The following is a 57259-nucleotide window of genomic DNA, read 5'->3' as shown; positions in this document are numbered from 1 at the left end:
GGTCGATCAGGTGGAAGGCCCACGACAGCGTGCTGGCCGTGGTCTCGTGCCCGGCCAGCAGGATCGTGATCAGCTCGGCGCGCAGGCGGTCGCGGGCGGGCGGCGCCTCGGGGTCCGGGTCCGCGGAGGCGATCAGGCGGGACAGCAGGTCGTCCCCGCCGGTCGGATGCTCGATCCGGTGGGCGATCAGGGCGTCGGCGATCCTGTGCAGCTCGCGGCGTGAGCGGCGGAAGCGCAGGTGGAGCGGGAGCGGCAGCCACAGCGGCACCGCGCCGAGCGTGACCATCTCGAACATCGCCTGGTCCTGGACGCCCTCGAAGGCGTGCCCGATGGACTCGTACGCGCCGAGGTCGGCCTCCAGCAGCGTCCTGCCGAGCACGCCGAGCGTGAGCGCGGTCATCTCGTGCGCCACGTCCACCGGCCCGGCTCCGGCCCGGGCCCGCAGCCGCGCCACGAGCCTGCCCGTCTCCTCGGCGATGACCGTGTCCTGCCCGGCCAGCCGCTTGTTCTGGAAGAGCGGCTGGATCGACTTGCGCTGGTCGCGCCACACCTGGCCGTGGCTGGTCAGCAGGCCGTCGCCGAGGACCCGCCTGGCCTCGGCCAGGCCGAGGCCCTTGCGGTAGCCGGCGTTGTTGTCGGCCAGCACGTGCTTGGCGTGGTCGGGGTGGTTGAACAGGTAGAGGCTCTTGGGGCCGATGGTGAGCTTCACGGCGTCGCCGTACCGGGACACGGCGCCGGACAACATCCCGAGCCGGTCCGAGACGAGCTGCCTGAACAGGGCGGGGCCCGCCCACAGCGGCGGGCCTGGCGGCGCGGCACGCACGCGTGCCCGCGCCGCCTGCGGGAGTTGGGCGACCATCACGCCGCGACCTCTTCGAGCGAGGCGAACCTGCCCCGGTACACCAGCAGCCCGTCACTGCCGGGGCGCTGCCGCATCGACAGCACCTTGCCCAGGAAGATCGTGTGGTCGCCGCCGTCGTAGGCGCGCCACAGGTCGCACTCGAAGCACACGGCGGCGTCCGCGATGAGCGGGACGTCCGTGAGCTCGCCCGGCACCACGTCCACCGCGGCGAACTGGGCCGCGCCCGTCTCGCGGTAGCGGTTGGCGAAGTGCCTGGCCTCGTCTTCCTGGTGGGCGGCCAGCACCGAGACGCCGAAGAAGGAGCTGGCGCCGAGGAAGCGGTGCATCGAGGCCGATTTGGCGACGCAGACCAGCAGCAGCGGCGGGTCGAGCGAGACCGAGGTGAAGGAGTTGGCCGTCATGGCATGAGGGACCGGACCGCCCGTCGTCACCACGGTGACGCCGGTGGCGAAGGCGCCGAACGCGTGACGCAGCGCCGCGGTGTCCGTCAGTGCGGTTGATGAGGAGACGTGCACGCTGACCTCCTGGATCGGCGTCTAGGCTGCGTACGGTTCGAGCGCGCCGACCAGGGCGGGCGGGACCCTGGCCGGGACGGTCCTGGTGTTCGGCCCCCGCATGCAGGCGACCCGCTGCCGGCCACGCGCGACGAGCAGCTCGCCGTCGCCGGGGCCGACACGCACGTAGTCGAAGCCGAACTCGAGCTGGGTCTGGGCGAGCTCGATCAGGCGCATCCTGATGGACAGCTCGTCGAAGGCCGTGATCTCCGCGAAGAACTCGCAGTCGACCTTGAGGGTGAACAGCTTGAGGTCGTCCTGGAGGTCGGCGAGCACCTCGGGCGCGCACTCCTTCAGGAAGATCTCCCTGCACCTGCCCTGCCAGCGCAGGTAGTTGACGTAGTAGACGTTGCCCACGAGGTTGGTCTCCTCGAAACCCACCGTGTGGCGATATTCGAAGTACTTCTCCATCGTCAGGACCGCCCTTCGGTGAGAACGGCGACCACGACGGGGTCGTTCAGGCCCCGTACGGTGGTCGCCAGGGTCGCGATGCGCGTGCCCGCCGCGGCCAGCACGACCCAGCCGTCGCCGGCGTCCGCGTGCAGTTCCGGCGGCCCGTCGGGCTGGGCCGCGGTGAGCTCGGCGCCGCGCAGGCAGGCCACCGCGGCGCGGACGCGGGCGGCGGCGACGTCGCCGCTCTCCCCCGCCTGCGCGGCGATCCGCTCGGCCAGCTCCGCGTGCGCCGCGGCCTCCGGCTCCGCGTGCGCGAGCTCCTGCGCTCCGGCGCCGACCGGCGTGATGGCGCAGGCCACCGGCTGCGCGGCGGCGACGCAGAGCGTCAGGCCCGGCACGTGGGCGAGCGCGCTGGTGCCATGCGGCGTGCCGGCGAGCGCGCTGCCATCCGATCCGCCGGCGGCCTCGGTGGTGCCGGCGGGTGCGGCGTGCAGGCGCTGCCGGGCGAGGTCGGTCAGCTCGTCGCCGGGTTCCGCGACGACCGCGACGCTCGCGCCGACCAGGTCACCGAGCCGCCGCTCGACGTACGGGCCGAGCAGCGGCGCCGTCCACGGCCCGCGGCCGTCCTGCTTGCGTACGGCCTGCAGGCGCAGCCCCTCCCAGCGCTCGACGAGCTCGCCGGTCTTGGTGCGCACCGCGATGTCGTAGACGTAGGTGTCGCCGTCCCTGCTCCGCTCGGCGGCGCAGTACCGCACCTCGTCCAGGTCGTCCAGCGCGCGGCCGCCGGGACGTACCCGGTCGATGGCGGTCGGCAGCAGCGTGGCGTCGGGCACGCAGACCTGGTTGCCGTGCATCAGCGCGTCCCGCATGCCGGGGTCGCCGAGCAGCAGCTCGCCCGGCAGGTACCCGGCGAACCACGAGCCGTCCCGCTCCACCGCGAGGTCGGCGTCCACGTGGCGGGCCGCGGCCCGGTGGTAGCGGCGCAGCCGCTGGAAGCGGCTGCCCTGGAAGAGCACCTGGCCGTACAGGTCGGCGTCGGGTTCGAGCGCCACCGGCGGCAGCCCGTCCGGGATCTGGCCGGGCGGCCCCTCGGGGCAGGGCCCGGCGTCGAAGCGGAGCACGGCGCTGAAGTGGTCCACCTCGAACCCGGTCTCCGCGCTGCGGATCGTGACGGCGACCGTGTCGTCGCCGGTGGCGGCGGCGGCGATCCTGAGCGTGGTGCTCCCCTCGGGCGGCACGATGATCGGCCGGGTGAAGGCGGCCCGTTCGATGACGGGCGCCTCCTGGCGGCCGGTGGCGGCGCACGCCACCTGGCTCATGGCCTCCATGCCGATCACGGCGGGGAACAGGAGGTTGCCGTCGAGCAGGTGGTCGGCCAGGTAGAGGTCGGTGCCGGCGTTCAGCTCGACCTCGCTGACCAGCTCCACCCCGTGGTAGCGGATCAGCGGCGTGCCGACGAAGCGCAGCAGCGGCAGCTCGGGTTCGTCGCGCCTGACGGTGGCGACGCCCTCGGTGCGCCCGCTGATCACCACGACGCCCTCGGTGGCGGGGTCGGTGACGAGCCTGCGCATGATCTCCACGCCCTGCTCGACCGGGATGGGCGTGATGCCCTGCTCGGTGAGCCGGTCCACGACCGACAGCCGCTCGCCCATGCCGACGTCGGACCACACCGACCATTCCAGGCACAGGCTCCTGCAGGCCGGGTTGGCCGCCCCGGCCTCGGCGGTGAGCTCGGCCAGCCACTCGTTGGCCGTGGCGTAGTGCGCCTCGCCCTGCAGGCCCGCCCTGCCGATGATGCTGCCCAGCGTGACCAGCAGGCGCAGCCGGCCGGGGTCCACCGCGGCGAGCACGTTGCGCAGGCCGTCCACCTTGGGGGCGAACGTGCGGGCGAAGTCGTCCAGGCCGAGGCCGGCGATGCCGGCGGGGGCGTTGTAGCCGGCGCCGTGCAGGATCGCGGTCACCGGGCCGAGCACCCGCTCGGCCTCCTCGACGGCCCGCCGCACCTGGCCGGGGTCGGCGGCGTCGGCTCTGGCGTAGTGGACGGTCAGGCCGCACTCGGCCATGCGGCGCAGGTTCGCGGCCAGCTCCTCGTCCTGGGCCGGGTCGGAGCGGCCGAGCAGGGCCAGCTTGGCGCCACCCGCCCGACCGCCTGCCGCGCTGCCTGCCGCACCGTCTGCCGCACCGCCTGCCATGGCGATCGCGCACTCGGCGGTGATGCCCTTGCCGCCGCCGGTCACGAGCAGCACGTCGTCCGGTGAGAGCGGGTGCTCCTCGCGCTCCTGGCGGGCCGGCATCGCGCGCAGGGTGGGGACGCGCCGCACGCCGTCGGCGTCGTAGCAGACCTCGGAGAAGTCCGAGGTGGCGGCCACCTCGGCGACCACCTTCCCGATCATCTCGGGTGCCTGCGGTACGTGCACGACGGTGGTGCGCAGCCCGGCGGCCTCCAGGTGGAGCGTCTTGGCCAGCCCGGCGGCGCCCCTGCCGTGCTGGACCAGGACGAACCGGGTGCCGGGGCCCGCCGCGAGCGCGGCCTTGGCGCCGAGCAGTGCCTGCTCCAGGTCCTCCATCGCGCAGTGCGGCGGTAGGCACACCAGCACACCTGAACCGACCTTCTCCTGTTCGAGCGCCTCCCGCAGCGGCTGCGCGAGCGCGGAGCCCGCGGGCGCGAACACCTCCCACCGGCCCTGCTGCTCCTTGGCCACCCGCTTGGGCGCCGGCAGCTCGTCCAGGTCGACCGTGAACGGCCGCACCCACGTGGCCGCGGCGGCGACGCCGCGGGCCCGCTGGTCGCGCGGCTCGGCCGCGAGCCGGTCCAGCGCCTGGCCGAGCTCGCCCAGGGTGGCGGTGGCCACGTTGGGCAGGTGCACGGCGGGCATGCCGAGGTGCTGGGTGGCCTGGTCGAGGATGTGCATGACGGTGACCGAGCTGAGGTGCAGGCCGTCCAGCGGCTTGCTGTCCGCGGTGACCATCTCCAGCGGGAGCTCCACGCGCTCGGCGGCCAGGCGGCGCAGCAGGTCCGTGGTGGACTCGCCGGTCCGCTCCGCGCTCCGCTGCGCGGGCTGCTCCTTGGTGACGGGTCGGGCGACCGCCTTGACGACGGTTTTCGGCGCGGACTCCGCGGGGCTGGCGAAGAACGAGAACTCCGTCCCGATCTCCAGGGGGTGGACGAGGCGGCCGTGGAACAGCTCCTCGTGCGCGACGGGCACGCCGCTCACGTGGGCGGCGGCGACCACGCCGAGCAGCCCCGTCAGCGACTCGCCATCGGTGTCCAGCGCGACCGCGGGCACGTCGGTGAGCTCCCCGGCCAGCCCGCTGAGCACCCGTCCAGGCCCCACCTCGACGAGCAGGTCGAGCCCGGCGGCGGCGACCCGTACGGCCTGGGCGAACAGCACGGGCGCGGTGATCTGGCGCAGCAGCAGCGCGGTGACGTCGGTGTCGCCGTTCAGCTCGGCGCCGGTGACCGTGGAGACCACCCGGCGGGCCGGCGGCGTGAACCGCTCGCCCTCCAGGGCCTTCTCCAGCGCCTGCGCGGCGGGCGCCACCAGCGGCGAGTGGAAGGCGTGCGAGACGTTGAGCTTGGTCCAGGTGAGGCCCTCGCGCGTGGCGGCCTGCCCGACCCGCTCGACCGCGTCGACGGGCCCGGCCACGACGGTCTGGCCGGGCGAGTTGTATCCGGCGATCACCACGGGCAGGTCGCCGATCAGCCGGCGCGCGGCCTCGGGGCCGGCGCGCAGCCCGGCCATCGTGCCGGAGTCGCTGTGCCGCTCCATGGCCTTGCCGCGCTTGCCGGCCACGCGCAGCAGCGCGCCCTCGTCCATCGCGCCGGCCCAGCACAGGGCCGACAGCTCGCCCAGGCTGTGCCCGACGCCGACCTCCGCCTCGATGCCGAGCGCGGACAGCGCGCGGACGCCGGCCATGGAGCCGGTGGCGATGCGCGGCTGGGCGACCGAGGTGGCGACCATGTCGCCGGTGGCGGGCAGGGCGGCCGTCCGGTAGAGCTCGTCCACGCACGGCAGGCGCCTGCGCAGCGCGCCGCCGCCCGTCCCGCGTCCCGAGCCCTGGCCGGGGAAGAGGAAGCCCACGCGGGGCCTGGCCGCGGCGCGGCGCAGCCACGCCTTGCCGTCCGGCGTGAACAGCTCGCTCTCGCCGGAGTCGAGCGCCGTCAGCACCCGCCCGAGCTGCCGCTCGGCGTCCTCGGGCGAGGCGACGACCGCCGCCGCCCGGTACGGCAGGCCGCGCAGCCTGCCGCGCAGCGTCTCGGCCAGGTCGCCGAGCTGGGCGTAGGACACGGCGGGCACGAACGCGGCGGCCTCGGCCACGTGGCCGCGCAGCTCCTCCCAGGAGGCGGCGTCGAAGAGGAAGAGCTCCGCGTCCTGCTGGGCGGTGGCAAGCGCCCTGGTCCTGCTGGACATCCGCCGCCTGGGCGCCTCGGCCTCCAGCACGACGTGGGTGTTGATGCCGCCGAACCCCATGGCGGTGACGCCGGCGCGCAGCGGGCGGCCGTCGGGCCACGGCTCGGCCTGGCGCAGCACCCGCAGCGCGGCGGGCTCCTCGGCGAGCACGGGGTGCGGGTCGACGCAGCCGATGGTCGGCGGCAGCACCTGCTCGTGCACGGCCATGGCGGCCTTGATGAGGCCGGCCACCCCCGCAGCCGCCTTGGCGTGGCCGATCATGCCCTTGATCGAGCCGACGGCGGCCGGCGGCGCCGCCGGGTCGGCGGCGGCCCTGGACTGCGACAGCGCGGTCAGCTCGGTCGCGTCGCCGATGGCCGTCCCCGTGCCGTGCCCCTCGAACAGGGACACGGTCTCGATGCCGAACCCGGCCCGCTCGTACGCGCGCTCCAGGGCCAGCCGGTACCCCTTGACCTCGGGGCGCGTCATGCCGCCCTTGCCGTCGGAGGAGATGCCCCATCCGGCGACCGTGGCGTAGATCCGGTGCCCGGCCGCCAGCGCGTCGGCCTCGCGCATCAGCACCACGATGCCGCAGCCCTCGCCGGGCCAGAACCCGTTGGAGTGCCGGTCGTAGAGCCGGAACTCGCCCTTGGCCAGCGCGCCGGTCTTGGCGAAGCCGATCACCTCGAACGGGTCGATGGACAGGTCGACGCCGCCGGCGACGGCCACGTCGAGCTCGCCGTCGCTGAGCGCCTTGGCCGAGGTGACGACCGACAGCAGCGAGGAGGAGCAGGCGCCGTCCACGATGTAGCCGCCGCCGTGCAGGTCGTAGTGGTTGCAGATGCGCCCGGCGATGGTGTTGGCCAGCCCGCCGGCGAGCGTGTCCTCGTCCACGGGCGGGAACGGGTCCTTGTAGACCTCCTCGTAGCCGGCCAGGAACGTGGCCAGCCGGTCGTCGTCCCAGCCCTGCTCCTTGAGCGCGGCGGCGAGCGTGCGCCTGACGTACGGCCAGCGCAGCCGCATGACGTTGGCGCGGGTGAACTCGCCGGTCAGCGTGTTGCCCATGACGACGCCCGTCCGCGCCCGCGGCAGCCCGCTGCCCTCGGGGAAGCCGGCGTCGGCCAGGGCGCGGCCGGCCATGTCCAGCGCGAGCCAGTGGGTCAGGTCGGTGGAGCGGTACGTGCTGCCCGCGATCCGGTGCGCCAGCCTGTCGAAGGTGTACCCCTCGATGACCGCGGCCGTCCTGGCGTAGAAGGTGTCGGGCGCGGCGGGATCGGGGTTCCAGTAGTCCTCCAGCCGCATGCGCGTGTCGGGCAGCCGGCGGAAGGCCCGGCGCCCGGCGACGGCGTTCTCCCACAGCTCGCGCGGGGAGGCCGCGTCGGGGTAGCGGCAGGCCATGCCGACTATCGCGATCTTCGTCATGCCTTCGCGACCTCTCTCCCTGTGGCGGCGACCGCCTGCTCGGCGGCCGCGGTCACCCTGGCGGCGTCCAGCGCCCTGGACTGGTCCACGATGTGCAGCGCCCAGAGGAAGCCGCCGCGGATCAGGCAGACGGCCGCGGTGGCGAAGAAGATCCCGTAAGGGATGTTCATGCCCATCAGCAGGCCGTACACGAGGGCGACGCCGCCGCCGAAGGCCACCTGGGACAGCGGCCTGGACGGCGTGGTGCCCGGGTCGGTGATCATGTAGTTGGTGAAGAGGATGAACGCGACCCCCGTCATCATGGACAGGCCGCCCAGGATCGAGATGTCGTCGATGAGCAGCCCGCGCACGATCGCCTGCAGCGCGAAGCCGCCCACCCAGGCGCCGATCAGCCACATGCGGTTGGTCAGCTTGCCGTTGAGCATGGTGCCGCCGACGATGATGATCGCCGGGATGATCCAGTCGATCGGGTTGTAGACGTTCTCGGTGAAGTGGTACGGCGGCGCGATGCTGGCCCAGGGGAAGACGAGCAGGATCACCGCGATGCCGAGGTTGGAGGGGTTCATGAAGTGCCGCAGCCGGCCGCGGACCGGCGCCCTGAGCACCCACTTGGCCCCGACGGCCACGGTGACGCCGAACATCATGACCAGCACCTGGTCGTTGACGTAGGTCAGCATGTTGAGGGCGATCGAGGTGATGTGCGCGGGCAGGAGGAACTCCATGAGGCCGCGCGCGCCGTTGCCGAGGAAGCGCGGCGCCCTGCCCTCGGCCCGGGCGCCGATGATCTCCAGCACGATCTCGACGGTGTAGCCCGTGGCCAGCGCCACGAACGGCCAGGTCCACGGCTGCTCGAAGCCGAACCAGGTGTAGCCGAGGACGTTGAACACCGTGATGGAGATGGCGAACCTGCGCAGCGCGGTGATGACCTTCGGATCGTGACCCGGCTTCTTGGTGACCGCCTTGTCTGCCATGTCGTCACTTCTCCTTCGCGGACGTGCCGAGCTGGACGGCGTGCCAGCCGGGGGTGAGCTGGAGGTCCTGGCTGCGCGGCTGGCCGGTGCGGTCGCGCCAGGTCAGGCGCACCTGCAGCGGCCCTGTCACGTTCTGGCCCAGGCCGAGGTGGATGGCGTGCGCGCGCTTGCCGGAGTGGCCGCTGCCGCCGTCCACGCGGCCGACGAGGGTGCGCCCGTCCTGGGTGGTGACGGTGGCCTGCGCGCCGATCGCCGGGGAGCCGGCGGCAGATCCGGCGGCAGATCCGGCGGCAGGGTCCTCGTGGGTGAGCCGCAGCCCGAGGAAGGCGCCCTTGGAGGTGCTGGTGTTCTGGTAGAAGATCGGCGCGTCGAACTGCCGCGCCACGGCGAAGTCGATCAGGCCGTCGCCGTTGGCGTCACCGGTCGCGATGCCGCGGGTGGGCACCGGCACGGCCAGCCCGAGCTCCTGCGACAGGTCGGCGTAGCGCCCCTTCCCGTCGGGCGCGAAGAACGCCAGGTGCTGGCTGCCCGCGATGTCGCCGCCCTCGGTGACGTTGGGCCACGACTTCGGGTTGCTGGTGATCTGGTCGTTGGCGGCCGCCAGCTCCTGCAGGGGCGGCCAGCGGTTGACGTCGCCCTTGACGAAGCCGGTCGCCTGGACGATCTCGAGCTCGCCGTCGTTGTCGAAGTCCTCGATCTTGGGGTCCCAGCCCCAGCCCGACCAGGCGGTACGCAGCTCGGCGCTGAGGTCCTGCCAGGGGGCCGCGCCGCTCTTGAGCTGGGCCCGCAGGTCGTCCTTGCTCTTCGCCGTGGAGATGAACTGGAAGTTGCTCTCCTGGATGCCGTACGGCGTGGTGATGTTGCTGACGAAGAAGTCGAAGATGCCGTCGTGGTTGAAGTCGCCGGCGTCGGAGCCCATGCCCTTGAAGGAGTCGTCGCCGAGGACCTTGGACTTGGGCACGCCGGGGCCGCGCACGGCCTCGACCCGGGAGAAGGAGATCGTGCCGGGCTTGGAGGTGTTGTAGAGCAGGTGGTCGTGGCCGAAGTCGTTGTTCAGCATCAGCTCGGGCAGCGTGTCGCCGTCCAGGTCGACGGAGGTCGCGCCGAGCTCCCAGCCCGTGGACAGGTCCTTGGGCAGCACGTCGCCGAGGGTGGTGAAGCTCGCGGTGGGCCGGTCGCCTGACGTGCCCGCCGTCCAGCGGAAGAAGTAGTTCCTGCCGCCGTTGACCGCGTTGGACAGCGAGTCGTTCATCTCCACGCCGCCGTCCTTGCCGCTGTCGAGCACGGGGCTGCCGTCGGGGAAGTAGTTGCCGACGAAGATGTCGGGCCTGCCGTCGCCGTCGAAGTCGGCGACCGTGGCCACGTTGCTGTTCCACAGCTCGCCGCGGTAGGCGCCGCCGCCCGGGGACGCGGGCACGAGCTCGGTGGCGTGGAAGGCGTCCGCGCCGAGCGTGGTCGCGGTCGAGCGCTGCAGGTGCAGCGTCGGCGTGCGGCCCCACCAGTACACCAGCAGGTCCGTCCTGCCGTCCTGGTTGTAGTCGGCGGGGACGGCGCCCATGGGGGCCATGGCCTCGTTCATCGGCAGGGAGCCGTAGGCGAGCTCGAACGGCTGGTACCGGGCGGTTCCCTGGCCGGGGGCCGGGGTGACGACCACCTGGTCGGTACGGGTGTCGACGATGACGAGGTCGTCGTCGCGGCCGTTGCCGTCGAGGTCGTTCATCGCGATCGCCGCGCCGACCGAGGAGATCCACGCGTCGATGTGCTTGTAGGCCTTGTTCACCTTGCGGATCGTCTGCTGGGGAGCCCCGCCCGGCATCGCGATGCTCATGGGCGCGAAGCCGTACGCGCCGGCCAGTTGCTCCCGGTCCGCCTGCGACGCGAAGGTCGGGCGGCCCACGAGGAACACGGCGATCATCAGGACCAGGGCGATGACGCCCGCGAGCTGCTTGCGCAGCCATGCGGCCACCACTGTCACGGGGTAACACCTCCAAAGGAGTGAAGACTGTCGGCGATGCGCGCGCGCCAGGTCTCGTACGCGGGCAGGGCGCCGGGCGCCGGCGCGACGCCGGCCTCTCGCACGGCGGCGGGCTCCGGCGCGACGCCGGGCTCCCGCACGGCGGCGGGCTCCCGCACGGCGGCGGGCTCCCGCACGGCGGCCGGTTCCGGCGCGGCGGGCCGGGTCTCGCGGCAGAGCGTGGCCGCCCGCAGCGCGCTCGTCCCGCACAGCACGTGCGCGGCCAGCTCGTTGTGCGGGGACAGCAGGCCGGCGCGGATCCTGGCCTCGGCGGCGAACGCGCTGCCCTGGGCGAGCTGGGGAGCGTGCTCGCCCGCCCGCCGGCGCAGCTCGCGCAGCTCGGACTCGCCGGCGCCGCCGGCGTAGGTGGCCGCCAGGCCGGTCCCGCTGTACAGGTCGGCCCTGCGCTCCCGGGGGAAGCCCTCGATCAGGGAGGTGACCCTGTCCACGTCCGTGCCGCCGACGAACCACAGCGCACGTCCGATGCCCTGGTCGATGGCGCGGGCGGCGTAGCTCTCGTACCCGGGCGGCCAGGAGAAGCGCGGCTCCTGGTACTGCTCGTACACGTACCGCCGGGTGTGGAAGTAGGCCTGGTGGAAGCCGTAGCCGTCGTGCACGAGCCACAGCAGCAGCGGGTCGAGCCGCCGGCTCGACGGCCACAGGAAGCGGGGCAGCCGCGCCATGGCCCACCCGATCCCGACGTAGATCATGTAGTTGTGCCTGTCGCCCGCGCCGCTCAGGAACTGCCGGGTCCTGCGCAGGTCGGAGAAGGCCAGGCAGTCCAGGACGGCCAGGCCCATGCCCGCGCCCTCGTAGGCGAAGCCCTTGAACCTCGCCGGCACCTGCTCGAGTCGCTGCTCGGCCTCGGCGAGGCTGCCCGCCCCCACGGCGTGGGCGTAGCCGGCGAGAAAGCTCTCGCCGACGGTCTCCAGCAATTCTTTGGCCGCCGCGTCCTTGACCGGGAAACCGCGCCTTTCGAGCGTGGTCTCCCGGATGTTGGGCGTCAGAATTTTCTGCCTCAATGACCGCAACACACTGGCCAAAATCGCCCTCCAACCTTGTGGTCAGATAAACTCTTACTAATTAGCCCATCCGGTCCAACAGTCGGACAACTCCGGATTTGCTCAGCTCAGAGGGCGTTTCCGCGCAGCGTCGAGCCACGCACCGAGCCAGGTGGGAATTTCGCGGTCAGCGGCCGGCTTTTTCCGTGGAGAAATGCGCGCGGATGCGGCCGCGCCAGATCTCGTAGTCGTCATCGGCCGTGTCGTCCGCGAGCGCGACCGTGTCCGGCACGGAAAGGCCGGTGAGCACCGCGCCCGCCGCTTCGCTGTGCGCCGGCAGGAAACCCGCGTAATGGCGCGCCTTCACCGCGAACACCGATCCCTGGGCCAGGTGCGCCCGGTGCTCGCCCGCCTCCTCGCCCAGCGCGTCCAGCGCCGCGCCGTCGCAGCCGCCCGCGAACGTGGCGGCCAGGCCGACGCCGCTCCACAGGTCGGGCTGCCGGTGGGAGGCGAAGGCCCGCACCGCCGCCGACACGTCGCCGGCCCGCGCCCCGTGGATGAACCACAGCGCGCGCCCGATCCCCTGGTCGGCCGCGCGCGTGAAGTAGCCGGGATCGCCCAGCCACGGGTACGGCTCCGGCACCCGCTGCCCCTCCACCCACGTGCGGGTGTGGAAGTAGGCCAGGTCGAAGCCGTACCCGTCGACCGCCAGCCAGCTCATCGTCGGGTGGTACGGCGTGCCGGACAGGTCGGGCAGCACCTTCTTCCACAGCGGCCTGGGCAGGCGCGCCATGGCGAAGCCGATGCCGATGTAGGCCAGGAAGATGTGCGGCTGGCCGGGGCCGAGCAGCAGGTCGCGGGTGCGGCGGGCGCCGCCGCCCGGCATGACGTCGCGCACGGTGAACGCCATGGTCGCGCCCTCGTAGGCGAAGCCGCGCAGCTCCGGGTCCACCATGGCCAGCCTGCGCTCCACCTCCCCCTGGTCACGGGCGTCGATGCCCCATTCGAAGCCGCACACCACGGCCTGGGGGATGGCCTCCAGGCGGGCCGTCGCCGCCGAGGTCGCGCCGGGGAAGCCGCGCCGGGCGAACGTCACCTCTTCCAGGGAAGGGGCCAGGACGAGCCTGCGCAGCGAGCCGAGCAACGTGGACATGGTCGCCTCCTTTAGGACCACGGCGCTACGGGGTACCAGGGGATGATCTCCCTGCGGGCCAGCAGCCGCAGGTCCCAGTACAGGAAGGTGAACACGCCCGCCACGATCAGGGTGGCCGCGGTCACCGCGGCGACGCGGCCCGGCCTGGCCTGCAGCCAGCGCCGAAGGCCGCCGCCGAACCGCGCCACGATCAGGAACAGCACCGCCATGAGCACGACGTTGCCCAGGGACTGCAGGGTGAAGGCGGCCGCGCCGTACAGGGGGTTGCCGCTCTCCGCCGCGTGCCTGAACAGGTGTCGGAACAGCGGGAAGGGACGCCCGATGAGGAAACCGCCGATCAGCGCGCCCAGGAACACCAGGCGGGCGCGCGGCGCGCGGGCGAACGGGTCGGGCACCAGCCCGATCGCGGCCAGGCCCAGGTAGAGCATGGCCAGGCCGATGACGCCGAAGACCACCATCGACTGGATGCTGCGCGGTGACAGGGCGCCGGCGACGTTCTGGGCGGTGGAGAACTGCGGCATCGCGACGCCGACTGCGCCCACGACCGCGCCGTAGAGCGCCGACACGGCGGTCATGCCCGCGCCCAGCCACCCCAGCGGCGCCAGCAGGCGCCTGGTCTGCCCGCCCTCCGACACCATCGGCGCCACCGCGCCGAAGACCGCGATGTTGCAGGCGGTGAACGTGCCGGCCAGGCCGCTGACGAAGGCGAAGACGACACCGGCCGCGACGCCCGCGAGGGGCCGCTCCCCCGCGCCCTCGCCGAGCAGGGTGTCGGTCACGGCGCCGCCGATGGTGGTGTCGACGAAGCTCGCCGACCACACGACCGTGAGCAGGAACCCCGCCAGGGAGCTCATCGTGACCAGCAGCCACCTCCTGCGCGGCGCCTGCGCGCCCGCCGGTGGTGCCTCGACCCTCGCCGTCTCGCTCATCCCGGACCTCCGCGGTTGTCGATCGTCGCTCCCAGGATGAGCCGGAAGGTGATCTCGGGCAACGGCCCGCCGCCGCTGATCACCACAGATCGCGCCCGGCTGACCAGCCGCTCAGCCGCCAGCCGTCGCGCCCGCCCGCGGGCAGCGGCCCGCGCGACGGCCGCCCGGACGCGGCCCATCGCGTGTCCCGGTCCTCCTCGCCCCGCGCCGCGCGGGCGTTCCGCGTCACGCACCGGGCGACGGCGGCGGCGATCGCCTCCAGCTCCTCGGGGGTCGCCATGCCCCGCACCACGGTCAGCTCCATACCATCGACGATCACCCGCGCGGGCGGGCGGCGGCAACTTCCCGCATGCCCTGCCGCCAGGGCCGTGCCATCAGGGCACTGACGGCAGGGCACTGACGGCAGGACCCTGCCGTCAGGGCCGGGGCTGGTTGCCGAACTCCTGGATCAGGGGGAGGTCGGCGCGCCCGGTGATGTTGAGCTTGCGGTAGGTCCTCGTCAGGTGCTGCTCGACCGTGCTGACGGTGATGTACAGCCTGTCGGCGATCTCATGGTTGGTGTATCCCGCCGCCGCCAGGGCCGCCACGCGCCGCTCGGCCCCGCTCAGCGCGCCGATCACGGCGCCGGACAGCGGCGCCGGAACGTCGTCCGACTCCGTCGCCCGGCTCAGCGCGGCGATCATCGGGGTGGCGTGGCACTCCTCCGCCGCGGCCAGGGCCCGGCCGGCGATGGTGCGGGAGCGCCTGCTGTCCCCAAGCGCGTCGTAGGCCTCCGCCAGATCGGACAGGGCTCTGGCCAGCTCGTACTTGTCGCCGGCCAGTTGCAGGTACTCCGTGGCCTGCCTGAGCAGCGCGGGGCGGCGCTGCGGCTCGGCGCCCGCGGCCCGCAGGCGCAGGCCGATGCCCCTGGCGCGGTGCGCGGCGTGATCGCAGGCGTCCAGGTGAGCCTCGATGAGGTGCATGGCCTCCTCCGCCTGGCCCACGCGCAGGCACGCCTCGCCCGCGTCCGCCCGCCACGGGATCATGGACGGGTTGTCCAGACCCCAGGCCGTCATCAGGTCGCCGCAGCGCAGGAAGTCGTGGATGGCCAGGGTGAAGCTCTCGGCGGCCAGGTTGTAGCGGCCGCGGGCGTGCAGGTAGTGCAGGCCGTACCTGGTCTGGAACATCGCCTTAGGCACCGGGCGGTCGAGGTACTCGCGCACGGCGTCCTGGCGGCCCATCGCCGTGAGCGCGTTGATCATGCTCGCCAGCGGGCCGCCGATGGCCACGCCCCAGCTGCTCATCGGGATCGTCTCCAGCGCGGTGCGGGCGTGCCGCTCGGCGGCGGGCAGGTCGCCCTGCCGGATCGAGATCTCGGCGCGGATCGCCGCCAGCCTGGCCTGCCTGCTCGGCGCCTGCCTGGCCGAGGCCTCCGCGCTGAACTGGTCGCACAGCGGGGCCGCGCGCCCGCAGCGGCCGGCGTAGGTGAGCGCGAGCAGCGAGTTCTCCACCACGTCCATGGACATCTCGTCCAGGTGGGTGTTCTCCAGGATGCGCTCGACGGTTGCCAGGCTGGCCTCGCGCGGGCCGCGGGTGACCACCTCGGCCAAGGCCAGGGTCGACTCCATCCGCCTGCTGACGGCCCCCGACACCATGCCGGCCAGCACGTCCGCCTTGCGCGGGTAGCGCGTGTGCGCGACGAGCGGCGGGTGGGTGGCGCGCAGCCAGAGCTGGGTGACCAGGAGCTCGGCCCGGGTCTCGTGGTCGGCCGCGTCCATCTCGCTCGTCAGGCGCTCCAGCACCTCGCGGGCGTCCTCGAAGCGCCCGTGCCACAGCAGGGCACGGGCCAGCACGATCGCGTCGCTGCCGCGCAGGCTGCCCTTGGTCAGGGCCTCGGTGAGCAGGTCGAGGTTGCCCGCGGAGGCGGCGGGGTTGAGCCGCCACTGCGCGCGGACGAGCATCGTCATGATCTTGGCGCGGCGGGACTCGTCCGCGCACTCGCGCCAGGCCAGCTTCAGGTAGGAGATGGCCTCCTCGACCCGGCCCTCGCGCAGGGCGATCATGGCGGCCTCCTCCAGCGTGGGCACCACCCAGGAGGCGTCGATCGCGGTGGCGTGCAGCAGCAGGTCGGCGACCACGCACGGCGGCAGGCCCCTGGTGTAGGCGAGCTCGGCCGCGCCGCGGTACAGCTCGCGCCGCCGGTCGAGCTCGGTGCCGGCCAGGACGGCCGACCTGACGGCCTCGTGGCGGAACGCGCCGGAGTCCAGCAGGCCGATCGCCGCCATCGCGGCCAGCTCCCTGCTGACGTCGAAGCCGGGCAGCCCGAGCAGCTCCTCCAGCCCCTCGCGCCCGCCGAGGATGGCCAGCCCCTGCGCCACCTGCGCCGTACGCGGATGGCCGCGCCGCAGGCACTCGCGCACGGCCTGGTCGAACTGCTCGCCGACGACCAGCTCGGCGGGCGGCGCGTCGGCGGTGCGCAGGAACCTCCGGTAGTCCTCGGCCAGCGCGCCGGCCAGCAGGGGGTTGCCACCGCTGAGCGCGTACCAGCCGTCGATGAAGCGGTCCACGGCGCCCAGGCCGACCCGTCCCGCCATCAGCGCGGCCACGCCGCGGCGCGACAGCGGCGACAGCCGCAGCCGCCGGCAGTGCGGCAGGCGCAGCACGTCGGTGCCGAACATGTCGTCGTGCGGGAAGCCGTCGTTGTGCGCGAACACCGTCACGGCCTTGGAGCCCCTGACCCTGCGCGCCATGTAGGCCAGGCAGATGAGCGAGGCCCGGTCGGCGTGGTGCACGTCGTCGACGAGGATGACCAGCGGGTAGCGCTCCGACTGCTCCAGCAGCACCGTGATCAGCGCGTGCACCACCTGCTCCTCCAGGAGCAGCTCGCTGCCGGCGCGCTCGGTGGCGCTCCTGCGGCCCTCCTCGATCAGGCGGTCGGCGCGCTCGCGCTCCCCCCGCACCAGCGGCGTGTCCTGGATGAGCTGGCGCAGCACGCCGAGCTGCAGGCCCTGCTCCATCCTGGACGCGGTCGCCGTGATCGCCAGGGCGCCCACGTCGATCGCCCGCTCGGCCAGGGCATCCAGCAGCGCGCTCTTGCCCATCGCCGGCGGCCCGCTGACGAGGGCGATCTTCCCCTCGCCCAGCGCCGCGCCGGCGATGAGCGTCTCAAGACATGACAGCTCTTCCTGCCGCTCGATCAGTGCCATGGCCGGATCCCGATCTCTATCGTTTCGCCATCACGCGTCTGAGCCTGGGCGGCCCGAGACGCCGGCCACGGCGCCCGTCCTCATGCCCGTCCACATGCCCGTCCACGCGCCCGTCCTCGCACGCGCCACCGGGGAGCAGCCCGTCACGCCGCGCCCTGGCCACCGAGGAGCCGACGGCGGCCAGCGCGGCGGCGCACACGTCCGGCTCGATCCCCACGCCCCAGACCGGGTCACCGTCCAGCTCGCACTCGGCGTACACGGTGATCTCCTCGCCCCGCCGCACCGACGCCCCGCCCATGAGCCGCACCACCCGCGTCACCAGGCCGCGCCGCTCGAGCGCCGACCGCAGCGACGCGACCGTCTCGGTCCAGTCGGCGCCGTCGGGCTCGCCGTCGATGTGCAGGGTGGCCACCGCGCCGGGAGCCTCGAACGCGGGGACGCAGGGCACGACGTACTCGTCGGCGAACGCCTCCATGATCCGTTCCGGCGCCACCTCGCCACCGGCGTCGTCGGCCAGCGACTGGACGAGCCGGGCGAACTCGGCCTGCAGCCCTCGGGGCAGGTTCATCCCGTAGCGGGAGCTCATCACGTACGCGGCGCCGCCCTTGCCGGACTGGCTGGTCACCCGCACCACCGCCTCGTAGGTCCGGCCCACGTCCTGCGGATCCACCAGCAGGTACGGCACCGCCCACGGCAGCTCGGACCGGTCGCGCCCGGCGACCGCCGCCTGCGTGGCCATGGCGTCGAAGCCCTTCTTGATCGCGTCCTGGTGGCCGCCGGAGAAGGCCGTGTAGACCAGGTCGCCGCCGTAGGGGTGGCGCGGCGAGATCGCGATGCCGGTGCACTCCTCGACGATGCGGCGCACGCCGTCCAGGTCGCCGAAGTCGATGCCGGGGTCGATGCCCTGGGCCGCCAGGTTCAGCCCCAGGGTGACCAGGCAGACGTTGCCGGCGCGCTCGCCGTTGCCGAACAGGCAGCCCTCGACGCGTCCGGCGCCCGCCAGCATGGCCAGCTCCGCCGCCGCCACGCCCGTGCCCCTGTCGTTGTGCGGGTGCACCGACAGGCAGCGGAAGGCGCGGCGGCTCAGGTGGCGGTCCATCCACTCGATCTGGTCGGCGAACAGGTTCGGCGACCAGCGCTCGACGGTGGTCGGGAAGTTGAGGGTGATCGGCCGGTCGGGGCCCGGCTGCCAGGCGTCCATGACGGCCTCGCAGATCTCCACGGAGAAGTCCAGCTCGGTGTCGCTGAAGTGCTCGGGCGAGTACTGGAAGCGCAGGTCGCACCCGTCGAGCAGGGAGTCGGCATATTTCATGACCAGGTGGGTGCCGTGGACGGCCAGGTCCTTGCACTCCTGGCGGTTCACGCCGAGCACCAGCCGCCTGACGGCCGGCGAGGTGGCGTTGTAGAGGTGCAGCGTGGCCCTGGAGGCGCCGCGCAGGCTCGCCATCGTGGCCTCGATGAGCTCCTCCCGCGCGGGCGTCAGCACCGAGATCACCACGTCGTCGGGGATCAGGGCGCGCTCGATGAGCAGGCGTACGAAGTCGTGCTCGTCCCGGCTCGCCGCGGGGAAGCCGATCTCGATCTCCTTGTAGCCCATGCCCACGAGCAGGTCGAACATGACCAGCTTGCGCTCGGGCGACATGGGCCTGGACAGCGCCTGGTTGCCGTCACGCAGATCGGTCGAGAGCCAGCGAGGCGGCGCGCTGAGGGTGGCGTCCGGCCAGGAACGGCCGTCGAGCGGGATCCGCGGGGGCGAGCTGTACCTGGTGGCTTTCATGTCGATCAGATCCTCGAGCCGAAGTTGGTCGAATAGGAATACGGCGAGAGCCAGACTTGAACCTTGTACACGCTCGCGTCCTGATCACCCAGCAGGCGGAAGACCACGCTTATCTCCGGATAAGCGGAGCTGAGCCCGAGCGCCCCGAAATAGCGCTCCCCGCTGAACACGAGGCGGTAAAGGCCGCGGCCCAGATCGAGCGCCAGCCATTCCCGGACATAGCCCTCGTGGCCGATCTCGGATTTCCCGTCGAGCACCCATCGGGCGTCGGCCATGCGTTCGAGGCGCACCTCCATGCCGGCGGCGGGGCGGCCGTACACCGCGTCCTGCGCCTCCACCGAGATTCCCATGTCACCACACCCATCAGGGCTAGAAACCAGCTGCCGCGGGCCTGTCACCCGCGGGTACTCGTTCACCATGCAGAGCGCGGCTATCGCGGCTCCTTTCGCGTTCTATCGAGCCGCTATCGCCTGGCGATAGCGGCGCGAAGGCGGGCCGATGGATCGCCATCGCAAAGCGATGGTGCGCCGCGCTGACCAGTGCCGATATCACCCCGAAAGCCGCGCGATGCGAAGTGAATTGCGCCCTCCGTGAGCGTCATCGGCGAACGCATCGACCGATGCGGATCACGACTCGGAGGTAGGTCGACATGGCTACTCGCATCAGCAGGACGGCGGCCCTGGTTCTCGTCTCGATCATCGCGATCTTCGGCTCCATCGCCGGCCTGGCGTCCCCCGCCTCCGCCGACTCGCCCTGGGAGACCCCCTCCGCCGGCGACTCCCCGTGGGAGACTCCCTCCGCCGGCGACTCGCCCTGGGAACTGACCGGCGACTCCCCCTGGGAGCTGACGGACGACTCCCCGTGGGAGTGAACGTCAGGCCGTCAAGTAGCTGGTAACACATCGCCCAGCGATGTACGATCCTCCACAACCAAATCAGGGTCCGCCCAAGGCATACAGGTGTCACGCTGCGAGCAGTTGCTGCCCGATCGCCTCGGCCGCCCCATTGGCGGGCGGCCGTACGGGGGGTGCTGGACCGCTGGTCTTACTTTTGTCGTGAGAATTTCGGACCACGCACGTCAGAACGGCAACCGTTGCGGACAATCTCTTCGAGGAGATATGCGTGGAATTTCGTGTACTGGGGGCCCTCGAAGTATCCGCGAACGGTCGGCAACTCGGCCCTGGCGGAGCGCGACAACAAATCGTGCTCGCGGTCCTGCTGCTCAACGCCAACCGCTCGGTCACGCTTGATCGCCTGGTCGAGGCGATCTACGACGACGAGCCGCCTGCGACCGCGCGCGCGCAGGTGCAGATCTGCATTTCCGCGCTGCGCCGGCTGATCAACAAAGACGGTCATGCCGAAATGATCGTCACGACGCGGCAGGGATACACGTTACGCGCCCCGACGGAGTCCATCGACGCGCACCGCTTCGACAATCTCGTCGGCAGGGCGCGCAAGGCGCGCGAGCAGAAGCACTTCGAAGAGGCGATCAGCCATTACCGCAGCGCGCTGGCGCTGTGGCGCGGGCCCGCTCTCGACGGCATCGACAGCAGGTACGTGCAGGCGCTGGCGAGCTGGCTCACCGAGCAGCGGATCACCGCCAACGAGGAGTGCGTGCAACTGGAGCTGGATCTGGGCCGCCACCAGGAGCTGGTGGGCGAGCTCAGCCGGCTCGTGAAGGAGAACCCGCTGCGTGAAGGGCTCATCGCCCAGCTCATGACCGCGCTGTACCGCTCAGGCAGGCAGGCCGAGTCGCTCCAGGTCTTCCGCGACGCCAGGCGCAGCATGGTCGACGAGCTGGGCATCGAGCCGAACGAGCGGCTCCAGCAGCTCGAGGCCGCCATCCTCAGCGCCGACGACAGCCTCGCCGCGCCCGCCCCGCCGGTGGTGCCCGCCGCCGAGCCGGTCGCGGCCACGCCCATCTCCACGGTGCCGCGCATGCTGCCCGCGGACATCGCCGACTTCGTCGGCAGGCACGACCAGATCGAGAAGATCAGCAAGCGGCTGACCATGCCACTGGACGGCGACGCGCGCTTCGCCGTCCCCATCGTCGCCATCGCGGGACGTCCGGGCATCGGCAAGACGACCATCGCGATCCACGCGGCGCACACCATCGCCGAGCACTTCCCCGACGGCCAGCTGTTCGCCAACCTGCACGGCGCCCTGGCCAGGCCGGTCAGCCCCATGCAGGTGCTCGACCGCTTCCTGCGCGCGTTCGGCGTGCGCGGCTCCGAGCTGCCCGAGACGCTGGTGGAGCGCGCGGAGATGTTCCGCATGCTGCTGGCCGACCGCAAGGTGCTGATCGTGCTCGACGACGCCGAGTCGGAGAGCCAGGTGCTGCCGCTGATGCCGGGCAACCCGCCGTCGGCGGTCATCGTGACCAGCCGGCACCGCCTCGGCGGCCTGGCCGGCACGACCCAGGTGAGCGTGACCGAGTTCGACGTCTCGCACGCCGTCGAGCTGCTGTCGCACATCGCGGGCGAGGACCGGGTGCTGTCCGAGCCCGAGTCCGCCGCCGCGCTGGCCGAGCTCTGCTGCTGCCTGCCGCTGGCGCTGCGCATCGCGGGCGCGCGGCTGGCCGTCAGGATGCACTGGGGCGTGGACCACCTCGTGGACCGCCTGAGGGACGAGGCCCGCAGGCTCGACGAGCTCAGCCACGGCGACATGGGCATCCGGGCCAGCCTGTCGCTGACCTACGAGAACATCAGCGCGCCGGCCCGGTGCCTGTTCAGGCGGCTGGCTCTGCTCGACTCGCCCGTCTTCTCCGCCTGGGCGGGCGCCGCGGTGCTCGCCGAGCCGCTGACCACCGCGCAGGACCTGTTCGACGACCTGGCCGACGCCCACCTCGTGGAGGTCATCGGCACCGGCGGCGCCTCCAGGGTGCAGTACCGCTTCCACGACCTCATCAGGGTGTACGCCCGCGAGCGCCTGGCCGCGGAGGAGGACCCGGCCGAGCGCAGCGCGGCGCTGACCCGGGTGCTGCACGCGCTGCACGCCCTGCTGATGGCGGCCCACGACCGCGAGTACGGCGCGTCCGACCAGGCGCGCAAGAAGCGGGCCGAGATCGACGCCTGGCTGCCCGACGCGCTGGTGGAAAGGCTGGTCTCCAACCCGATCGCCTGGTTCGAGCGCGAGCGCCACCTGCTCGTCTCCGGCATCCGGCAGGCCGCCCAGGCCGGCCTGATCGAGCTGTGCTGGCGCATGGCCAGGAACGCGGAGCCCTTCTTCGAGCTGCGCGGCTACCTCGACGACTGGCGCGAGACCCACGAGATCGCCCTGGACGCCGCCCGCCAGGGCCACGACGAGCGCGGCCAGGCGGAGATGCTGATCGTGCGGGCCTCGCTGGCCCAGACCGAGCAGCGTTTCGACGACGCCAGGCGCGACTTCGAGGCCGCCCTCGCCATCTTCGAGCGCATCGGCGACGTGCCCCTGGTCGCCAGGTCCACCCGCAACCTGGCCTTCCTCAAGCGGATCGACGGCCAGCTGCACGAGGCGATGCACCACCTGGAGCAGGCGCTGGCCATCTTCAACGACATCGGCGACCAGCTGGAGGCGGCGATCACGCTGCAGAACCTCGCGGCGATCAGGGCCGAGTGCGGCGACATCGACGAGGCCAAGGTGCTGCTGGCCGAGGCGCTCGTCCGCGGGCGCGACGGCGGCAGCAGGCGCATCGTCTCGCAGGTGCTCCACCGGATGGGGCGCATCCACCTGCAGGCCAACGAGTTCGGCCTGGCGGCGGGGGCCTTCGAGGAGTCGCTCACCATCGTTCAGGAGATCGGCGACACCACCGGCGAGGCGTACGCCCTGCACGGGCTCGGCGTCGCCAACGTGCGGCGCGGCCGCCTGGCCGACGCCGACGCCTTGCTGGACAAGGCGCTGACGCTGGCCAGGCGGTCGCGTCACAAGCTGGCCGAGGCGCACGCGCTGGCGGGGCTCGGCGAGCTGGCCCTGGCCACCGACCGGCCCCGCGACGGCGTGGAGCACCTGCGCAAGGCCGCCCTGCTGTACCGCCAGACGCGGATCCCGCTGCTGGAGGCGCGCACGCTGATCAAGCTGAGCGACGCGCTCTGGTCGATCGGCGACACGACCGCCTCGGACCGGGCCGTGACCCGGGTGATGGAGCTGGTCGAGCACGTGGACGACAGGACGGGCAAGCTGGTGCTGGAGCACCTGTCCTCGGTCAACAACCGGGCGGGTCCGCTGATGCTGCCGAGCACCGGGCCCACGGTCTGACCGTCACGCGACGAGGCGGCGCCCCGCGCGGGAGATCGAGTCCCTGATCGCCCGGCAGACGGCCGCCACGTCGTCCGGCTCCACGGTGGGCCCGGTGGGCAGCGACAGCACCCTGCTCGCCAGCGCCTCGGCGCGTGGCAGCGGCAGCGGGACGTGCCGCTCGGGCGCGGACCGGTACGGCTCCACCTGGTGGCAGATCGGCGAGAAGTAGCGCCGGGCGTGGACGTCGTACCTGAGCAGGTCCTCCAGCACGGTCTCGCGGGAGATCCCGGCCCGCGCCTGCTCCACCTCGATCACGAGGTACTGGTGGTTGGCGCGCTCGCCGGGCGCCTGCCCGCGCACCGTCACCCCCGGCACGCCGGCCAGGTGCTCCTCGTAGAGCTCGTGGTTGCGGCGGTTGGCCGCGACGATCGTGTCGATCGCGTCGAGCGAGGTCAGGCCCATGGCCGCGCAGAACTCGTTCATCCTGGCGACCGTGCCGGGCCCGGCGATCCGGCCGGCCGGGTCGATGCCCTGGTTGCGCAGGGCCCTGACCCGGGCGGCGTACGCGTCGTCGTCGGTGACGATCACGCCGCCCTCGACGCTGTTGACGAACTTGGTGGCGTGGAAGCTGAAGATCTCCGCCGTGCCGAACCCGCCGACCGGCTTGCCCCGGTAGGTGCAGCCGAGCGCGTGCGCGGCGTCGAACAGCAGGACCAGGCCGTGCTCGTCCGCGAGCCGCGTCAGCGCGTCCACCTCGCACGGGCGGCCGAAGACGTGCACGGCCAGGATGCCGCGGGTCCTGGGCCCGATCAGCCGCGCGACGTGCTCGGGGTCGGCGTTGGCGGTGGCCTCGTCCACGTCGCAGAAGACCGGCACGATGCCGATCCACTCCAGCGCGTGCGCCGTGGCGACCCAGGTGAAGGAGGGGACGATGACCTCGTCGCCGGGCCTGATGCCGGCGGCCCTGGCGGCGATCTGGATGCCCGTGGTGGCGTTGCAGGTGGCCACGGCGTGCCTGGTTCCGGCCACCCGGGCGATGCGTTCCTCGAACTCGCGCACCAGCGGGCCGTTGTTGGTCAGCCAGAGCCGGTCGAGCACGCCGTCGAGCCGCCGCAGCAGCCGCTCGCGCTCGCCCACGTTGGGCCGCCCGACGACCAGGGAATCCCAGGACGCCATCACGCCACCCCGTCGAGCATGCCGACGAAGAGCCCCGGGCTGTTGGGGCGGCCGTTGGCGAGCCGGAACCCCGGCAGGAACTCGGTGCGGCAGCCGGCCGCCTCGAAGGCCGCCGTGTACTGCTCGCGGGTGAACAGGCTGGAGTACAGCACCTCGGAGAAGTCCTTGAAACCCGAGGAGTCGGCGATCCTGAAGCGCACCTCCAGCCGGCTCTTGCCGCCCTCTCGGCGCGAGTGCGTCATCCTGGAGACGACCCGATCCTCCTCGACCAGCAGGTGCCCGCCGACGTGGCCGTCGAGGAAGTTGTCGGGGAAGTACCACGGCTCGACGACCAGCACGCCGCCCGGCGCCAGGTGAGCGGCCATCGTGCCGACCGCCGCCCGCAGCTCCTCGGGCGAGCCCAGCTCGCCGACGGCGTTGCCCATGCAGGTGATGGCGTCGAAGACGCGGCCGAGGTCGAAGTCGCGCATGTCGCCGGGGTGCACGGGGACGCCGGGCAGCCGCCCCGCGGCCACCGCCCGCATGTCCGGCGACAGCTCCAGGCCCTCGACGTGGTCGAAGAGCTTGACGAACGTCTCCATGTGCGCGCCCGTGCCGCAGGCCACGTCCAGCAGGGACGTCGCGCGGGGCGTGCGGGAGCGGATGATCTTGGCGAGGTCCTGCGCCTCGCTCTCGAAGTCCTTGCCGCGGCTGCGGAAGATGAGATCGTAGTACTCGGCGTGCTCGGATCCGTATTCCATCGAGGCTCCTTCAGGCCACTGCGGCGGCGGGCTGTGCCGCGACGACTCTCGGCTGCGGGATGGGGATGATGAACCGCCCGCCCCGCCGCAGGAAGTCCTCCTCCTTGGACAGGATCTCCGCGGCGTAGTTCCACGCCAGCAGGAGGTAGTAGTCGGGCGCCTCGGCGCGCGCCTGCTCCGGAGAGCGCACCGGGATGCGGGTGCCCGGCAGCAGCTTGCCGTGTTTGAGGCTGGTGGTGTCGCTGCAGAAGCGCAGCTCGGCGGGCCCGAGGCCGCAGAACTGCAGCAGCGTGGTGCCCTTGGACGGCGCGCCGTACCCGGCGACGACCTTGCCCTCGGCGGCCAGGCCGCGCACCAGGTCGCGCACCTGCCCGATCACCTCGTGCGCGCGGCGGGCGAAGTCCAGGTAGACCTCGTCGTCCTCCAGGCCGAGCTGCCGCTCCAGCGAGTGGAGCTGCGCTACGACCGGTGCCGGCGCGCGCTCGGCGTCGGCCCTGGCCGCGAAGACCACGACGGAGCCGCCGTGCACGGCGGCGCGCTCGACGTCCACCAGCCGCAGGCCGTGCGACTCGAACAGGCGTCCCAGCGTGTGGACCGAGTAGTACGACAGGTGCTCGTGGTAGATCGTGTCGAACTGGTTCTCCTGCAGCAGGTCCACCAGGTAGGGCACCTCGATCGCCAGCACGCCGTCCGGCGCCAGCACCGCCGTCGCCCCGTCGAGCACGTCGTGCACGTCGTCGATGTGCGCGAAGCACTGGCGGCCCAGGACCAGCTTGGCCTGGCCGAGCTCCGCCGCCACGCGCCTGCCCTGCTCGCCGCCGAAGAACTCGGGCAGCGTCCTGACGCCGCGGGCGTTGGCGATCGCGGCCAGGTTCTCGGCGGGGTCCACGCCCACCACCCGCTGCCCGCGCTCCTGGAACATCGCGAGCTGGAGGCCGACGTTGCTGCCCAGCTCGACCACCAGGTCGCCGGGGGCGAGCCCGGCGCGGCTCTCGCACCACCCGACGATGCGGCGCATGTGGCCGATCATCTGGTCGGACTCGGAGGTGACGTACACGTAGTGGCGGAACAGCACGTCGGGCCGGATCACGTGCCTGATGGCCATGAGCCTGCAGCCGCGGCACACGATCACGTCCACCGGGTAGGCGGGCTCGTGCGCGGGCACCTCGCCGGGGTCGAGGAAGCCGTTGGCGAGCGGCACCGAGCCGAAGGAGGTGACCTCCAGCCAGTCGTCCCCGCCGCAGACCCGGCAGGTGTCGAGCCGTCGGACGATGTCCTGCATGACTACTCCTAGTGATCTTCAGCGGATGGCGGCCGCGAGCTCGCGGTGCTTCAGCGGCTCCCACCAGGACCGGTTGTTCCTGTACCACTCGACGGTCGCGGCCAGCCCGTCGGCGAACGCGACCTCGGGCGCGTAGCCCAGCTCCCGCTGGATCTTGGCGATGTCCAGGGAGTAGCGCAGGTCGTGGCCGGGGCGGTCGGGCACGTGCTGGACCAGGTCCCAATCCGCGCCGCACGCGTCGAGCAGCAGGGCGGTCAGCTCCAGGTTGGTCAGCTCGCAGCCGCCGCCGATGTGGTAGACCTCGCCGGCGCGCCCGCGTTCGAGCACCATGCGGATGGCCCTGCAGTGGTCGGAGACGTGCAGCCAGTCGCGCCGGTTGTCGCCGTCGCCGTACAGCGGCACCGGGCGGCCTTCCAGCAGGTTGGTGACGAACAGCGGGATCACTTTCTCCGGGAACTGGTACTGGCCGTAGTTGTTGGTGCACCTGGTGACCACCACGTCCAGGCCGAGCGTCCGGTGGAAGGCCAGGGCCAGCAGGTCGGAGCCCGCCTTGGACGCCGCGTAGGGCACGTTGGGCGCCAGCGGCGACTCCTCGGTCCACGAGCCCCGCGCGATGGAGCCGTAGACCTCGTCGGTCGAGACGTGCACGAACCGGCCGACGCCGTGCCGCAGCGCCGCCTCCAGCAGCGTCTGGGTGCCGAGCACGTTGGTCCGCACGAAGTCGGTGGCGCTGATGATCGACCTGTCGACGTGTGTCTCGGCGGCGAAGTGGACGATCGCGTCCTGCCCCGCCGTCACCTCGTCGACCACGAGCGGGTCGGCGGTGTCGCCGTGGACGAAGCGCAGCCCGGGGTGGCCGGCGACGGGGTCGAGATTGGCGAGGTTGCCGGAGTAGGTGAGCTTGTCCAGGACGGTGACCCGGGTGGCCGGCGCGTCGCGCAGCGTCGCTCTGACGAACTCCGAGCCGATGAAACCGGCACCGCCGGTGACCAGGATCCGCACTGTTGGTCTCCTCTGGGTAGGGGAAGTCGCGGTCACCTGGCGGCGGCGGTCAACCGCTCCAGGTCGGCGACGATGTCGGTGGGGCTGGGTGTGGCCAGCCAGTCCTCGTGGATGTCCTGCGCGCCCTTCTGGAAGGAGGGGTCGCCGAGCACGCGCCGCAGCTCCTCGCGGATCTGCGAGGCGGACTGCGTCTGGTGGTTCAGGCGGACGCCCGCGCCGCGCTCGGTCACGTACCGGGACGTACGGCCCGCGGTGAGCTGCTTCTGGCACTTCAGGTCCCAGTCGATGCCGCCCTCGACGGGCGTGCCGACGATGCGGCTCGGCTCGTCGGTGTCGCAGATGAGCTGGGGCACGCCGGCGGCGGACGCCGCCACGAAGGTGCCGATGGAGCCGTGATGGATGATCGCCGAGCAGGTCGGCAGCAGCTGGTCGAGCGGCACGTACTCCACCACGCGCACGTTGTCCGGTGGCGGTTCCCGCAGGTCGAGGAGCTGGTTGGCGTCGAGCGTGGCGATCACCTCGATGTCCAGGCCGCCCACGGCCTCCATCAGCTTGGCCAGGCGGCCCCAGTCGCCCTTGAAGAACGTCCGCATGGACACGCCGAGCGACAGCGCGACCCGGGGCCGGGACGGTGGCCTGCGCAGCCAGCCCTCCATGAGGCCGCCGCCGGTGTAGGGCACGTACCTGACGGGCAGCCGCTCGACGCCGGTGGGCAGGCGCATGCCGGCCGGGAACGGGTCCACGGTCCAGTGGCCGAACAGCAGCTCCTCGTCGACCTGCTGGCCGTACTGCTCCGCCAGCGGCTCGATGACGCCGACGAGGGGGTTGCGCTCGCCGGAGCCCGCGAGCTTCTCCGCGGCCCAGGCGGTGTAGTCGGGCGAGTGCAGGATGCGGGCGTGGGCGGCGCCGCAGGCGCGGGCCGCCACGGCGCCGCAGGGGAACCACGGGTCCCACAGCACCAGGTCGGGCCGCCATTCCCGGGCGAACTCGACGACGGCCGTGATGTCCTGCCGCGGCACGGGCGGGTGGTAGTTGCGCATGGTGAGCAGCGCGAAGTGGTGGAAGACGTCCCAGGGGGCGCGTTCCGCCTCGCTCAGCCCGAGCGCGGCCACCAGCCGCTCGCTCTCCTCGATCGTGGGGATGAGGCCGGCGAAGCCCGGGTATCCGCGGTCGTGCACCGACAGCCGTTCCGGCTCGCCGCACGACACCGCCGTCAGCCCGGCGGCGGTGACCGCCCGGTGGAAGTCGGGCACGGCCACCCCCGTCGCGATGCCCGGCGGCGCGGCCACGCAGACCTGGTGCCCGGCCGCCTGCAGCGCCCACGCGTAGGGCACGACCGGCAGGAAGTGCGCCGGCGCGGGGAAGACGGTGAACATGACGCGCATCGCGATCACTCCATCGGGGAGTCGGGCGCGGCGACGCCGTAGCGGAGGATCCCGGAGAACTCCGCCACCATCGACATGATCGAGCTCTCGGTGAACAGGTTGCTGTTGTAGGCGAAGTTGCCGTAGATCTCGCCCGAGGGGTCGATGTCGAAGGTGAGCAGCGCGCCGTCCGGGATGTCGGTGCCGTTGGGCTGGGAGAACAGCCGCCCGCGCACCTCCTCGACCGCCAGGTCGCCGATCCGCTCCCCCTCCATGACGGTGGCGAACTGCCAGACCTGCAGCGCGCACAGCGCCCTGTCGTCCAGCGCCGCCTCGGCCATCAGCTCGGGCGACTCGGCGGCGATCTGCAGGAACGGGATCTCCCGCGCGTACGCCTCGACGCAGGTGCTCCTGGTCCTGTCGACCACCTGGCGGAAGCTCTCGCAGCCGGTGATGTCGGTACGCAGCGGCAGGAAGTTGAAGAACGGCCCGACGGTCTCCTGGAACTCCGGCTGCCCCCGGCCCGAGGTGATGGCCGGGATGACCAGGTCGGTGGCGCCGGTGAGGCGGTTCAGCAGCACGTTGTAGGCGGCCAGCAGCACCATGAAGGGGGAGCTGCGGTTGCGCTTGGCGAACGCCAGCGCCTCCTCCGACAGCTCCTTGGTCAGCGTGAACCGGTACACCGGGCAGACCTTGCCCAGCCCCTCCGAACGGGCGTGGTCGGTCTTGACCGCCAGCATGCGCGCGCCGCGCAGCTTCTTGCGCCAGTAGCCGCGGGCGGCCACGGCGCCCGCGGAGCCGGCGTTCTCCTGCTGCCAGGCGGCGTACTCGTGGTACGGCCGCGCCACCGGCTGCTCGGGCACGTCGTGGCCGCGCCTGCGGGCGTAGCAGGTGACGATGTCGCGGATGAGCAGCTGCATGGACCAGCCGTCGCCCGCGGTGTGGTGCACGATCAGCGCGAGCACCGCGTCCTCGTCGTCGAACCGGCCCAGGACCGCGCGCAGGTGCGGCAGCTCCTGCAGGCTGTAGGAGCCGGACTCGATCTCGGTCAGCAGCTCCTCGGCCTTGCGCCCGCGGTACTCCTGCGCCGCCTTCGGCAGGTCGACCACGAGCAGCCGGGCGGGCGAGGGCGGCTGGATGGTCTGGTGCGCCACGCCGTCGCCCCGGGTGATCGTGGCGTTGAGCGAGTCGTGCTTGGCGGCGACCTCGTTGATCGCCTGGTGCAGCGTCTCGACGTCGAGCCGGCCGCGGACGCGCCAGCCCACGACGATGTTGTAGCGGGCGCTGAAGGGACCCTGGCCGTCACCCTGGTCGAACAGGCGCAGGAACTGCTGGGTGAACGACAGCGGGTGGTGGGTCGTGGGCGGTGCCGAGGTGGACAGGGAAGTGGTCATGCTGCCGCCTCCGTACGGGCGTCGCGGTGGTTGGCGCGCTGGAGCTCCACGGCCTGGTAGAGCGCGGCGATGTTGCCGCTGCCGAAGGATCGGGCTCCCAGCCGCTCGATGAGCTCGAAGAAGAAGGTGCCGCGCGGGTGCGCGGAGCGGGCGAAGATCTGGTAGAGCTGGCCGTCGTGGTCCTCGTCGACGAGGATGCTGCGCTCCCGCAGCTCCGCCAGCGGGTACTTGACGGGCCGCACCCGGTCGGGGAGCAGGTCGTAGTAGGTGGCGGGGGTGGGCAGGAACTCCACTCCCCCGGCGCCGGTCGTGTCCACGGCGGCGGTGATGTCGGCGGTGCTCATCGCCAGGTGCTGCACGCCCGCGCCGCCGTGGGCGGCGAGGAACTCGTCGATGTGGCCGGGCTCCTTGGAGACGTCCGGCTCGATGAGCGTGAGCGTCACCGACCCGCTCTTGACGACCTCGGTCGTCATGGCCTGGTCGCCGACGGTGATGCGCTCGGCGAAGATGAGCTGGAAGTCCAGGACGTGCCGGTAGAAGTCCACGGTCGCGCCGAGCTCGCCGGACGGCACGCACACCGCCAGGTGGTCCACCTCGGCCAGGCCCGCGTCGAGCCCCCCGGCCGTTGCGGGCATGGGCGCCGGCGTGGGCGCGAAGCCGGGCAGCGCGCGCTCGTCCAGGCCCTCGGGGCGCTGCACGAACGTGTGCACCACGTCGCCGACGCCCTGGACGGCGGCGGTGACGAAGCCGTCGCGGGCGCACGGCGGGGACACCGGCCGGGCGCCCCGGTTGACCGCGCTGCGGAAGGCGGCGGTGGCGTCGGCGACGCCGAGCGCGATGTCGGCCACGCCGTCGCCGTGCCTGCCGAGGTAGGCGGCGCCCGGGTGGTCACCGGCGGTGGGCTGGGTCAGCACGAACCTGACCAGGCCGGCGCCCACGGCCACGGAGCGGCAGCCCCAGGCGGTGGCCTCGGAGTAGGGGGCGAGGCCGTAGCCGCGGCTCAGCCGGGCCGCCTCCGCCGTCAGGTCGGCGACGTAGAAACCGATGTGGTCCAGGCGCAGGTCGTCTTTTGTCATGGCCTATCCCGCCTCCATCCGGGCGGCGAGGCTGCGGGGGCGCAGGTCGGTCCAGTGCGCCGTGACGTACTCGACGCAGGACGGGCGGCCTGCGGGCCCGTACGCGCTCTGCCACCCCTCGGGCACGTCGGCGAACGCCGGCCACAGGCAGTGCTGGCCCTCGTGGTTGACCAGCACGCGGAAGGTCGTGTCCTGGTCGTCGAAAGGATTGTCCATCTCAGCTCTCTCACTGGCTGGTCACGGCGGACTCGAGCCATTCGTCCAGGCTGGCCACGGTGGGGGCGTCGAACAGGTCCCCGATGGTGAGCTCGACGTCCAGCGTCGTGGAGATGCGGTTGACCAGCCGCATCGCCAGCAGCGACTGCACGTCGAGGTCGAAGATGCTGTCGTCGATCCCGATCCGGTCGACGCCGAACACGTCGGCGAACACCGAGCACAGGACCTCCTGGCGGGGGTTGAGCGGCGCCCGGTAGGTGGTCTCCGTGTCCGGCTCGGGGTCGGGCAGCGACGCGCGGTCCACCTTGCCGTTGGCGGTCAGCGGCAGCGCGTCCAGCAGCACGAACGCCGCGGGCACCATGTAGTCCGGCAGCATCGTCTTGACGTGCGCGCGCAGCGTGCCCACGGCGGGCGGCTCGCCGGCCGGCACGACGTAGGCGACCAGGCGCTTCTCGCCCTCGCGCAGCTCGCGCGCGACCACGGCGGCGTGGGCCAGGCCGGGGAAGCTCGCGACCGCGGCCTCCACCTCGGCCAGCTCCACGCGGAAGCCCAGGATCTTGACCTGGTCGCCGGCCCGGCCGATGAACTCGATCTGCCCGTCGGCGTTCCGCCTGACGAGGTCGCCCGTGCGGTACATGCGCTTGCCGGAGCCGGCGAACGGGTCGGCGACGAAGCGTTCGGCGGTCAGGTCGGCCCGGCCGAAGTAGCCGCGGGCCACGCCCCTGCCGCCGATGTAGAGCTCGCCCTCCAGGTCGCCGGGGACGGGGCTGAGGCGGTCGTCGAGGACGTACAGCCTGACCTCCTCCATCGGCCCGCCGACCGGCACGCTCGTGACCGGCGCGGCGCCCGCGCGCAGCTCGGCGGTCGTCGAGAACAGGGTGACCTCCGTGGCGCCGTACATGGCGCGGACCACCGTGTCCGGGCAGGCGGCGTGCACCTGCCTGACCGCCGACGGGACGATCACGTCGCCGCCGGTGAGCACCTCGCGCACGCCGGACAGCCAGCCGGGGCCCTCCTCCGCCACGACGCGGAAGAGCCCGGCGGTCAGGTGCAGGGCGGTGATCTCCTCGCGGGTCACCAGCTCCTTCAGGCCGGCCAGGTCCAGCTCGCCGGGCGGCGCGACGACGATCCGGCCGCCGTGCAGCAGCGGCACCCACAGCTCGTAGGTCGAGACGTTGAAGGCGTACGGGGCGACCATGAGCACGCTCTGGTGGTTGCCGGTGTCCCAGCACCGGTCGAGCGCCAGGCCGAGCACGTCCCCGTGGGTGACGGCCACGCCCTTGGGGCGCCCGGTCGAGCCGGAGGTGTAGATGACGTAGGCCAGGTTGTCGGGGTGGGTGGCGTCGGCCAGCGCCGCGGACGGCTGCGCGTCCGTCCTGGCCCGCTCGCCGGGCTCGTCCAGGACGAGGGTCCCGGGCGCGGACGGCAGGCCGGCGCCGGCCTTGGCGCTGTCGGCGAGCAGCACGGGGGCGCCCGACGAGTCGATGATCCACTGCTGCCGGTCGGGCGGGTAGGCGCTGTGCACGGGCAGGTAGCAACCGCCCGCCTTGAGGATCCCGAGCAGCGCCACGACGAGCTCGGCCGAGCGCTCCATCAGGACCGCGACCGGCGTCTCCGGCCCCACGCCGAGGCCGCGCAGGCGGTGGGCCAGGCGGTTGGCCCGCTCGTCGAGCTCCCGGTAGGTCAGGGCGGCGGGGCCGTCGGACACGGCGATCGCGTCCGGCGTGCGCGCTGCCTGCTCGGCGAGGTGTCCATGAACAGATGTCGGCACCATCAGGCACTCCGTCAGTCGGTGTGGAAGATGTCGTGGACGCCCGAGACGCCGGACAGCATCGTCGCGAAGTCGATCTTCCGCGGGCGCAGCCTGCGCGGGTCGAGCAGCTCCTGGGCCTTCTCCCAGTACTCCTCCTTGTGGCGGGTGCGGTCGTAGAAGAAGCGCACGAAGGCCAGCAGGGAGTTCAGGAAGGTGCGGTAGTCCTTCTCGTAGCGCGCCAGCACCTGCTCCTCGCAGGACGGGTCGCGCAGCGCGGCGTCGAGGGCGCCCGCCAGCCCGAGCGAGCCGCGCAGCGCCAGGCCGACGCCCGTGGACAGCAGCGGGTCGATGAAGGCCGCCGCGTCGCCCACCAGGGCCCAGCCGGGCCCGTGGAAGCGTTTGCAGGTGTAGGACCAGTCGCGGATGCTGCGGAAGGCGCTCGCCCGGGTGGCGCCCTCGGTCAGCGCCCTGACCTCCTCGGCCGCGGCCAGTTCCGAGGTGAACAGCTCCTCCAGGCTCTTGCCCGACTTCTTGTACTCGTCGATCGGGGTGACGTAGCCGACGCTCACCGTGCCGTCGTGCAGCGGGATGAACCAGAACCAGCCGTTCGGCCTGTTCTCGGTGACCGTGTCGCCCGCCCTGGTGCCGCCGTAGCGCTTGCAGCCCTGGAAGTAGGACCAGACGGCGATGTTGCGCAGGTCGTCGTGCCACTCGACCAGGTCGAAGTGGCGGGCCAGCACGTGCTGCTGCCCCGAGGCGTCCACCAGCAGGCGGCAGCGCGCGGTGCGCGGCTCCTGGTCGCCCTTGACGGTGTAGGTGACGCCGCAGATGCGGTCGCCCTCGAACAGGAAGTGCTTGACGGTGGCCTCCTCCAGCACCGTCGCGCCCAGCTCCCTGGCCCTGGCCAGCAGGACGGAGTCGAAGTCGGCCCGCCGCACCTGGTAGGTGTGCTCATAGTTGGCCGCCTCGGCGAACCGGAAGTCCCAGGTGCCCTGGTTCTTGCCCCACAGCAGCGTGCCGCCGTACTTCTTGACGAAGCCCATCTGGTCGAGCCGCGAGCGCAGGCCCAGCTCCTCCAGCGTGGGCATGGACCCCGTGATCAGCGACTCGCCGATGTGGTAACGGGGGAACTTCTCGCGTTCGAGCACCAGCACGCGATGGTTACGTTTGGCCAGCAGTCCGGCCGTGCTCGATCCGCCGGGGCCGCCACCGATCACGACAACATCGAACTCGTCATGGGTACTGATCACCGTGCTCCTCCATTCGCCGCCATGCGACTCAGGAGTCAGGGTCACATCTCCCCGTTGGATCACTCATCCTCTGAATTGCTGTGTGGCTTCGCGCAACAGCGCACGTCACGAGATGTGCGGGCGCGGGGGCGTGGTCATGCTGAGGCGATGACAACGGTCGTCGACGTCTGGCTCGCGGAGCATCCGCTGCCGGGCTACCTGGATCCGATCAAGAAGCTGGCCGCCGGTTTCGAGGCCGCCCATCCGGGCTACCGGATCGAGGTCACCGGGTACGGCTTCCGCGAGCTGCCCGCCGAGGTGGCCAGGGCGGCCGGGCGCGGCCGGCCCCCGGACCTCGCCGAGTACTACGCCACCGCCACCCGGCTGGCCCTGGACACGCGGGGGCCGTCGGGCGCGCCGCTGTTCGTCCCGATCGAGCGGGCCGTCGCCGGTCGCGGCGAGATCCTCGGCGAGCGCGTCGTCCTCGCCGACCTGGAGCCCGCCGTGCGCGGCTACTACACCTACGCGGGTGAGCTGGTCGCCGCGCCGATGACCGCCACCACGGCGGTGCTGCTCGGCAACACCGCCATGCTGGAGGCCGCGGGCGTCACCTCGATGCCGCGCACCTGGGGCGAGCTGGAGTCGGCCTGCGCCGCCGCCGGCTCGCCCGCCACCTGGGCCAACCACGGCTGGCTCGTCCAGCAGGCCGTGGCCGGTCAGGGCGGCCTGCTGGCCGACCACGACAACGGCAGGTCGGGGCGGGCGGAGAAGGTGGACCTGGCCTGCGAGGAGCTGCTGGCCTACGCCACCTGGTGGCAGCGCCTGCACGAGCGGGGTCACTACCTGGACACGGGGACGCCGGAGGACTGGGGCGGCACGCTGCGCGCCTTCACCGAGCAGCGGGCGGCCTTCACCATCGCCTCCTCCGTCGTCGCCGGGATGGTCGCGAAGTCCTGCTCCGAGGCGGGCTTCGAGGTGGCGGCCTGCCCGCTGCCGTACAACGAGGGGGCGCCGCGCGCCGGGCACCTGGTCTCCGGGCAGGCGTTCTGGCTCGCCGCCGGGCTGCCGCGCGAGAAGGCGGACGGCGCGCTGGCGTTCCTGCAGTACCTGCTCGACGCCCGCAACGTGGCCGGGTGGCACCGCGTCTCCGGGTTCCTGCCGGTCACCGGCGCCTCGGTCGAGCTGCTGGAGCGGGAGGGCTGGTACGACCGGCACCCGATCCACCGGGCGGCCACCGACCAGCTGCGCGCGGCCGACGGCTCGCCCGCGGCGCTCGGCGCGATCGCGGGCGACCTCGCCGGGATCCAGGACCACATGACGGGCGCCATGGCCGGCGTCCTGCGCGGCGCGGACCCCGGCGCGCTGCTGGCCGAGGCGACGGTGCAGGCGCAGCGCCTGCTCGACGCCTACAACGACGACTGCGCCCGCGGGCTGACGCCGCGGCGGCTGGCCGTCAAGTGAGCAATACGGAAGATGACCGCTCCGGGGTGCGATGCCACCCTCGGAGCTGGCGATAGGAGTTCAGCCATGTTGAGCCGACGGCGCTTACTCGTTCTCGGCGGGCTGACGGGAGGCGTCGCGCTGGCCCCGTTCGTCCAGTCCGGGGACACGCGGAACGCGCAGCCGCAGCACGCGCACGGCCCCATGCACGGTGCTGTGCACGACCATGCGGGCCGCGTCCCCGCGGTCAGGTCGGGCCCGGCCGTCACCCCCTTCTCCGTCAGGATGCCGGTGCCCGCCACCCGCATCCCGTCGGTGCAGACCGCCGACACCGACATCTACCGGATGTCCGTCCAGCCGGCGACGGCCCAGATCCTGCCAGGGCTGAGCACGCCCGTGCTCACCTACGGCGGCGCCTTCTGCGGGCCCACCATCCGCGCCCGGCGCAACCGCAGGACGCTGATCACCTTCGACAACAAGCTCGGCCACGAGACCAACGTGCACCTGCACGGCGGGCGCGTGGCCGCCGCGCACGACGGCTACCCGACGGACGTGATCGCGCCGGGCTCGGGCCGGGCGTACCTGTACCCGAACGCCCAGCCGGGCGCGACGCTCTGGTACCACGACCACGCGCACCACCTCGAGGCCGAGAACGTCTACCGCGGCCTGCACGGGTTCTACCTGATCGACGACGAGGACGAGCGGCGGCTCGGCCTGCCGTCAGGCGGCTACGACGTGCCGATCATGCTGCGTGACGCGCTGTTCGACGACGCGGGAAACCTGGTCTTCGACCCCGCCGACCCCTACAACCGCCCCACGCTGCTGGCCAACGGCAAGCCGCAGCCCTACTTCGAGGTCGCCGCGCGCAAGCACCGGTTACGCCTGCTCAACGGCTCCACCCACCGCGTCTTCGAGCTGACGCTCGACGGCGCGCAGATGACGCAGATCGGCACCGACGCCGGTCTGCTGCCCGCGCCGGTGCCGGTGGACAGGCTGGTGCTGTCGTCGGGCGAGCGCGCCGACATCGTCGTCGACTTCGCCCAGGCCCCGCTGGGCGGCCACGTGACGCTCAACGACGTGGCCGGCGCGGTGCTGCGCTTCGACGTCGTACGCAAGGCCGCCGACCGCAGCAGGGTGCCCGCGCAGCTCCGCCCGCTGTCCCCGATGCCGACGGCCGTCCAGGACCGCAAGCTCGTGCTCAGCCTGGACCCGGTCAACATCAGGGCGCTGATCAACGACCGGGTGTTCGACCCGGCCAGGGTGGACATGCAGGTCAGGCGGGGCACCACCGAGATCTGGGAGGTCACCAACAGCGACACGAACGTCGGCGGCTCCGGGTTCGGCGTCCCGCACAACTTCCACACCCACCTCTCGCACTTCCTGCTCCTGTCCCGGGACGGCAAGCCGCCGCTGCCGGGTGAGGGCGGCTGGAAGGACACCGTACTCATCCAGCCGGGCGAGACCGTTCGCCTACAGGTCGATATCGGCTCCCACCTGGGCCGATACGTCTACCACTGCCACATGCTGGAGCACTCCGCCCTCGGAATGATGGGCCAGATGGAGATCGTCAATTAGTTCTCAAGGAGGACTGGATGAGCACCACAGAAAGCATCACCGCGGCGCAGAAGAAGACAGGCCGCGGCAAGAACATCGCCCTCTGGGTCGCCCAGGTTCTCCTGGCGTACCAGATCGGGCTGGGCGGCGTACTGAAACTCATCGGCGACCCCACGATGGTCGGCATGTTCGAGGCCATCGGCGCCGGCCAGTGGTTCAGGTACGTGGTCGCCGTCATCGAGATCGCCGCCGCGATCGGCCTGCTGGTCCCGCGCCTGACCGGCGTCGCCGCCCTCGGGCTCGTCGGGCTGCTGGTCTGCGCGGCCGGCACGAACGCGTTCGTCCTCGGCGGCCCGCCGATCATCGAGGCCGTCCTGCTCGTCATCGCCGGCCTGGTCGTCTGGGGCCGCTGGTCCCGCGTCAAGGCGTTCTTCGGCGCCAAGTGAGCTCCTGACGCCCGGTACGCGACGCGGCGTACCGGGCGTCACCCTGTCCGGCAGAAGACCGATGTCTGGAGGAGACATGACAGAGACCGTCACCGACAACCCGCAGAACCGGATGCCCACCCCCGACCCCGCGCTCAAGGCCCTGGAGCCGCTCGTCGGCGCCTGGGAGATGACCGGCAAGGACCTCAACTCCGGCGACCCCCTGGGCGGGCGGCTGACCTTCGAGTGGATGGAGGGCGGCTTCTTCCTGGTCCAGCACCACGAGATGGACCACGGGCACGGCACGATGAAGGGCGTGGAGTACATCGGCTACGAGGCCGAGAGCCAGGCGCTGCGCTCGCGGTACTTCGACAGCACGGGCAACGCCTTCACCTACACCTGGAAGCTCCAGGACGGCGACCTCAGCATCTGGTTCGGCGAGGAGGGCTCCCCCGCCGGCTTCACCGGCGCGCTCAGCGCGGACGGCGCCACCATCTCGGGCCGCTGGGCGTGGCCGGGCGGCGGCTACGAGGCCACGATGACCAAGGTGGGCTGAACACGCGAAGAAGTGGCGGCGGGCCGGGCCCGCCGCCACTTCCGTGTGCCGCGCCTCTAGGCGGGAACCCGGGGCTTCTCCTCCCGCACGGCCGGCTGCCGGCCGGAGGAGACCAGCCGCTCGCGCAGCCGCATCGCGGGCAGCTCGACCAGGTAGTAGCTGACCGTGGCGATGAGCACGGTGCCGACCAGCACGACGGCGAGCAGCTCCCAGAAGCCGGCCTTGCCCATCACCGCCGGCATCGGCAGCGGCGCGGCGCCGAAGATGCTGCCGTTCTGCAGCCACAGGTACTGCAGCACGAAGTGCCACAGGTAGACGCCGTAGGAGATGCGCCCGAAGAAGCGCATCGGCCGGTTGGTGAGCACGGCGTCGATGAACGCCGAGCGCACGCCGGGGATGACGACGGGCGCGATGATGAGCAGCGCGAAGATGAGGAACAGCACCATCTCCGCCAGCGCCTCCGGCACGGTGGCGTAGTCGGCCATGCCGGGCTTGCCGAACGGCCTGATGCAGTTGATCACGTACACCACCAGCGCGCCGAGCCAGAACAGCAGCGGGCGGCGCTGTGCCGCGCGGTAGAGGCGCGGCGTGGTGCCGGTGGCCTCCGCGTACGCGGCCAGGATCGCCAGCCCCATGCCGATGGCCAGGAAGCCGGTGAAGCCGATCACCCAGAAGTACTCGTACGGGAACGGGCCCATGAACTCCAGGTGGGTGTAGACGGTCCAGGCCAGGCCCACGAGCACGAAGACGGCGAGCGGCACGATCAGGCGGCGGGCCTTGCCGCCGGGGGTGTCGGCCTTCCTGGCGTACCTGTCGAAGATCCACGCCAGGATCGGGAGCGCCAGGTAGAAGGTGACCTCGGCGGGGACGGTCCAGGTGGGTTCGAGGCCCGCGTATCCCAGCTCGGGGCCGGGCACGTAGTTGTGCATGAGCAGCAGCGGGCTGAGGACGTACCAGATGCCGTCCACGCTCTTGGCGTTGAGCAGCAGCAGCGCCGCCACGGCCACCAGCCAGTAGGCCGGCAGGATGCGCAGCATGCGCTTGATGAGGTAGCCGCCGATGGCCGGGCGGGGCGTGCCGACGATGGTCGCTCTGGCGAACGGCCGGTACAGCAGCAGTCCGGACATCACGAAGAAGGGCGGCAGCAGCACGTTGAACCCCTGGACCAGGACGGCCCAGATGCTGTCGGCGGGCTTGTCGTAGAAGCCGATGACGCCGGCGGCGAAGGCGACGTGCACGATGATCACGCCGAGCGCCAGATATCCGCGCAAGCCGTCGAGCCGTGGCGCGCGTTTCCCGCCGCCACCGCTGTTGCTGATGATTTCCGGTGATGTCATGGCATGCTTCCTCGCAGTCCGTTCGCTGATGGGACCTGGCGTTATCGTCACGCCGCGCTCTTCATGGGCGCATCTCGTGGCGTGCTGAATGCGGGTGAATGGCAGGAAGCGGTCGATTCCGCGCAGGTAGCTGCTGCGTACCGGCATGGTGCCGGCTTTCGCGAAGGCGCACCGTTATGCACATGACGGAAAAAACTGTTCTCACGTATTCCTCGTACTTGGCGCTCGACGAAATTCTCGGGGCGCAGCGGCCGGTCTCCGACAGCCATGACGAGACGTTGTTCATCGTCATCCACCAGGTGTACGAGCTGTGGTTCAAACAGACGTTGCACGAGATGGCGGAGCTGCAGCTGGAGCTGTCGGGCGGGTTCACCGCGCACGCCATGCGGACCCTGCACCGGCTGCTGCGGATACTGAAGCTGGCGGCGGCCCAGATGGACGTGCTGGAGACGATGACGCCCGGCCAGTTCTCCGCGTTCCGCGGCAAGCTCGGCACCAGCAGCGGCTTCCAGTCGGCGCAGTTCAGGGAGATCGAGGCGGTGCTCGGGCGGCGCGACGAGCGCGTCCTGCTCGGCCAGCCGGAAGGCAGCCCGGCACGTGACAGGATCGCGGCCGCGATGGCCAGGCCGTCCCTGTACGACTCCCTGCTCACCTACCTCTACCTGCGCGGCTACGAGGTGCCCAAGGACAAGCTGTACAGGGACGTGACCGAGCAGCTCGGACCGTCGCAGGACCTGCAGGAGCTGCTGCTGCGCGTCTACCAGGACGACACCGGGGCCGCGCAGCTGTGCGAGCGCATGGTGGACCTGGACGAGTGCGTCCAGGAGTGGCGTTACCGGCACCTGAAGATGGTGGAGCGGACGATCGGTGCCCGGCCGGGCACCGGCGGCTCCAGCGGCGGCCACTACCTCATGAGCTCGCTGGCCCCCTGCTTCCCCGACCTGTGGGCGGTCAGGAGCGCGATGTGATGGACCAGTCCGCGCGGCTCGCGCCGCACTACTCCCGCTTCCGCGTCTCCGAGCGGCTGCTGCTCACCGGCCACTCCCACCAGGCCTGGCCGGACGTGGCGCTGGCCGGGCAGATCGACGCGTTCATGGACGCGGCCAGGGACGCCGACGGCAAGTGGGCGCTGGCGTTCAAGCAGGCCGACCGGGTCAGGGACGGGCTGCGCCGCTTCCTCGGCGACCCGCACGCGCAGCTCGCGCTCGGCGCCAGCACGCACGACCTGGTGCTGCGCTTCCTGTCCGCGCTCGACCTCCGGCGCCGCCCCCGGCTGGTCACCTCCGACGGGGAGTTCCACACGCTGCGCAGGCAGCTCGCCCGGCTGGCCGAGGAAGGGGTGGAGGTGATCGTGGTGCCCGCGCGGCCCGCGGACACGCTCGCCGCGCGGCTGGCCGGCGCGGTGGACGGCGGGACCGCGGCGGTGCTGGTCTCCGCGGTGCTGTTCGAGGACGCCCGGATCGTGCCCGGGCTGGACGCGCTGGCCGGGACGTGCCTGCGCCACGGCGCGGAGCTGCTGGTGGACGCCTACCACGCGCTCGGCGTGGTGCCCTTCAGCACCGCGGGCATCGAGGAGGCCTGGGTGGTCGGCGGCGGGTACAAGTACCTGCAGCTCGGCGAGGGCAACTGCTTCCTGCGGCTGCCCGGCCACGCCGACCGGCTGCGGCCGGTGATCACCGGGTGGTTCTCCGAGTTCGGCGAGCTGGCGGGCGAGCCGCTTCCTGGCGGCCCGGTCGTGTACCCTCCGGGCGCGCCGCGGTTCGCGGGCGCCACCTACGACCCGACCAGCCACTACCGTGCCGCGCGGGTCTTCGACTTCTTCACCGGGCACGGGCTGACGCCGGAGTTCCTGCGGGCGGTCTCGCTGCGCCAGGTGGGGCTGCTGGCCGCCCGGTTCGACGCGCTGGACGTGCCCGAGCACCTCGTGACCAGGGACAGGACGGGGCGGGCCGAGGACTTCGGCGGGTTCCTGGCGTTGCGGTCTCCGTACGCCGGGCGGCTGCGTGCCGGTCTCGCGGCGCGCGGCGTGCAGGCGGACAGCCGGGGGGACCACCTGCGGCTCGGTCCCGCGCCGTACCTGTCGGACGAGCAGCTGGAGCGGGCGGCGGAGCTGCTGGCCGGGGAGATCCGCGAGCTCGTGCGTGCGGCCGGCCGGCGGCCATGAACCCGCCTCCCGGCCGGAACGGGGCGGCGGCCATGAACCCGCCTCACGGACGGAACAGGGCGGCGTCCATGAGCGTGACGTCGCGTGCCCGCCTGACGGGGAAGCCGACGTGCGCGAGCACGTCGCGCTCGACGTCCACGCCCGGGGCGACCTCGGCCAGCACCAGCCCGTCCGCGGTGACGTCGAAGACCGCCCGCTCGGTGACCACCAGGGCCGACTGGCCGGCGGCGACCCCCTCGCGCAGCCGGTACGTCACGTGGTCCACCCGGGGCACGAACTTGGCCACCCGGCCCTCCTCCAGGATCCGCAGGCGGCCGCCCGCGCAGTCCGCCCTGAGCCCGCCGGTGGTCATGGTGCCGGCGAAGACCAGGCGGGCGGCGCCGTGAGCGATGTCCACGAAACCGCCGGCGCCGGGGTTGGCCGCGCCGAAGCGGCTGACGTTCACCCGGCCGAGCGCGTCGAGCTGCGCGAAGGCCAGCGCGGCGAACGGGCAGCCGCCCCCGTCGATGAAGTCGAACTGGGCGGGCCCGTCGAGCAGCGCGCGCGGGGCGTAGTTCGCGGAGAACTGCCAGCCGCTCATCACGATGCCGCCGAAGGAGCCGTGCTCGGTGGTGAACAGGTAGTCGTTCAGGCCGTCGCCGTCCAGCGCGCCGTCCTCCGCCATGACGAGCACGGTGTCCGAGGAGGCGCCGAACCCGAAGATCGAGGTCTCCCCCCTGCGCACCTCCCTGGCCACCCGGCGCGCGATGACCTTGTCGGGCCCGGCCGGCAGCCGGGGCACGCGCGCGACCGCGCCGGGCACGTGACCCAGGTAGCCGGGGTCGTCGCGGACGCCGGTGCCGGTGGGCGCGTCGGGCACCACGACGACCCGGTCGACGAGCGAGCCGGGCACGCGTACCTCGCGCGCCGGCCGCTCCCCCGGCGCCACCAGCCGCGACACCTGCGCGATCACGGTGCCGCCGCAGGCCTTGACCGCCAGGGCGATCGCCAGCGCGCTGGACAGCAGCGGCTGGTCCTCGAACGACAGGTTGCCGTCCGGGTCGGCGCTGCCCGCGCGGATCAGGCCCACGTCCAGCGGCCAGGTCGGGTACCACAGGTACTCCTGGCCGCCCAGCTCCACGAGCTCGACCAGGTCGTCGGCGGCCAGGCGGGTGAACTTGCCGCCGCCGTGCCGCGGGTCGGCGTACGTGCCGAGGCCGACGCGCGTCAGGTAGCCGGGACCGCGCCTGGCCACCTCGCGCAGCCAGTGCATGGTGGCGCCCATCGGCCAGGTGTAGGCCTCGACGAGGTCGTTCTGGATCAGCTCCGTCAGCGCGGGCCGCGCGCCCGTCTCCGGGTGGCGCGGGTTGATGAACGAGCCCGACACGATGCGGCGCATCAGGCCCTTCACCGCCACGTGGTCCATGCCGCGGATGCCCACGCCGTCACCGGTGGCGCAGGGGAAGTAGAAGGTCAGGTCGCGGGGCGCGCCGCCGGCCCGGTAGCGCTCGCCGAGCGCGGCCAGCAGGGCGTCGGGCGTGAGCCAGCCGATGACTCCGGTGCTCGCGACGGCCTGGCCGTCGCCGATGAGCGCCACCGCCCGCGCCGCGTCGCACACCTTACCGATCATGGAGTGCCTCACACAGGTGTACGGAATCGTGCCAGGCTGCGCCGGGCGGCCTCGGAGCCGCAGTCCGCGCCGAACATCCAGGCGGTACGCGCGTCCAGGGTCTCCGCGCGCTCGGCGACGGCGTCGGCCAGCGCGCGCTTGGCCGAGGCGACCGCGTGCGCGGGCAGCCGCGCCAGCCCGGCGGCCACCTCCAGGGCGCGGGCCAGCGCCTGCCCGGGGGCGGTCAGCTCGTCGGCGGCGCCCAGCGCGTACAGCTCGCCGCCGGTGAGCGGGCGCTCGCCCCACACCAGGCGCCTGGCGGTCACGGGCCCCACCCTGGAGACCAGGCTCTGGACGCCCCACGGCGGCACCCAGCCGAGGCCGACCTCGGGCAGGTGCCAGCGCGCGTCCCCGGCCGTGACGACGACGTCGCAGCCGGTGGCCAGCAGGAAGCCGCCGCCCATGGCGAAGCCCTCGACCGCGGCGATCACCGGGATGCCCAGGTGCTGGATGTCCCTGGCCAGCCGACCCGTGGCGGCCTCGTGCCGCACCATGGCCGCGCCGCTCATGCGGGACAGCTCCTTCAGGTCGGAGCCCGCGCAGAACCCCGGCGGCGTGCCCGTCAGCACGGCCACGCGCACGCCGGGGTCGTCGTCCAGGTCGGCGAGCGCGGCGCCGAGCGACTCCACCAGCTCGGCGCCGAGCGCGTTACGCACGTGCGGCCGGTCCAGCCGCAGGACGGCCACCCCGTCGCCGTGCTCCCGCAGCAGGCTCATCCGCGCGCCGGCTCGGAGGCCGGCCGCTCGGGGGCCAGCCAGGCCACGTCCACGACGCCGGGACGCTCGTGCGCCCACGAGGCCACCGCGCGCCAGCCGTGCCCGGTCATGTGGGCGGCGATGCTGTCCAGCGTCGAGCCGCCGCTGTAGCGGGCCGACACGCTGCCCTCGATCACCGCCAGCCGCAGCCTGCCCAGGTCGGTGCCCTCCAGGACGTCCAGCTCGGCGCCCTGGGCGTCCACCACCAGCACGTTGCAGCCGTGCTGCACCTCGCTGACGGGGATGACCGGCACGCTCACCTGGCGCACGACGGCCATCGGCTGCAACGGCTCCAGCATGCTGGACTGCTTGTCATAGGGGGTGATGTTCAGCGTGGCCCGGCCGCGCTTGCGACCCGCCGCCGCGGCCACCACCACGCGCGGCAGCTGGCCGTCCGCGGGCTCCGGCAGCCCCGCGGCCAGATGGTGCACGCGCAACTGCTCGCGCAGCGCCGACAGATGATCGAGGTTCGGCTCCATCATGACCAGGCGGCGGAACCCGCACGCCGTGAACGCCGACACCTCCTGCCCCCGGTGCGCGCCCACCTGCACCACGCCCTGTGCCGGCACCCCCACCTGTCCGAGCAGGCCGGGCAGGTGCTCCTCCCACCGGGCGGTCATCTGCTCCCGAACGATCACCTGGTTGCGCATCTGCTCGTCTCCTCCCGGTGGATGGCTCAGGCCAGTGTCATCGTCGATCACGCCCGGAGCCCGCCGCATCTTGCGTATTGCGCGGTACGGGCAGCATTCCGCGAGATGCGGCCGGGCTCCTCAGCCGCGCACGATGGAGGAACTCGACCGAGGGAGGAGGAGCCATGCGGCGACCCCACGACCGTGACCTGAACACGTACCTGGACCGGCTGGAGATCCGCGACCCCGGCGAGCCGTCGCTCGACGCGTTGCGCGCGCTGCATCGCGCGCACGTCGAACGGGTGCCGTACGAGACGCTGGAGGTCCAGCTCGGCCGGAGGACCACCCTGGATCCGCGCGAGTCGATCGACAGGATCCTGCGCGGGCGCGGCGGGTACTGCGTCCAGCTCAACGGCGCGTTCGCCACGCTGCTGACCGCCCTGGGGTACGAGGTCACCTGGCATCGCGCCAGCGTGCAGGCCGGCAGGCGGGCCCCGGCGAGCGGCGTCTCCTTCGCGCCGCACCTGGCGCTGAGCGTCACCCTGGAAGGGCGGTCCTGGCTGGTCGACATCGGGCTGGGCGACGGGCTGCTGGAGCCGCTGCCGCTGCGCGAGGGCACCTACCGGCAGGGGCCGTTCGAGTTCCGGCTGTCGGCGTCGGCCGTGGAGCCCGGCGGGTGGCGGTTCGACCACGATCCGCGCGGGTCGATCGCCGGGCTCGACATGGAGACCGACCCCGCCACGGCGGTCGACTTCGTGGAGTGGCATCCGTACCTGTGCACCTCGCCCGAGTCGCGGCTGGTGCGTGCCGCCGTCGTGCTGCGGCGCGACGCCACCGGCGCGGACGCGCTGGTGGGGTGCATGTTGCGGCGGGTGAGCGGTGCGGGGACGAGCGAGGTGGAGCTCGCCACCCAGGCGCAGTGGTACGACGCGCTCAGCTCGGTGTTCGGGCTGCACCTGGGGGATGTCAACGCCAAGGACCGGGCCGCGCTGTGGGCGAAGGTGCGCGGGGCGCACGAGGCCTGGCAGCAGCGCAAGGCGGCTGTGGCGCTCGCCTGAGCGGTGTTCTCCCGGCCCGCCCCTCGTTGCAGGGGCGGGCCGGGAGGCGTTGCAGGGGCGGGCTCCGGAGACAGTGATCACGAAACGGTGATCAGGAGACGGTGATCAGGAGACGGTGATCAGGAAGCGGCGCAGGCCGCGGCCGACCCAGCGGTCCCGGTGGTCGGGCGGCTCGGCGGCGGCCAGCGCGGGGAACCTGCGCAGCAGCAGCGGGAGCGCGATCCTGGCCTCCATGCGCGACAGCGGCGCCCCCAGGCAGAAGTGCGGCCCCGCGCCGAAGCTGAGCGGCTGGATGTCCGGCCGGTCCGGGTCGAAGCGGGTGGGGTCGGAAAAACGGCGCGGATCCCGGTTGCCGGCCCCCAGCATGAGCACCACCTTCGTCCCGCCCTCCAGCGGCGTGCCCAGGAGCTCCATGCCCGTCCCCGCCCACCTGCTGGTGGCCTGGACGGGCGTCTCATAGCGCAGGACCTCCTCGACGTACGCGGTGGCCCGCTCCGGGTCGTCGCGCAGGAGCGCGGCCTGAAGCGGGTGCTCGAAGGCCAGCCTGAGGCCGTGCCCGAGCAGGAAGCTGGTGGTCTCGAAGCCGGCGGTCAGCAGCAGCATCAGATTGCCGACCAGCTCGTCGTGGCCGAGCCCGGCGCCGCCGCCGTCGTGCGCGCGCACCAGCGCGGTCAGCATGTCGTCGGCGGGATGGCGCCGCCGGTGCTCGATGAGGTCGCCGAAGTAGCCGGCCAGCTCGTCCATCGCCTGGTCGGCCGCGCCGAGCCTGCCGACGTTGGTGATGCCTTCCAGGGCGATCGTCAGGTCGGAGGCCATCGCGCGGAACCACTGCTGGTCGTCCTCGGCGACGCCGATCAGCGCGCTGATGACCGCGATCGGCAGCCTGGAGGCGAACTCGGCGACGTAGTCCACCGGGGCGCCGCCCGCGCCGAGGTCCGCCAGCCTGTCCAGCAGGCGGTGCACCATCCGCTCGACCGACTCGCGCATGGCCGACACGCGCGCGGGCGTGAAGCCGCTGCTGACCAGCCGGCGCATGCGCGCGTGGTCGGGCGGGTTGCGGTAAAGCATGGAGTCGGTGTAGCCGCGCAGCGACGCGTGCGAGCGCCAGCGCGGGTAGATCACGTCGTAGCTGGCCGCGTCCTGGACGCGGAGCCGGTTGTCCCGCAGCGCGCGGGAGATCTCGGCGTACCCGACGACGACGGTGAGGCCCGGCCGTACCGGGATCACCGGGCCGTGGGCGCGCAACGCCTCGTAGAGCGGGTACGGGTCCCGGCGGCCCGCGCGCGACACCAGCGCCGCCACCGCCTCACCCGGCGCCATGCCGGTCACGCCGGCAACGCCGGCCGTGCCCGCCGCGCCCGCGTTCCCCGCCGCGCTCATCTCCTCGACCGTGCTCATGAGCGGGCCGCCAGGCGCACGAGCTTCAGCGTGTCCGCGGGATGCACCGAAGCGATCTCCAAGCCGGCGTCGTGAGCCAGCGGGCGCAGGTCGCCGATGCCGCGCTCCCTGCCGCCGTAGTACACGAGCATGCGCAGGTCCATGCCGGTACGCGGGGACTCCCCGTCGGGGCCGAAGTCCTCGACCACGAACACCGAGCCGCCCGGCCGCACCGCCTCGGCACAGCGCGCCAGGATGGCGCGGGCGTCGTCGTCGCTCCAGTCGTGCAGGATCCACGACAGCAGGTACCCGTCGGCACCCGGCGGCAGCGGGTCGAAGAAGCTGCCTCCCACGGCGCGGCCGCGCCCCGCCAGGCCGGCCGACTCCAGCGCCGCCTGCGCGGCACGCGCGGTCTCCGGCTGGTCGAGCACCGTGCCGCGAAGGGCGGGGAAGGCGGTGAGCAACGCGATGAGCAGCGACCCGTCGCCGCCGCCGACGTCCACGAGGTGGCCGAGCGTGCCCCAGTCGTAGCCGGCCACGATGGCCGGCGCCCTGGCGGGCATCTCGGCCGCCATGCGCGCGTCGAAGGCGGCCGAGCGTGCCGGGTCGGCGGCGAGGTCGTCCCAGAAGGAGCGGCCGAACTGCCGGGGGAAGGCCGCCTCACCCGTGCGGACGCTGTGCAGCAGGTGCGCGAACGACAGCTCGGCCCGCCCCTCCCATCCTTCGAGGTCGAGCATGGCCCGCATGCCGGCCGGATGGTCCTCGCGCAGCTCCTCGCCCAGGGGGGTCAGCGTGTAGGCCCCCGCGGGGTCCCTGCGGAACACCCCCCTGGCGGCCAGGTACCGCATGAGCCGTTCCAGCGCGCCGGGGTCCGCGCCCACCGCGCCGGCCAGCTCCTTGCCGGTGACCGGCCCCTTGGCCAGCCGGTCGGCGATCCTCAGCGTCGCGGCCACCCGGAGGGCCATCGGAGTTCCCAGATGGGCCAGCGCCCACAGCCGTTGCTCGCTCACGCGGCCATCGTCACACCGGCGCCCGCGGGCCGGCACCTCCCAGAGTGCCGCAACAGCGCACGGCGTGAGATGGCCGGGCCGGGCCCGGATGCCAGGCTGGAGGGGCGCAAACGCCGCCTGGAGCAGGGAGATGCCGATGCCCGCGACGCGCCCGATGACCGGCAGCGAGTACGTCGAGAGCCTGCGTGACGCCCGCGAGATCTACCTCTACGGCGACCGGGTCAAGGACGTCACCGAGCACCCGGCCTTCCACAACCCGGTGCGGATGACGGCCAGGCTGTACGACGCCCTGCACGACCCGGCGACCCGGGACCAGCTCACCTGCCCCACCGACAGCGGCGGCGAGGGCTACACCCACCACTTCTTCACCACGCCCCGCAGCGTGGAGGACCTGGTGGCCGACCAGCGCGCCATCGCGACCTGGGCCAGGATGAGCTACGGCTGGATGGGCCGCAGCCCCGACTACAAGGCCTCCTTCCTGGGCACGCTGGGCGCCAACGCCGACTTCTACGCGCCGTTCGCCGACAACGCCCGCCGGTGGTACCGCGAGTCGCAGGAGAAGGTCCTGTACTGGAACCACGCGATCGTGCACCCGCCGGTGGACCGCAACCTGCCGCCCGACCAGGTCGGCGACGTGTACGTGCACGTCGAGCGCGAGACCGACGCGGGCCTGGTGGTCAGCGGCGCCAAGGTGGTCGCCACGGGCTCCGCGCTGACCCACTACAACTTCCTGGCCCACTACGGCCTGCCGATCAAGAAACGCGAGTTCGCCCTGGTGGCCACGGTCCCGATGGACGCGCCGGGGCTCAAGCTGATCTGCCGGCCCTCCTACACGGCGGCCGCCGCGCTGACCGGCAGCCCGTTCGACTACCCGCTCTCCTCCCGGCTGGACGAGAACGACAGCATCCTCGTGCTGGACCAGGTGCTCATCCCGTGGGAGAACGTCTTCATCTACGGCGACCTCGGCAAGGTCCAGCTCTTCACCGGCCGCTCCGGCTTCATCGAGCGTTTCACCTTCCACGGCTGCACGCGGCTGGCGGTCAAGCTGGAGTTCCTGGCGGGCCTGCTGCTGCGCGCCCTGGAGATCACCGGCACCAAGGACTTCCGCGGCGTGCAGAGCCGCGTCGGCGAGGTGCTGGCCTGGCGCAACCTGTTCTGGGCGCTGTCGGACGCCGCCGCCCGCAACCCCGTGCCGTGGAAGAACGGCGCGCTGCTGCCCAACCCGCAGTACGGCATGGCCTACCGCTGGTTCACGCAGATCGGCTACCCGCGGATCAGGGAGATCATCCTGCAGGACGTCGCCAGCGGCCTCATCTACGTCAACTCGGGCGCGGCCGACTTCAAGAACCCCGACATCCGCCCCTACCTGGACAAGTACCTGCGCGGCTCGGACGGCTCCGGGGCCGAGGAGCGGGTCAAGGTGATGAAGCTGCTGTGGGACGCCGTCGGCTCGGAGTTCGGCGGCCGGCACGAGCTGTACGAGCGCAACTACGCCGGCAACCACGAGAACACCAGGATCGAGCTGCTGTTCGGGCAGATGGCCTCCGGCCAGCTCGAAGAGTACGCGGCGTTCGCCGAGCAGTGCCTCAGCGAGTACGACCTGGACGGCTGGACGGTGCCCGACCTGTCCTCGTTCGCCGGGCTACGACAGACAGAGACCCTCTGAGAAAGGGCGGAAGCATGAGGCCGTTTCGCATCGAGATCCCCGACGGCGACCTGCGTGACCTGCATCGCAGGATCGACGACACCCGCTGGCCCGACGAGCTGCCCGGCACCGGCTGGGAGCGTGGCGTGCCGCTGACCTACCTCAAGGAGCTGGCCACCTACTGGCGGCACGACTTCGACTGGCGCGCCGCGGAGGCGGAGCTCAACGGCCATCCCCAGTTCGTCGACGAGATCGACGGCGCCACCGTGCACTTCCTGCACGTCAGGTCGCCGGAGCCGGACGCCGTCCCGCTGCTGCTCACCCACGGCTGGCCGGGCTCGGTGGCGGAGTTCCTGGACGTCATCGGGCCGCTGACCGATCCGCGCGGCCAGGGCCCCGCCTTCCACCTGGTGATCCCGTCCATTCCCGGCTTCGGGTTCTCCGGTCACACCAGGGAGGCCGGGTGGCATCCGTACCGGGTGGCGCTGGCCTGGGCGGAGCTGATGCGGCGCCTGGGCTACGAGCGCTACCTGGTGCAGGGCGGCGACGCCGGCGCGGTGATCTCCCTGGAGCTGGCCAGGCTTGCTCCGGAGTCCGTCATCGGCGCGCACGTCAACATGCTCATGGCCTTCCCCTCCGGCGACCCCGCCGAGCTGGCGGGCCTGTCACCGTCGGACCAGGGGCGGCTGGCCGGGCTCGCCCGCTTCGACCAGGAGCTGTCCGGCTACATGAAGCTGCAGTCCACCCGCCCGCAGACGCTGGCCTACGCGCTGACGGACTCGCCGGTGGGGCAGCTCGCCTGGATCGTGGAGAAGTTCCGCGACTGGACGGACTCCGGCCAGGTGCCCGAGGACGCCGTCGCCAGGGACCGCATGCTGACGAACGTGTCGATCTACTGGCTGACCGCCACCGCAGGCTCGTCGGCCCGGTTCTACTACGAGGGGGCGGCGGGGCTGCGGCAGGCGGCCGAGGGCCACCGGCCGCCGCCGATCACCGTGCCCGTCGGGGTGGCGGTCTTCCCCCGGGACATCTTCGTCCCCGTCCGCAGGCTCGCCGACCGGGACATCCCGACCATCACGCACTGGACCGAGTTCGACCGCGGCGGGCACTTCGCCGCGCTGGAGCAGCCGGAGCTGCTGGTCGGCGACGTCAGGACGTTCGCGCGTTCGCTCGCGTGACACAGCGGAAGGCGCCGGCGGCACAACCGCCGGCGCCTTTTCGTGTGTCCCGTCAGCCTCTCAGCACCGGGAGCGGCTGGACGGTCTCCTCGCCGGTCGCGGGCCTGCCGTTGGCCAGGACCCGCAGCATCAGGCCTGGACGCATGAGCGCCTGCGGCGGGTCGACGAGCCCGGCCACCCGCATGAAGGCGGCGGTGACCGCGCCGTCGCGGGCCGCCGCGGCGTGCAGCCGGCCCATGTAGGCGTTGGCGAGCCGTACCTTCAGCGTGCGCGGCCCCTGCACGCCGGGGAAGGCCAGGTCGGCGCCCGCGGAGATCTCCCACGGCACGTCGATGACGCGGGAGATGTCCTTGAAGAACGGGCGCCACCGGGGCTCGGTGCCCCGGCGCAGGTGCCGGCGCAGGATGACGGACTCCATGGCGGCCACGGTCATGCCCTGGCCGTACACGGGGTTGAAGCTGCACGCGCCGTCGCCGAGCACCAGCAGGCCGTCGGGGAAGCCGGCCAGCCGCTCGTAGCGGCGCCGCACGCTGGCGGGGAAGGTGAAGGTGACACCGTCGTCCAGCGGCTCCGCGTCCCGGATCGCCTCGTAGACGTCCGGGACGGGCAGGGACTTGGCGAAGGCCACGAAGCCGTCGTAGTCGGCCGGCGGGTGGTCGCCGAGTATGCCGGTGAGCGAGAGCATGCTCACGTCGCCGGGCAGCTTGGGGAAGAAGGCGCCGCGCGGGTTGGCCGGGGAGGCCACCGGGTTGATCGACAGGTCGTCGCCGTACGGGTCGCAGCGCAGCCGGAAGTGGCGGGTGGTGTAGGCCAGGCCGATCTTCACCCGGTCCTCTTCCGGCCGGTCGTAGCCGAGCTCGCGCAGCCACGCGGGCGTGCGCGAGCCCCTGCCGGTCGCGTCGATCAGCAGGTCGGAGGCCAGGTGCTCCTCGTCGCCTTCGCTGTTGCGCACCCGCACGCCGGTGACGCGGGCGCCCGAGGTGGTGGGGCCGAGGATGTCGGTACGCTCCAGGAAGCGCACGTTGTCCAGGGCCGCCACCCTGAGCCTGACCTGCTCCTCCAGGACGGGTCTCGTGGCCGACACGCTGACCAGCCCGCTGGGCGCCTGCCGCAGCCTGCGGCCGTTGAAGTACCAGCGCAGCCGGGTGGCCATGTCGCCCGCGGGCACGCCCGCGTCGATGAGCTGCCCGGTGAGGCCGGGGAACAGCTCGTCGAGTATCTGCTGGCCGCGGGCCAGCAGGGCGTGCGCGTGGCAGCCGTGGGGGACGCCCCTGCGCGGGCCGCTCGCCCCCGTCAGCGTGTCCCTGTCGATCACCAGGACCTCGGTGTAGAACTCCGACAGCACGCGGGCCGACAGCAGGCCCGCCATGCCGCCGCCGAGCACCACCGCGCGGTCCCCGACGTGGCCGGCCATCTCAGTCACGCGGGCTGTTCTGGTAGGCGGCCAGCCGCCACTGCCCGTCCTGGCGCACGACGAGCCAGGACGCGCGGATGGCGCGCTCGGCCGGGACCTCGCTCTCCCCGGGGGCGAGCACGCCGCCCTGGGTGATCAGGACGCCGCAGTCGTCGTTGAAGAAGCGCACGTCGATGGGCGTTCCGGTGACCCTGGTGCCCTGGTAGGGGCCGGCGAAGGCGGCGGTCATGAACGCGCGGATCTCCTCGCGTCCCTTGCGGTACTGGCCGGGGAGGATCATCGAGCCGTCCTCGGTGAAGACCGCGGCGAAGGCGTCGGCGTCGTGCGCGGCCCAGGCCTCGATCACGCGCTGCGGCAGCGCGGCCACGGCGGCCTGGTCGGGGGCGTGTGCGGGTGCGGTGGTCATGGTGTCTCCTCCAGGCGTGTTCAGATGTAGAGCGTGTCGGGCTCGAGGCCGCACAGGATGCGCCCGTACAGCTCGGTGTTGGTGTTCGGGTGCATGAGCGCGTGCTGGTTGACCGCGTGGACGTCGCGGGCGATCCGCTGGATCGGGACGTCGCTGTAGATGGACGAGCCGCCGCTCGCGGTCGCCAGGATGTCCACGGCCTCCTTGCCGAGCCTGCACACGGCGCCCAGGTCGGCGCGGGCGCGCACCCGCTCCTCGACGCTCCACGCGGCGCCCCGCTCGCCCTTGTCGTCGACGGTCGCGGCCAGCCGCCCGGCGTGGAACCCGGCCTGGTCGATCTTGAACGTGGACTCGGCGACCTGCAGGTGGGTCAGCGGCGCGGCGCTCTGGCTCTCGTAGCCGGTGTAGGTGATCTTCCGCTGAGGCAGCCGCTCGAAGAACGCCTGCCTGGCGGCCTCGGCCAGGCCGAGCACGGTGCCGACCGAGGAGGCGGAGGCCACGGGCAGCAGCGGCTGCCGGTAGATCGGCGAGCCGGTGTTGGCCCTGTCGGCGTGCGCGCCCTCCAGGATGGCGCCGAGCGGCATGACCCGCTCGGCGGGGACGAACAGGTCCTGCGCCACGGTGCTGACGCTGCCCGTGCCGCGCAGGCCGGAGGTGTGCCAGTCGTCGATGACGATCAGGTCCGACATCGGGACCAGCGCCATGATCGGCTCGGGTGGCGCGTCCTCGCTGATGATGACGGCCACGATCTCCTGCCAGTGGCTGTGGTGCGCGCCGCTGACGAAGCCCCACTTGCCGTTGACGACGATGCCGCCGTCCGTGCGGGTGGCCATGGCGGTCGGGCTGAGCGTGCCGCAGATGCGCACGTCCGGCGTGGCGAACACCTCGTCCTGGACCGCCTCGGGGAAGTGGCAGGCCATCCAGGTCGGGATCCAGTAGACGGAGGCGACCCAGGCGGTGGAGCCGTCCGCCCTGCCCAGCTCGGTGGCCACCTCGACCAGCGTCCGGGTGTCCGCCTCGTGACCGCCGTAACGGCGTGGCGTCCTCAGCCTGAACACGCCCGCGTCTGCCATTGCTGCTATCGACTCCTCATGGAGCCTGCGGTTCTCCTCCGCCCATGCCGCGTGCCCGCGCAGGACGGGCACGATCTCCGAGGCGCGGTGAACCAGGTCTTCCCGCGCCGGAGCATCGGTCACCAACACGATGTCCTCCCAGACGTCAGTCGAGGAACTGCCCACCTGAACGTCCCATTCGGACGTTGACGTGCGCATCTCCTGACGTGCGTGATTGCGTGGCACGCCAGGAGATGCGGGGCGGGCGGATGCGGGCGACGCTGGGGAAAAACCCGAGACGAAGGGTTCGCGCAGCATGACAGCCGTCACTCATGCCCCCGGAGCTCCGCCCGAGCCCGCTCTCACCCCCGACGAGATCGTCGCGCGCGCGGAGGCCATGGTGCCCGCCCTGGTCGCGCGCCAGGCCGAGACGGAACAGCGCACCTACTACGCGCGGGACACCCACGAGGCCTTCGCGCAGGCCGGCTTCTACCGCATCCTGGTGCCTCGCCGCTTCGGCGGCTACGAGTTCGGCGTGGAGACGTTCCTGCGCGTGTCGATGACGCTCGCGCGGGGATGCCCCTCGACCGGATGGATGTACTCGCTCGGAACGGCGCACGCGCTCGCGGTCGCCACCCTGTTCGGCGAGCGGGCGCAGGCCGAGCTGTTCGCCACCGGCGACTTCGTCTGCCCCGCCACCGTGGCGCCCAGCGGCGCCGCGACGCGCGGCCAGGACGGCCAGTGGATCCTCGACGGGACCTGGAACTACTGCTCGGGCGCCCCCTACGCCACCCACTTCATGGGTCACGTGGTGGTCGACGGCGCGCCCATGCTGTTCGTGGCGCCGCGCGACCGGTGGCGCCGGCTGGACGACTGGGGCAACCAGCTCGGCCTCAAGGGCAGCGGCTCGCACAGCGTCGTCTTCGAGCACGCCTCGATCCCCGGGCACTACACGCTGCCCCTGCACCTGAGCCAGACGTCGGTGGCCGGCGGCACGCCGGGCCTGTCCCTGCACGGCAACCCGGAGTACGGCGGCGGCCCCCTCAGCTTCATGCTGCTGGACAGCGCCACCGTCATGCTGGGCATGGCCAAGGGCGCGCTGGACGCCTACGAGGAGCTGATGCGGGTCAGGACGACCGTGTTCCCGCCGTTCTCGCTGCGGGCCGAGGACCCGGACTACCAGTTCTGGTACGGCGAGGCCGCCGGGCTCCTGGCCACGGCGGAGGCGGCGTGGTCGGACGCGATCAGGCAGTGGCAGCGGGCCTGCGTCCAGGGCGCGTTCACCAGGGAGCGCGACCTGCGGATCGCCACGATCAGCAGGGAGATCGCCCGGCTGTCGTGGCGCGCGGTGGAGCGCTGCCTGTTCCCCACCGCGGGGTCCAGCGCGGTACGCAACGGGGAGCGGATCGAGCGGATCTGGCGGGACATGTCCACGCTGCACAGCCACGCCGGCTTCGCCGTCTTCCTGTCCACGGTGGCCAACCGGGAGCTGGCCCGCGCCCACTTCGGCCTCGGCTGACACCGCCCGCGGGCCTCGGCTGACGCGGCCCGCGGAAAGAGGGGGTCCGCCCTGCGGGGCGGGCCCCCTTCTCCCTGTGCGCCCATCTGGCCGGTGCGCCCATCCGGCGGGTGCGCTCATCCGGCGGGTGCGCTCATCTGGCCGGTGCGGTCACCCGGCGAGAGCGGGTCTCCGCTCCCGGCCCGGTCACTTGGCCAGGGCGGGCTCCTGCTCCTGCCCCTGCTCCGGCTCCGGGTGGTGGTGGCCCGCGAAGGGCGCCAGGTGGCGCAGCTGGGTCAGGGCCAGCAGCGCGAGCCCGGCGAACAGGACGGCGTTGACCGCGCCGACCACGTGCAGGCCCGTGGTGAAGGCCGCGCGCGCGGCGTCCAGCAGGTCCGCGGCCTGGGCGGCGGGCAGCGCCGACGCCGCGCCGACGGCGCCGTTGATGCTGTCACCGGCCGCCGCCGGCGCGCCCGCCGGCGGGACCAGCTCGCTGCGGTAGACGGCGGTGCCGAGCGTGCCCAGCGTCGCGATGCCGAGCGCCACGCCGAACTCGCCGCCGGTGGCCACCATGGACGCGGCCGAGCCGGCCTTCTCCGGCGGGCTGCTGGCCATGGCCACCTGGTTGACCAGCCCGCCCACGGGGCCGACGCCGAAGTAGCACACGGACAGGAAAACGATCAGCAGGGTCACGGCGCCGACCGCGACCTGGGTGATCAGGAGCTGGCCGAGCACGGCGATGAGCATGCCGCCGCCCAGCACGTACGCGGGCCGCACCTTGGCGGCCACCCGCGGCGTGAGGTTGATGGAGACGATCAGCACGAGGGAGGGGATCAGCAGCCACAGCCCCGCGACCAGCGGGGACAGCCCCTCCACGGTCTGCAGGAACAGGGCGACCTCCATCCCGGTGCCCGTCTGCAGCGAGCCGCACAACATCCCGATCAGCACCGCGGCGGTGAAGGCCCGGTGGCGGAACAGGCGCAGGTCGAACAGCGGATGCTCCAGCGCCCGCTGCCTGCGTACGAACACCACGCCCACGACGAGCCCGGCGACGATCGCGACCAGCGGTCCCGCCGCCCAGCCGTCCCGCGCCACGGCCTTGAGCCCGTAGATCAGCGGCAGGATCGCGCCCAGGGACAGCACGACGCTGAACAGGTCCAGCCGCCCGCCGCCCGGGTCGCGGAACTCCGGCAGCAGCGGCAGCGCCGCGAGCAGCAGCATCATCACCGGCACGCCCATCACGAAGACCGAGCCCCACCAGAACCGTTCGAGCAGCGCGCCGCCGACGGCGGGGCCGAGCGCGATGCCGACCATGAACGCGGTCCCCCACACGGCCATGGCCTGCCCGAACTGCTTGGGGTCGCGGAACATGACGCCGATCAGCGACAGCGTGGACGGCAGCAGCGTCGCCCCGGCGATCCCGAGCAGCGCCCTGCACACGATCAGCATCTCGGGGCTGGTGGACATGGCCGCCACCAGGGAGACGACGCCGAAGGCCGCCCCGCCGACCAGCAGCAGCCTGCGCCTGCCGATCCTGTCGCCCAGCGAGCCCATGGTGACCAGGAAGCCCGCGGTCATGAAGCCGTAGATGTCGGTGATCCAGAGCTGCTGCGTGGCGTCCGCGCCCAGATCGACGCTCAGGTGCGGCAACGCCAGGAACAGCACGCTGATGTCCAGCGACACGAGCATGGTGGGCAGGGCCAGCGCGGCCAGCCCCATCCATTCCTTCCGCCCCGCGCGCGGGGCGCCGTCGTGGGTCACGTCCTCACTCCTCATCTCTTGCCGGTCAGGTGGTCAGCTCGATCCGGGTGTGGTCGCCCACCACGAGCCGGTGATGCGCCTGTGCCGGCGCCACGGTGGTGAACCGTCCGATGAGCGAGCCGCGCAGGCTGGCCTCCTCGATGGAGGCGCCGTGCAGCACGATGGAGTCGGCGATGCGGGTGGCGCGCACCACGCAGCCCGTGCCGATGGAGGTGTTGGGACCGACGTGGCTGTCCACGATGAGGGTGTCCGCG

The 57259-nt window shown here is 72.5% G+C and carries 46 protein-coding genes (2 of these 46 running past the window's edge); 12 read left to right on the top strand and 34 right to left on the bottom strand.

From position 1 onward, the window contains the following. The 13 genes from ACBJ32_RS04540 to ACBJ32_RS04480 form a co-directional block, all read right to left on the bottom strand. Positions 1-859: the 5' portion of a cytochrome P450 gene (locus ACBJ32_RS04540; protein WP_375125543.1), read on the bottom strand. The gene continues 515 nt to the left of window position 1, outside the view; the window shows 859 of its 1374 coding nt (coding positions 1-859); its start codon is at positions 857-859; its stop codon lies off the left edge, out of view. Further along, on the bottom strand, positions 859-1377 hold the full coding sequence (locus ACBJ32_RS04535) for a flavin reductase family protein (RefSeq protein WP_357878332.1): 519 nt from the start codon (positions 1375-1377) through the stop codon (positions 859-861). The genes ACBJ32_RS04540 and ACBJ32_RS04535 overlap by 1 nt, the downstream gene beginning before the upstream one ends. Positions 1378-1398: 21 nt before the next feature. Next, positions 1399-1827, bottom strand: a complete 429-nt coding sequence (locus tag ACBJ32_RS04530) for a thioesterase family protein (protein WP_253744904.1) — start codon at positions 1825-1827, stop codon at positions 1399-1401. 2 nt (positions 1828-1829) lie between these two features. After that, the gene (locus tag ACBJ32_RS04525; protein WP_375125542.1) at positions 1830-7622 is read right to left on the bottom strand and encodes an SDR family NAD(P)-dependent oxidoreductase; all 5793 of its coding nucleotides are present in this window, start codon (positions 7620-7622) and stop codon (positions 1830-1832) included. After that, positions 7619-8593, bottom strand: a complete 975-nt coding sequence (locus ACBJ32_RS04520) for an enediyne biosynthesis protein (protein ID WP_375125541.1) — start codon at positions 8591-8593, stop codon at positions 7619-7621. Before ACBJ32_RS04520 ends, ACBJ32_RS04525 begins: the two co-directional genes overlap by 4 nt. 4 nt (positions 8594-8597) lie before the next feature. Continuing rightward, positions 8598-10568 (bottom strand): CRTAC1 family protein, encoded by a 1971-nt coding sequence (locus tag ACBJ32_RS04515; RefSeq protein ID WP_375125540.1) that lies wholly within the window; start codon positions 10566-10568, stop codon positions 8598-8600. Then, positions 10565-11629: a DUF1702 family protein gene (locus ACBJ32_RS04510; protein ID WP_375125539.1), complete on the bottom strand. Its 1065-nt coding sequence runs from the start codon at positions 11627-11629 to the stop codon at positions 10565-10567. The genes ACBJ32_RS04515 and ACBJ32_RS04510 overlap by 4 nt, the downstream gene beginning before the upstream one ends. Before the next feature lie 166 nt (positions 11630-11795). Beyond that, positions 11796-12761, bottom strand: coding sequence for a DUF1702 family protein (locus ACBJ32_RS04505; protein WP_375125538.1), 966 nt, complete (start codon positions 12759-12761; stop codon positions 11796-11798). An 11-nt stretch (positions 12762-12772) separates the two neighbouring features. Next, on the bottom strand, positions 12773-13690 hold the full coding sequence (locus ACBJ32_RS04500; RefSeq protein WP_375125537.1) for a hypothetical protein: 918 nt from the start codon (positions 13688-13690) through the stop codon (positions 12773-12775). A gap of 79 nt (positions 13691-13769) precedes the next feature. Beyond that, entirely contained in the window at positions 13770-13994 is a 225-nt protein-coding gene (locus tag ACBJ32_RS04495; protein ID WP_375125536.1) for an acyl-CoA carboxylase subunit epsilon, read from the bottom strand. Positions 13995-14106: 112 nt separating this feature from the next. Next, on the bottom strand, positions 14107-16875 hold the full coding sequence (locus tag ACBJ32_RS04490) for an AAA family ATPase (protein WP_375125535.1): 2769 nt from the start codon (positions 16873-16875) through the stop codon (positions 14107-14109). A 16-nt stretch (positions 16876-16891) separates the two neighbouring features. Beyond that, positions 16892-18652, bottom strand: coding sequence for a 2-isopropylmalate synthase (locus ACBJ32_RS04485; protein ID WP_375125534.1), 1761 nt, complete (start codon positions 18650-18652; stop codon positions 16892-16894). 5 nt (positions 18653-18657) lie between these two features. After that, positions 18658-19002 (bottom strand): hydroxyisourate hydrolase, encoded by a 345-nt coding sequence (locus ACBJ32_RS04480; protein ID WP_375125533.1) that lies wholly within the window; start codon positions 19000-19002, stop codon positions 18658-18660. Between the two features lie 299 nt (positions 19003-19301). On the opposite strand from ACBJ32_RS04480, the gene ACBJ32_RS04475 reads away from it, so the two are divergent. Continuing rightward, on the top strand, positions 19302-19523 hold the full coding sequence (locus ACBJ32_RS04475) for a hypothetical protein (protein WP_357878365.1): 222 nt from the start codon (positions 19302-19304) through the stop codon (positions 19521-19523). A gap of 331 nt (positions 19524-19854) precedes the next feature. Continuing rightward, complete coding sequence (locus tag ACBJ32_RS04470; RefSeq protein ID WP_375125532.1) at positions 19855-22884, top strand: BTAD domain-containing putative transcriptional regulator; 3030 nt, start codon at positions 19855-19857, stop codon at positions 22882-22884. 3 nt (positions 22885-22887) lie between these two features. Here ACBJ32_RS04470 and ACBJ32_RS04465 read toward each other — a convergent pair whose 3' ends face one another. The 10 genes from ACBJ32_RS04465 to ACBJ32_RS04420 are packed head-to-tail and all read right to left on the bottom strand — an operon-like array spanning position 22888 to position 34119. Further along, a complete protein-coding gene (locus tag ACBJ32_RS04465) occupies positions 22888-24042 on the bottom strand; it encodes an aminotransferase class I/II-fold pyridoxal phosphate-dependent enzyme (protein ID WP_375125531.1) in 1155 nt (384 codons plus the stop codon). Next, the gene (locus ACBJ32_RS04460; protein WP_375125530.1) at positions 24042-24782 is read right to left on the bottom strand and encodes a class I SAM-dependent methyltransferase; all 741 of its coding nucleotides are present in this window, start codon (positions 24780-24782) and stop codon (positions 24042-24044) included. The genes ACBJ32_RS04465 and ACBJ32_RS04460 overlap by 1 nt, the downstream gene beginning before the upstream one ends. Positions 24783-24792: 10 nt before the next feature. Next, positions 24793-26064 (bottom strand): class I SAM-dependent methyltransferase, encoded by a 1272-nt coding sequence (locus tag ACBJ32_RS04455; RefSeq protein ID WP_375125529.1) that lies wholly within the window; start codon positions 26062-26064, stop codon positions 24793-24795. An 18-nt stretch (positions 26065-26082) separates the two neighbouring features. Then, positions 26083-27066, bottom strand: coding sequence for a dTDP-glucose 4,6-dehydratase (gene rfbB, locus ACBJ32_RS04450; protein ID WP_375125528.1), 984 nt, complete (start codon positions 27064-27066; stop codon positions 26083-26085). Between the two features lie 32 nt (positions 27067-27098). Further along, the gene (locus tag ACBJ32_RS04445; RefSeq protein ID WP_375125527.1) at positions 27099-28451 is read right to left on the bottom strand and encodes a nucleotide disphospho-sugar-binding domain-containing protein; all 1353 of its coding nucleotides are present in this window, start codon (positions 28449-28451) and stop codon (positions 27099-27101) included. Positions 28452-28456: 5 nt separating this feature from the next. After that, positions 28457-29824: a condensation domain-containing protein gene (locus tag ACBJ32_RS04440; protein ID WP_375125526.1), complete on the bottom strand. Its 1368-nt coding sequence runs from the start codon at positions 29822-29824 to the stop codon at positions 28457-28459. Next, entirely contained in the window at positions 29821-30900 is a 1080-nt protein-coding gene (gene hppD / locus ACBJ32_RS04435; RefSeq protein ID WP_375125525.1) for a 4-hydroxyphenylpyruvate dioxygenase, read from the bottom strand. The genes ACBJ32_RS04440 and hppD overlap by 4 nt, the downstream gene beginning before the upstream one ends. 3 nt (positions 30901-30903) lie before the next feature. After that, on the bottom strand, positions 30904-31116 hold the full coding sequence (locus ACBJ32_RS04430) for an MbtH family protein (protein WP_375125524.1): 213 nt from the start codon (positions 31114-31116) through the stop codon (positions 30904-30906). Between the two features lie 10 nt (positions 31117-31126). Further along, entirely contained in the window at positions 31127-32890 is a 1764-nt protein-coding gene (locus ACBJ32_RS04425) for an amino acid adenylation domain-containing protein (RefSeq protein ID WP_375125523.1), read from the bottom strand. Positions 32891-32901: 11 nt separating this feature from the next. Then, entirely contained in the window at positions 32902-34119 is a 1218-nt protein-coding gene (locus ACBJ32_RS04420) for an NAD(P)/FAD-dependent oxidoreductase (RefSeq protein ID WP_357878397.1), read from the bottom strand. A 147-nt stretch (positions 34120-34266) separates the two neighbouring features. Between ACBJ32_RS04420 and ACBJ32_RS04415 the strand changes: the two genes are divergently transcribed. The 4 genes from ACBJ32_RS04415 to ACBJ32_RS04400 all read left to right on the top strand — a co-directional run bounded on the left by ACBJ32_RS04415 (position 34267) and on the right by ACBJ32_RS04400 (position 38073). Further along, the gene (locus ACBJ32_RS04415) at positions 34267-35559 is read left to right on the top strand and encodes an extracellular solute-binding protein (protein ID WP_375125522.1); all 1293 of its coding nucleotides are present in this window, start codon (positions 34267-34269) and stop codon (positions 35557-35559) included. Positions 35560-35625: 66 nt separating this feature from the next. After that, on the top strand, positions 35626-37113 hold the full coding sequence (locus ACBJ32_RS04410; protein WP_375125521.1) for a multicopper oxidase family protein: 1488 nt from the start codon (positions 35626-35628) through the stop codon (positions 37111-37113). 17 nt (positions 37114-37130) lie between these two features. Then, entirely contained in the window at positions 37131-37538 is a 408-nt protein-coding gene (locus tag ACBJ32_RS04405) for a DoxX family protein (RefSeq protein WP_375125520.1), read from the top strand. Between the two features lie 76 nt (positions 37539-37614). Further along, positions 37615-38073, top strand: a complete 459-nt coding sequence (locus ACBJ32_RS04400; RefSeq protein WP_375125519.1) for a DUF1579 family protein — start codon at positions 37615-37617, stop codon at positions 38071-38073. A 56-nt stretch (positions 38074-38129) separates the two neighbouring features. Here ACBJ32_RS04400 and ACBJ32_RS04395 read toward each other — a convergent pair whose 3' ends face one another. Continuing rightward, positions 38130-39410, bottom strand: coding sequence for an acyltransferase family protein (locus ACBJ32_RS04395; protein ID WP_375125518.1), 1281 nt, complete (start codon positions 39408-39410; stop codon positions 38130-38132). 176 nt (positions 39411-39586) lie between these two features. Here ACBJ32_RS04395 and ACBJ32_RS04390 point away from each other — a divergent pair, with 176 nt between their 5' ends. Then, positions 39587-40378: a tryptophan 2,3-dioxygenase gene (locus ACBJ32_RS04390; protein ID WP_375125517.1), complete on the top strand. Its 792-nt coding sequence runs from the start codon at positions 39587-39589 to the stop codon at positions 40376-40378. Beyond that, positions 40378-41574 carry a kynureninase gene (locus ACBJ32_RS04385; protein WP_375125969.1) on the top strand — a complete coding sequence of 399 codons (1197 nt, stop codon included), beginning with the start codon at positions 40378-40380 and terminating at the stop codon, positions 41572-41574. Before ACBJ32_RS04390 ends, ACBJ32_RS04385 begins: the two co-directional genes overlap by 1 nt. A 43-nt stretch (positions 41575-41617) precedes the next feature. Here ACBJ32_RS04385 and ACBJ32_RS04380 read toward each other — a convergent pair whose 3' ends face one another. The 3 genes from ACBJ32_RS04380 to ACBJ32_RS04370 are packed head-to-tail and all read right to left on the bottom strand — an operon-like array spanning position 41618 to position 44627. Further along, positions 41618-43183 carry a CoA-transferase gene (locus ACBJ32_RS04380; RefSeq protein WP_375125516.1) on the bottom strand — a complete coding sequence of 522 codons (1566 nt, stop codon included), beginning with the start codon at positions 43181-43183 and terminating at the stop codon, positions 41618-41620. Between the two features lie 8 nt (positions 43184-43191). Beyond that, positions 43192-43938: an enoyl-CoA hydratase/isomerase family protein gene (locus ACBJ32_RS04375; RefSeq protein ID WP_375125515.1), complete on the bottom strand. Its 747-nt coding sequence runs from the start codon at positions 43936-43938 to the stop codon at positions 43192-43194. Continuing rightward, on the bottom strand, positions 43935-44627 hold the full coding sequence (locus ACBJ32_RS04370; protein ID WP_375125514.1) for an FkbM family methyltransferase: 693 nt from the start codon (positions 44625-44627) through the stop codon (positions 43935-43937). The genes ACBJ32_RS04375 and ACBJ32_RS04370 overlap by 4 nt, the downstream gene beginning before the upstream one ends. Positions 44628-44791: 164 nt before the next feature. Here ACBJ32_RS04370 and ACBJ32_RS04365 point away from each other — a divergent pair, with 164 nt between their 5' ends. Beyond that, on the top strand, positions 44792-45664 hold the full coding sequence (locus tag ACBJ32_RS04365; protein ID WP_375125513.1) for an arylamine N-acetyltransferase: 873 nt from the start codon (positions 44792-44794) through the stop codon (positions 45662-45664). A gap of 105 nt (positions 45665-45769) precedes the next feature. On the opposite strand, the gene ACBJ32_RS04360 is transcribed toward ACBJ32_RS04365, so the two are convergent. Together ACBJ32_RS04360 and ACBJ32_RS04355 are read right to left on the bottom strand one after the other, a co-directional pair. Beyond that, positions 45770-47062, bottom strand: coding sequence for a cytochrome P450 (locus ACBJ32_RS04360; protein ID WP_375125512.1), 1293 nt, complete (start codon positions 47060-47062; stop codon positions 45770-45772). Beyond that, a complete protein-coding gene (locus tag ACBJ32_RS04355) occupies positions 47059-48051 on the bottom strand; it encodes a methyltransferase (protein ID WP_375125511.1) in 993 nt (330 codons plus the stop codon). Before ACBJ32_RS04355 ends, ACBJ32_RS04360 begins: the two co-directional genes overlap by 4 nt. A gap of 136 nt (positions 48052-48187) precedes the next feature. Between ACBJ32_RS04355 and ACBJ32_RS04350 the strand changes: the two genes are divergently transcribed. Further along, positions 48188-49717 carry a 4-hydroxyphenylacetate 3-hydroxylase N-terminal domain-containing protein gene (locus tag ACBJ32_RS04350; RefSeq protein WP_357878435.1) on the top strand — a complete coding sequence of 510 codons (1530 nt, stop codon included), beginning with the start codon at positions 48188-48190 and terminating at the stop codon, positions 49715-49717. 14 nt (positions 49718-49731) lie between these two features. After that, entirely contained in the window at positions 49732-50874 is a 1143-nt protein-coding gene (locus ACBJ32_RS04345) for an epoxide hydrolase family protein (protein ID WP_357878437.1), read from the top strand. A 52-nt stretch (positions 50875-50926) separates the two neighbouring features. On the opposite strand, the gene ACBJ32_RS04340 is transcribed toward ACBJ32_RS04345, so the two are convergent. From ACBJ32_RS04340 to ACBJ32_RS04330, 3 genes are read right to left on the bottom strand one after another with little or no spacing between them, the layout of a single operon-like run. Further along, positions 50927-52288: an FAD-dependent oxidoreductase gene (locus tag ACBJ32_RS04340; RefSeq protein ID WP_375125968.1), complete on the bottom strand. Its 1362-nt coding sequence runs from the start codon at positions 52286-52288 to the stop codon at positions 50927-50929. A gap of 1 nt (position 52289) precedes the next feature. Next, on the bottom strand, positions 52290-52694 hold the full coding sequence (locus tag ACBJ32_RS04335) for an SgcJ/EcaC family oxidoreductase (RefSeq protein ID WP_253744941.1): 405 nt from the start codon (positions 52692-52694) through the stop codon (positions 52290-52292). 20 nt (positions 52695-52714) lie between these two features. Further along, complete coding sequence (locus tag ACBJ32_RS04330; RefSeq protein WP_375125510.1) at positions 52715-53896, bottom strand: acyl-CoA dehydrogenase family protein; 1182 nt, start codon at positions 53894-53896, stop codon at positions 52715-52717. A gap of 166 nt (positions 53897-54062) precedes the next feature. Here ACBJ32_RS04330 and ACBJ32_RS04325 point away from each other — a divergent pair, with 166 nt between their 5' ends. Continuing rightward, positions 54063-55265: an acyl-CoA dehydrogenase family protein gene (locus ACBJ32_RS04325; RefSeq protein WP_375125509.1), complete on the top strand. Its 1203-nt coding sequence runs from the start codon at positions 54063-54065 to the stop codon at positions 55263-55265. A 186-nt stretch (positions 55266-55451) separates the two neighbouring features. Here ACBJ32_RS04325 and ACBJ32_RS04320 read toward each other — a convergent pair whose 3' ends face one another. Beyond that, the gene (locus ACBJ32_RS04320; RefSeq protein WP_375125508.1) at positions 55452-57005 is read right to left on the bottom strand and encodes an MFS transporter; all 1554 of its coding nucleotides are present in this window, start codon (positions 57003-57005) and stop codon (positions 55452-55454) included. 25 nt (positions 57006-57030) lie between these two features. Beyond that, on the bottom strand, positions 57031-57259 hold the 3' end of the coding sequence (locus tag ACBJ32_RS04315; protein WP_375125507.1) for a glucose-1-phosphate thymidylyltransferase. 827 nt of this gene lie beyond the right edge of the window; the window shows 229 of its 1056 coding nt (coding positions 828-1056); its start codon lies beyond the right edge, outside the window — the gene reads right to left on this strand; its stop codon occupies positions 57031-57033.

The sequence above is a fragment of the Nonomuraea sp. GTA35 genome, from assembly GCF_041950525.1.
GTDB lineage: Bacteria > Actinomycetota > Actinomycetes > Streptosporangiales > Streptosporangiaceae > Nonomuraea.
Note: the sequence above shows the minus strand (reverse complement) of the source record. Positions and strands in the feature narration are given on the sequence as shown.

Excerpts from the sequence above, each read along its gene's own strand:
- ACBJ32_RS04530 (WP_253744904.1), bottom strand. The coding sequence starts at position 1,827 with ATGGAGAAGTACTTCGAATATCGCCACACGGTGGGTTTCGAGGAGACC.
- ACBJ32_RS04525 (WP_375125542.1), bottom strand. The coding sequence starts at position 7,622 with ATGACGAAGATCGCGATAGTCGGCATGGCCTGCCGCTACCCCGACGCG.
- ACBJ32_RS04520 (WP_375125541.1), bottom strand. The coding sequence starts at position 8,593 with ATGGCAGACAAGGCGGTCACCAAGAAGCCGGGTCACGATCCGAAGGTC.
- ACBJ32_RS04505 (WP_375125538.1), bottom strand. The coding sequence starts at position 12,761 with ATGTCCACGTTGCTCGGCTCGCTGCGCAGGCTCGTCCTGGCCCCTTCC.
- ACBJ32_RS04500 (WP_375125537.1), bottom strand. The coding sequence starts at position 13,690 with ATGAGCGAGACGGCGAGGGTCGAGGCACCACCGGCGGGCGCGCAGGCG.
- ACBJ32_RS04495 (WP_375125536.1), bottom strand. The coding sequence starts at position 13,994 with ATGGAGCTGACCGTGGTGCGGGGCATGGCGACCCCCGAGGAGCTGGAG.
- ACBJ32_RS04490 (WP_375125535.1), bottom strand. The coding sequence starts at position 16,875 with ATGGCACTGATCGAGCGGCAGGAAGAGCTGTCATGTCTTGAGACGCTC.
- ACBJ32_RS04485 (WP_375125534.1), bottom strand. The coding sequence starts at position 18,652 with ATGAAAGCCACCAGGTACAGCTCGCCCCCGCGGATCCCGCTCGACGGC.
- ACBJ32_RS04480 (WP_375125533.1), bottom strand. The coding sequence starts at position 19,002 with ATGGGAATCTCGGTGGAGGCGCAGGACGCGGTGTACGGCCGCCCCGCC.
- ACBJ32_RS04475 (WP_357878365.1), top strand. The coding sequence starts at position 19,302 with ATGGCTACTCGCATCAGCAGGACGGCGGCCCTGGTTCTCGTCTCGATC.
- ACBJ32_RS04465 (WP_375125531.1), bottom strand. The coding sequence starts at position 24,042 with ATGGCGTCCTGGGATTCCCTGGTCGTCGGGCGGCCCAACGTGGGCGAG.
- ACBJ32_RS04460 (WP_375125530.1), bottom strand. The coding sequence starts at position 24,782 with ATGGAATACGGATCCGAGCACGCCGAGTACTACGATCTCATCTTCCGC.
- ACBJ32_RS04455 (WP_375125529.1), bottom strand. The coding sequence starts at position 26,064 with ATGCAGGACATCGTCCGACGGCTCGACACCTGCCGGGTCTGCGGCGGG.
- ACBJ32_RS04445 (WP_375125527.1), bottom strand. The coding sequence starts at position 28,451 with ATGCGCGTCATGTTCACCGTCTTCCCCGCGCCGGCGCACTTCCTGCCG.
- ACBJ32_RS04440 (WP_375125526.1), bottom strand. The coding sequence starts at position 29,824 with ATGACCACTTCCCTGTCCACCTCGGCACCGCCCACGACCCACCACCCG.
- hppD (WP_375125525.1), bottom strand. The coding sequence starts at position 30,900 with ATGACAAAAGACGACCTGCGCCTGGACCACATCGGTTTCTACGTCGCC.
- ACBJ32_RS04430 (WP_375125524.1), bottom strand. The coding sequence starts at position 31,116 with ATGGACAATCCTTTCGACGACCAGGACACGACCTTCCGCGTGCTGGTC.
- ACBJ32_RS04425 (WP_375125523.1), bottom strand. The coding sequence starts at position 32,890 with ATGGTGCCGACATCTGTTCATGGACACCTCGCCGAGCAGGCAGCGCGC.
- ACBJ32_RS04415 (WP_375125522.1), top strand. The coding sequence starts at position 34,267 with ATGACAACGGTCGTCGACGTCTGGCTCGCGGAGCATCCGCTGCCGGGC.
- ACBJ32_RS04410 (WP_375125521.1), top strand. The coding sequence starts at position 35,626 with ATGTTGAGCCGACGGCGCTTACTCGTTCTCGGCGGGCTGACGGGAGGC.
- ACBJ32_RS04405 (WP_375125520.1), top strand. The coding sequence starts at position 37,131 with ATGAGCACCACAGAAAGCATCACCGCGGCGCAGAAGAAGACAGGCCGC.
- ACBJ32_RS04400 (WP_375125519.1), top strand. The coding sequence starts at position 37,615 with ATGACAGAGACCGTCACCGACAACCCGCAGAACCGGATGCCCACCCCC.
- ACBJ32_RS04395 (WP_375125518.1), bottom strand. The coding sequence starts at position 39,410 with ATGACATCACCGGAAATCATCAGCAACAGCGGTGGCGGCGGGAAACGC.
- ACBJ32_RS04390 (WP_375125517.1), top strand. The coding sequence starts at position 39,587 with ATGCACATGACGGAAAAAACTGTTCTCACGTATTCCTCGTACTTGGCG.
- ACBJ32_RS04385 (WP_375125969.1), top strand. The coding sequence starts at position 40,378 with ATGGACCAGTCCGCGCGGCTCGCGCCGCACTACTCCCGCTTCCGCGTC.
- ACBJ32_RS04380 (WP_375125516.1), bottom strand. The coding sequence starts at position 43,183 with ATGATCGGTAAGGTGTGCGACGCGGCGCGGGCGGTGGCGCTCATCGGC.
- ACBJ32_RS04375 (WP_375125515.1), bottom strand. The coding sequence starts at position 43,938 with ATGAGCCTGCTGCGGGAGCACGGCGACGGGGTGGCCGTCCTGCGGCTG.
- ACBJ32_RS04370 (WP_375125514.1), bottom strand. The coding sequence starts at position 44,627 with ATGCGCAACCAGGTGATCGTTCGGGAGCAGATGACCGCCCGGTGGGAG.
- ACBJ32_RS04365 (WP_375125513.1), top strand. The coding sequence starts at position 44,792 with ATGCGGCGACCCCACGACCGTGACCTGAACACGTACCTGGACCGGCTG.
- ACBJ32_RS04360 (WP_375125512.1), bottom strand. The coding sequence starts at position 47,062 with ATGAGCACGGTCGAGGAGATGAGCGCGGCGGGGAACGCGGGCGCGGCG.
- ACBJ32_RS04350 (WP_357878435.1), top strand. The coding sequence starts at position 48,188 with ATGCCCGCGACGCGCCCGATGACCGGCAGCGAGTACGTCGAGAGCCTG.
- ACBJ32_RS04345 (WP_357878437.1), top strand. The coding sequence starts at position 49,732 with ATGAGGCCGTTTCGCATCGAGATCCCCGACGGCGACCTGCGTGACCTG.
- ACBJ32_RS04340 (WP_375125968.1), bottom strand. The coding sequence starts at position 52,288 with ATGGCCGGCCACGTCGGGGACCGCGCGGTGGTGCTCGGCGGCGGCATG.
- ACBJ32_RS04335 (WP_253744941.1), bottom strand. The coding sequence starts at position 52,694 with ATGACCACCGCACCCGCACACGCCCCCGACCAGGCCGCCGTGGCCGCG.
- ACBJ32_RS04325 (WP_375125509.1), top strand. The coding sequence starts at position 54,063 with ATGACAGCCGTCACTCATGCCCCCGGAGCTCCGCCCGAGCCCGCTCTC.